General features: G+C 64.7%; 49 protein-coding genes and 1 pseudogene (2 of these 50 only partly in view). 29 read left to right on the forward strand and 21 right to left on the reverse strand.

The features are described 5' to 3' along the window. On the reverse strand, window positions 1-184 hold the 5' portion of the coding sequence (locus QQL28_RS17240) for an acetyl-CoA acetyltransferase (protein ID WP_431309612.1). 1,316 nt of this gene lie to the left of the window's left edge; the window shows 184 of its 1,500 coding nt (coding positions 1-184); the start codon lies at window positions 182-184; its stop codon lies off the left edge, out of view. Window positions 185-327: 143 nt separating this feature from the next. Beyond that, a complete protein-coding gene (locus QQL28_RS17245) occupies window positions 328-1,461 on the reverse strand; it encodes a nitronate monooxygenase (RefSeq protein WP_284267251.1) in 1,134 nt (377 codons plus the stop codon). Window positions 1,462-1,703: 242 nt separating this feature from the next. Here QQL28_RS17245 and yghU point away from each other — a divergent pair, with 242 nt between their 5' ends. After that, window positions 1,704-2,582: a glutathione-dependent disulfide-bond oxidoreductase gene (gene yghU, locus QQL28_RS17250; RefSeq protein ID WP_284267252.1), complete on the forward strand. Its 879-nt coding sequence runs from the start codon at window positions 1,704-1,706 to the stop codon at window positions 2,580-2,582. 48 nt (window positions 2,583-2,630) lie between these two features. Here the strand turns inward: yghU and QQL28_RS17255 are convergent, their stop codons facing one another. The 4 genes from QQL28_RS17255 to QQL28_RS17270 form a co-directional block, all read right to left on the reverse strand. Next, window positions 2,631-3,248 carry a flavin reductase family protein gene (locus tag QQL28_RS17255; protein WP_284267253.1) on the reverse strand — a complete coding sequence of 206 codons (618 nt, stop codon included), beginning with the start codon at window positions 3,246-3,248 and terminating at the stop codon, window positions 2,631-2,633. Window positions 3,249-3,359: 111 nt separating this feature from the next. Then, a complete protein-coding gene (locus QQL28_RS17260) occupies window positions 3,360-4,634 on the reverse strand; it encodes an acyl-CoA dehydrogenase family protein (protein ID WP_284267254.1) in 1,275 nt (424 codons plus the stop codon). Window positions 4,635-4,936: 302 nt separating this feature from the next. Next, entirely contained in the window at window positions 4,937-5,314 is a 378-nt protein-coding gene (locus QQL28_RS17265) for a VOC family protein (RefSeq protein WP_284267255.1), read from the reverse strand. Window positions 5,315-5,434: 120 nt separating this feature from the next. Further along, the gene (locus tag QQL28_RS17270) at window positions 5,435-6,214 is read right to left on the reverse strand and encodes an SDR family NAD(P)-dependent oxidoreductase (RefSeq protein ID WP_284267256.1); all 780 of its coding nucleotides are present in this window, start codon (window positions 6,212-6,214) and stop codon (window positions 5,435-5,437) included. A gap of 195 nt (window positions 6,215-6,409) precedes the next feature. Here QQL28_RS17270 and QQL28_RS17275 point away from each other — a divergent pair, with 195 nt between their 5' ends. The 3 genes from QQL28_RS17275 to QQL28_RS17285 are packed head-to-tail and all read left to right on the forward strand — an operon-like array spanning window position 6,410 to window position 8,561. Continuing rightward, window positions 6,410-7,198, forward strand: a complete 789-nt coding sequence (locus QQL28_RS17275; protein WP_284267257.1) for an enoyl-CoA hydratase/isomerase — start codon at window positions 6,410-6,412, stop codon at window positions 7,196-7,198. After that, a complete protein-coding gene (locus QQL28_RS17280) occupies window positions 7,195-8,181 on the forward strand; it encodes a phosphotransferase family protein (RefSeq protein ID WP_284267258.1) in 987 nt (328 codons plus the stop codon). The genes QQL28_RS17275 and QQL28_RS17280 overlap by 4 nt, the downstream gene beginning before the upstream one ends. 2 nt (window positions 8,182-8,183) lie before the next feature. Then, window positions 8,184-8,561 carry a DUF6285 domain-containing protein gene (locus QQL28_RS17285; RefSeq protein ID WP_284267259.1) on the forward strand — a complete coding sequence of 126 codons (378 nt, stop codon included), beginning with the start codon at window positions 8,184-8,186 and terminating at the stop codon, window positions 8,559-8,561. 208 nt (window positions 8,562-8,769) lie between these two features. Here the strand turns inward: QQL28_RS17285 and QQL28_RS17290 are convergent, their stop codons facing one another. Further along, window positions 8,770-9,549 carry an enoyl-CoA hydratase-related protein gene (locus QQL28_RS17290; RefSeq protein WP_284267260.1) on the reverse strand — a complete coding sequence of 260 codons (780 nt, stop codon included), beginning with the start codon at window positions 9,547-9,549 and terminating at the stop codon, window positions 8,770-8,772. Window positions 9,550-9,761: 212 nt separating this feature from the next. Here QQL28_RS17290 and QQL28_RS17295 point away from each other — a divergent pair, with 212 nt between their 5' ends. Beyond that, entirely contained in the window at window positions 9,762-11,036 is a 1,275-nt protein-coding gene (locus tag QQL28_RS17295; protein WP_284267261.1) for an acyl-CoA dehydrogenase family protein, read from the forward strand. A gap of 178 nt (window positions 11,037-11,214) precedes the next feature. Here the strand turns inward: QQL28_RS17295 and QQL28_RS17300 are convergent, their stop codons facing one another. Both QQL28_RS17300 and QQL28_RS17305 read right to left on the reverse strand, forming a co-directional pair. Then, entirely contained in the window at window positions 11,215-12,795 is a 1,581-nt protein-coding gene (locus tag QQL28_RS17300) for a fatty acid--CoA ligase (protein WP_284267262.1), read from the reverse strand. 177 nt (window positions 12,796-12,972) lie between these two features. Beyond that, the gene (locus QQL28_RS17305; protein ID WP_284267263.1) at window positions 12,973-13,845 is read right to left on the reverse strand and encodes an SDR family oxidoreductase; all 873 of its coding nucleotides are present in this window, start codon (window positions 13,843-13,845) and stop codon (window positions 12,973-12,975) included. A gap of 105 nt (window positions 13,846-13,950) precedes the next feature. Between QQL28_RS17305 and QQL28_RS17310 the strand changes: the two genes are divergently transcribed. From QQL28_RS17310 to ppc, 3 genes are all read left to right on the forward strand, one after another. Then, complete coding sequence (locus tag QQL28_RS17310) at window positions 13,951-14,760, forward strand: crotonase/enoyl-CoA hydratase family protein (protein WP_284267264.1); 810 nt, start codon at window positions 13,951-13,953, stop codon at window positions 14,758-14,760. A gap of 164 nt (window positions 14,761-14,924) precedes the next feature. Beyond that, a complete protein-coding gene (locus tag QQL28_RS17315) occupies window positions 14,925-16,472 on the forward strand; it encodes an acyl-CoA synthetase (protein WP_284267265.1) in 1,548 nt (515 codons plus the stop codon). A 315-nt stretch (window positions 16,473-16,787) separates the two neighbouring features. Next, a complete protein-coding gene (gene ppc, locus QQL28_RS17320) occupies window positions 16,788-19,586 on the forward strand; it encodes a phosphoenolpyruvate carboxylase (protein WP_284267266.1) in 2,799 nt (932 codons plus the stop codon). Between the two features lie 102 nt (window positions 19,587-19,688). Here the strand turns inward: ppc and QQL28_RS17325 are convergent, their stop codons facing one another. The 3 genes from QQL28_RS17325 to QQL28_RS17335 form a co-directional block, all read right to left on the reverse strand. After that, window positions 19,689-20,603, reverse strand: coding sequence for an SDR family NAD(P)-dependent oxidoreductase (locus QQL28_RS17325; protein ID WP_284267267.1), 915 nt, complete (start codon window positions 20,601-20,603; stop codon window positions 19,689-19,691). Between the two features lie 126 nt (window positions 20,604-20,729). Continuing rightward, window positions 20,730-21,869, reverse strand: a complete 1,140-nt coding sequence (locus QQL28_RS17330) for a thiolase C-terminal domain-containing protein (protein ID WP_284267268.1) — start codon at window positions 21,867-21,869, stop codon at window positions 20,730-20,732. 3 nt (window positions 21,870-21,872) lie between these two features. Next, complete coding sequence (locus tag QQL28_RS17335; RefSeq protein ID WP_284267269.1) at window positions 21,873-22,286, reverse strand: Zn-ribbon domain-containing OB-fold protein; 414 nt, start codon at window positions 22,284-22,286, stop codon at window positions 21,873-21,875. A 191-nt stretch (window positions 22,287-22,477) separates the two neighbouring features. On the opposite strand from QQL28_RS17335, the gene QQL28_RS17340 reads away from it, so the two are divergent. The 4 genes from QQL28_RS17340 (at window position 22,478) to alkB (ending at window position 26,071) form a co-directional block, all read left to right on the forward strand. Then, window positions 22,478-23,827, forward strand: a complete 1,350-nt coding sequence (locus QQL28_RS17340; RefSeq protein WP_284267270.1) for an amidase — start codon at window positions 22,478-22,480, stop codon at window positions 23,825-23,827. Beyond that, a complete protein-coding gene (locus QQL28_RS17345; protein WP_284267271.1) occupies window positions 23,820-24,506 on the forward strand; it encodes a DUF2848 domain-containing protein in 687 nt (228 codons plus the stop codon). The genes QQL28_RS17340 and QQL28_RS17345 overlap by 8 nt, the downstream gene beginning before the upstream one ends. A 155-nt stretch (window positions 24,507-24,661) precedes the next feature. After that, window positions 24,662-25,408: a 2OG-Fe(II) oxygenase gene (locus QQL28_RS17350; protein ID WP_431309616.1), complete on the forward strand. Its 747-nt coding sequence runs from the start codon at window positions 24,662-24,664 to the stop codon at window positions 25,406-25,408. Window positions 25,409-25,417: 9 nt separating this feature from the next. Then, a complete protein-coding gene (gene alkB / locus QQL28_RS17355) occupies window positions 25,418-26,071 on the forward strand; it encodes a DNA oxidative demethylase AlkB (protein ID WP_284267272.1) in 654 nt (217 codons plus the stop codon). A gap of 118 nt (window positions 26,072-26,189) precedes the next feature. Here alkB and QQL28_RS17360 read toward each other — a convergent pair whose 3' ends face one another. From QQL28_RS17360 to hpaH, 6 genes are all read right to left on the reverse strand, one after another. After that, the gene (locus QQL28_RS17360; protein ID WP_284267273.1) at window positions 26,190-27,815 is read right to left on the reverse strand and encodes a thiamine pyrophosphate-dependent enzyme; all 1,626 of its coding nucleotides are present in this window, start codon (window positions 27,813-27,815) and stop codon (window positions 26,190-26,192) included. 21 nt (window positions 27,816-27,836) lie between these two features. Next, the gene (locus QQL28_RS17365) at window positions 27,837-28,706 is read right to left on the reverse strand and encodes a fumarylacetoacetate hydrolase family protein (RefSeq protein ID WP_284267274.1); all 870 of its coding nucleotides are present in this window, start codon (window positions 28,704-28,706) and stop codon (window positions 27,837-27,839) included. A 175-nt stretch (window positions 28,707-28,881) separates the two neighbouring features. Further along, window positions 28,882-29,865 (reverse strand): 3,4-dihydroxyphenylacetate 2,3-dioxygenase, encoded by a 984-nt coding sequence (gene hpaD / locus QQL28_RS17370; RefSeq protein ID WP_284267275.1) that lies wholly within the window; start codon window positions 29,863-29,865, stop codon window positions 28,882-28,884. Between the two features lie 119 nt (window positions 29,866-29,984). After that, entirely contained in the window at window positions 29,985-31,523 is a 1,539-nt protein-coding gene (gene hpaE / locus QQL28_RS17375) for a 5-carboxymethyl-2-hydroxymuconate semialdehyde dehydrogenase (protein WP_284267276.1), read from the reverse strand. Further along, on the reverse strand, window positions 31,516-31,914 hold the full coding sequence (locus QQL28_RS17380) for a 5-carboxymethyl-2-hydroxymuconate Delta-isomerase (RefSeq protein ID WP_284267277.1): 399 nt from the start codon (window positions 31,912-31,914) through the stop codon (window positions 31,516-31,518). The genes hpaE and QQL28_RS17380 overlap by 8 nt, the downstream gene beginning before the upstream one ends. 29 nt (window positions 31,915-31,943) lie before the next feature. After that, on the reverse strand, window positions 31,944-32,750 hold the full coding sequence (gene hpaH / locus QQL28_RS17385) for a 2-oxo-hept-4-ene-1,7-dioate hydratase (RefSeq protein ID WP_284267278.1): 807 nt from the start codon (window positions 32,748-32,750) through the stop codon (window positions 31,944-31,946). Window positions 32,751-32,864: 114 nt separating this feature from the next. Between hpaH and hpaR the strand changes: the two genes are divergently transcribed. From hpaR to QQL28_RS17455, 14 genes are all read left to right on the forward strand, one after another. After that, window positions 32,865-33,386 carry a homoprotocatechuate degradation operon regulator HpaR gene (hpaR, locus tag QQL28_RS17390; protein WP_284267279.1) on the forward strand — a complete coding sequence of 174 codons (522 nt, stop codon included), beginning with the start codon at window positions 32,865-32,867 and terminating at the stop codon, window positions 33,384-33,386. A 163-nt stretch (window positions 33,387-33,549) separates the two neighbouring features. Next, window positions 33,550-34,635 carry a malate/lactate/ureidoglycolate dehydrogenase gene (locus tag QQL28_RS17395; protein ID WP_284267280.1) on the forward strand — a complete coding sequence of 362 codons (1,086 nt, stop codon included), beginning with the start codon at window positions 33,550-33,552 and terminating at the stop codon, window positions 34,633-34,635. 127 nt (window positions 34,636-34,762) lie between these two features. Next, complete coding sequence (locus QQL28_RS17400) at window positions 34,763-35,539, forward strand: HpcH/HpaI aldolase family protein (protein ID WP_284267281.1); 777 nt, start codon at window positions 34,763-34,765, stop codon at window positions 35,537-35,539. Window positions 35,540-35,692: 153 nt separating this feature from the next. Continuing rightward, on the forward strand, window positions 35,693-37,216 hold the full coding sequence (locus QQL28_RS17405) for a UxaA family hydrolase (protein ID WP_284267282.1): 1,524 nt from the start codon (window positions 35,693-35,695) through the stop codon (window positions 37,214-37,216). A gap of 102 nt (window positions 37,217-37,318) precedes the next feature. Next, window positions 37,319-40,588 carry a transglutaminase family protein gene (locus QQL28_RS17410; protein WP_284267283.1) on the forward strand — a complete coding sequence of 1,090 codons (3,270 nt, stop codon included), beginning with the start codon at window positions 37,319-37,321 and terminating at the stop codon, window positions 40,586-40,588. 27 nt (window positions 40,589-40,615) lie between these two features. After that, window positions 40,616-43,138, forward strand: a complete 2,523-nt coding sequence (locus QQL28_RS17415; RefSeq protein ID WP_284267284.1) for a circularly permuted type 2 ATP-grasp protein — start codon at window positions 40,616-40,618, stop codon at window positions 43,136-43,138. Continuing rightward, window positions 43,135-44,013: a transglutaminase family protein gene (locus tag QQL28_RS17420; RefSeq protein ID WP_284267285.1), complete on the forward strand. Its 879-nt coding sequence runs from the start codon at window positions 43,135-43,137 to the stop codon at window positions 44,011-44,013. Before QQL28_RS17415 ends, QQL28_RS17420 begins: the two co-directional genes overlap by 4 nt. A gap of 282 nt (window positions 44,014-44,295) precedes the next feature. Further along, window positions 44,296-44,976 carry a formyltransferase family protein gene (locus QQL28_RS17425; protein WP_284267286.1) on the forward strand — a complete coding sequence of 227 codons (681 nt, stop codon included), beginning with the start codon at window positions 44,296-44,298 and terminating at the stop codon, window positions 44,974-44,976. Next, entirely contained in the window at window positions 44,973-46,628 is a 1,656-nt protein-coding gene (locus QQL28_RS17430) for a tetratricopeptide repeat protein (RefSeq protein WP_284267287.1), read from the forward strand. The genes QQL28_RS17425 and QQL28_RS17430 overlap by 4 nt, the downstream gene beginning before the upstream one ends. A 282-nt stretch (window positions 46,629-46,910) precedes the next feature. Beyond that, a complete protein-coding gene (locus QQL28_RS17435; RefSeq protein ID WP_284267288.1) occupies window positions 46,911-47,738 on the forward strand; it encodes an HD domain-containing protein in 828 nt (275 codons plus the stop codon). A 39-nt stretch (window positions 47,739-47,777) separates the two neighbouring features. Further along, window positions 47,778-48,671, forward strand: a complete 894-nt coding sequence (locus QQL28_RS17440; protein ID WP_284267289.1) for an alpha/beta fold hydrolase — start codon at window positions 47,778-47,780, stop codon at window positions 48,669-48,671. 203 nt (window positions 48,672-48,874) lie between these two features. After that, entirely contained in the window at window positions 48,875-50,398 is a 1,524-nt protein-coding gene (locus tag QQL28_RS17445) for an FAD-dependent oxidoreductase (RefSeq protein ID WP_284267290.1), read from the forward strand. A gap of 130 nt (window positions 50,399-50,528) precedes the next feature. After that, entirely contained in the window at window positions 50,529-51,104 is a 576-nt protein-coding gene (locus QQL28_RS17450; protein ID WP_284267291.1) for an HdeD family acid-resistance protein, read from the forward strand. A 74-nt stretch (window positions 51,105-51,178) separates the two neighbouring features. Then, window positions 51,179-51,403, forward strand: coding sequence for a LapA family protein (locus QQL28_RS17455; protein WP_284267292.1), 225 nt, complete (start codon window positions 51,179-51,181; stop codon window positions 51,401-51,403). A gap of 124 nt (window positions 51,404-51,527) precedes the next feature. On the opposite strand, the gene QQL28_RS17460 is transcribed toward QQL28_RS17455, so the two are convergent. Continuing rightward, entirely contained in the window at window positions 51,528-52,682 is a 1,155-nt protein-coding gene (locus tag QQL28_RS17460; protein ID WP_284267293.1) for a DUF937 domain-containing protein, read from the reverse strand. A 268-nt stretch (window positions 52,683-52,950) separates the two neighbouring features. After that, window positions 52,951-53,109 (reverse strand): annotated as a pseudogene (locus QQL28_RS17465) (methyl-accepting chemotaxis protein); the annotation flags it as partial. Window positions 53,110-53,255: 146 nt separating this feature from the next. Here QQL28_RS17465 and QQL28_RS17470 point away from each other — a divergent pair. Beyond that, on the forward strand, window positions 53,256-53,717 hold the full coding sequence (locus QQL28_RS17470) for a VOC family protein (protein ID WP_284267295.1): 462 nt from the start codon (window positions 53,256-53,258) through the stop codon (window positions 53,715-53,717). A gap of 73 nt (window positions 53,718-53,790) precedes the next feature. Here the strand turns inward: QQL28_RS17470 and QQL28_RS17475 are convergent, their stop codons facing one another. Beyond that, entirely contained in the window at window positions 53,791-55,530 is a 1,740-nt protein-coding gene (locus QQL28_RS17475; protein WP_284267296.1) for a methyl-accepting chemotaxis protein, read from the reverse strand. Window positions 55,531-55,834: 304 nt separating this feature from the next. On the opposite strand from QQL28_RS17475, the gene QQL28_RS17480 reads away from it, so the two are divergent. Beyond that, on the forward strand, window positions 55,835-57,217 hold the full coding sequence (locus QQL28_RS17480; RefSeq protein WP_284267297.1) for an ethanolamine ammonia-lyase subunit EutB: 1,383 nt from the start codon (window positions 55,835-55,837) through the stop codon (window positions 57,215-57,217). 175 nt (window positions 57,218-57,392) lie between these two features. After that, window positions 57,393-57,671, forward strand: the start of a protein-coding gene (locus tag QQL28_RS17485; RefSeq protein ID WP_284267298.1) for a B12-binding domain-containing radical SAM protein. It continues 1,308 nt past the right edge of the window; the window shows 279 of its 1,587 coding nt (coding positions 1-279); its start codon is at window positions 57,393-57,395; its stop codon lies off the right edge, out of view.

Raw genomic sequence — 57,671 nt, forward strand, 5'->3', positions numbered from 1 at the left:
AGCTCAGGAAGTTGACGACGTCGAGCGATTGCACCTCGCCGAGCAGCTTTGCGCCGGCATCCTCTTCGGCACGCCGCAGCGCCTGCTCCAGCAGATCGAGCGGCTCGAGGCCCTCGGTGATCTCCTTGGGTCGGTCGATGATCTCGCCGACGCCGACGACGACGGGAATGCGGTCTGGGGGCATACTGGACTTGCCTGTCATGAATTCCATTTCACGGTAGTTCTGTCGTCATTGCGAGCGCAGCGAAGCAATCCAGGAATGCATCCGCAGTGACAGTCTGGATTGCTTCGTCGCTTCGCTCCTCGCAATGACGAGTGGGTGGGAGGCTACTCCGCCACCAGCGCGTTCATGTGCTCGACGGCTTCGGCGAACTCTTCCTTGAACTCCTGCACCACCGCGCCCGCCGACTTCACGCTGTCGATGAGACCAACGCCCTGGCCGACGAAGTAGCTAACGAGGTCGCGCGCGCGCGTATTGCCGGCGGCGGCCGCGCGGTCGATCGAATCGAAGGCGTCGCGGCTGACGATGCTTTGCAGCGGCATCGGCAGCGCGCCGGGGCTATCCGGTGCGCGGTCCCAGGCATCGGTCCAGACCGAGCGGAGCTGCCGGGCGGGCTTGCCGGTGCGGCCCATCGAGCGCACCGCGTCGCGTGAGGACGCGGCGATCATCTTCTCGCGAAAAATCTCCGTAGTCTCGGATTCAACGGTCGCAAGCCACACCGATCCGGTCCATGCCCCGGCCGCGCCCATCGCCATGCAGGCGGCCATCTGCCGCCCCGTCATGATGCCACCGGCCGCCAGCACCGGCACGTCGCGGATCGGCTTGATCGCCTTGATCACCTCCGGCACCAGCACCATGGTCGAGACCTCGCCGCAATGTCCGCCGGCCTCGGTGCCCTGTGCGACCAGGATGTCGACACCTGCCGCGACATGGCGCAGCGCATGCTCCTTGGCACCGACGAGAGCGGCGACCGGCACGCCGTGCTTTTTGCCCATCTCGATCATCGATTTCGGCGGCACGCCCAGCGCATTGGCGATCAGCCGGATCGGATGACGGAAGGAGACCTCCAGCAGCTCCAGCGCGGTCTTGGCGTCGAACGGCTGCGGCTGGTCGTCGGCGACGGAGGTGCTGGTCAGCTCGATGTCGTATTTCTTCAGCAGGTTGCGCGTGTAGTCGCGATGCGCCTGCGGCACCCGCGCCTCCAGGCTCTTCCAGGTGACGTCCTTCTCGCCCGCGGTCGAGATGTTTTCGGGGATCAGCACATCGACGCCATAGGGCTTGCCGTCGACGTGATCGTCGATCCATTTCAGCTCGCGCTCGAGGGTATCCGGCGTGTGCACCGTGGCCCCTAGGACGCCGAAGCCGCCGGCGCGACTCACGGCGGCAACGACGTCGCGGCAATGGCTGAAGGCGAACAGGGGGAACTCCATACCCAGCATATTGCAGATCGGCGATTTCATCTGTCCCTCCCGGCGGCCGGCTTCGTGTTGCTCTTGCTTTGACGAAACGCTAGCCCAGCCTCGCCGCCATGCAAAGCCGCTTCGCCGCGGGGCTTCTTGCGCGCAGGCGCCATGCGGATTGCCAGGCCGGCCATGACGAAACGGCGAGGGCGCCCATCGGGCAATGCATCCCGGCACCCTTGCCAAATCCACCCGTGTCGCTAGCTAACAGCCCACGCGCCTTCCGCGCTGGAGCTCTTCGCATGACCGACGCCCCCGCCTACGAGCCGCCCAAAGTCTGGACCTGGAATAAAGCCAATGGCGGGCAGTTTGCCAGCATCAACCGGCCGATCGCCGGCCCCACGCATGACAAGGAGCTGCCGGTCGGCCAGCATCCGCTCCAGCTTTATTCGCTGGCGACCCCGAACGGCGTGAAGGTGACCGTGATGCTGGAGGAGCTGCTGGCGCTCGGCCACAAGGGTGCCGAATACGACGCCTGGCTGATCAATATCGGCAAGGGCGACCAGTTCGGCAGCGGCTTCGTCGCCATCAATCCGAACTCGAAGATCCCCGCGCTGCTCGACCGCTCCGGCCCCGAGCCGATCCGCGTGTTCGAGTCCGGCTCCATCCTCGTCTATCTCGCCGAAAAGTTCGGCGCCTTCCTGCCCAAGGACGTCAAGACGCGCACCGAGGCGATGTCCTGGCTGTTCTGGCAGATGGGCAGCGCACCCTATCTCGGTGGCGGCTTCGGCCATTTCTATGCCTATGCGCCGACCAAGATCGAATACGCCATCGACCGCTTCGCGATGGAGACCAAGCGCCAGCTCGACGTGCTCGACCGACGGCTCGCCGAGAGCGAGTACCTCGCCGGTGGTGAGTACACGATCGCCGATATCGCGGTGTGGCCCTGGTACGGCGCGCTCGCCAAGGGGCTGGTCTATGGCGCGGGCGAATTCCTGTCCGTGCAGGACTACAAGAACGTGCAGCGCTGGACCGATCAGATCGCCAAGCGCCCGGCCGTCAAGCGCGGCCGCATGGTCAACCGCGTCTCCGGCGATCCCGCAAGCCAATTGCACGAGCGCCACGATGCGAGCGACTTCGAGACCAAGACACAGGACAAGGTCGCGGTGGCGGCGTCGTAGGCGGCACTCCTCTTACCTCGCCCCGCTTGCGGGGCGAGGGGCGGACCCTTACTTGCCCTTCGCCCCTTCCGCTGCCGGAAACACCACGCGGTCGTCGGTGCGGCAGTAACGGTCGGCGAACATGCGGCCGATCGGGTGATAGCGGTCCATGTGCACCCGCATCGCCTTGTCGTCCCACAGCTCGTCGCGGATGTGGAAGTGAATGCCTTCGCCCATGATGAGCTGGCGGTCGCCGTTGACGTCGATGGTCTTCCAGGTCCTGCACTCCATCGCCCACGGCGTGTCGGCAAGCCGCGGCACCGCGATCGCGGTTGAGGGGGCAAGCTTCAGGCCGAGATAGCCGGGCTCGCCGATCTCGGGCGGGAAGTCGCCGCTGCTCTCATGCATCGCGCGCGCCAGCGGCTCGTCGGCGATATTGACCACGAACTCACCCGTGCGCTGGATGTTGGCAAGCGTGTCCTTGTCCTGCCCGTCCGGCCGGCGGTTCACCGCGATCATGCAGAGCGGCGGATCCTCGCAGAACACGTTGAAGAAGCTGAACGGCGCGGCGTTGACCACGCCGGTCGGCCCGACCGACGTCACCCACGCGATCGGCCGCGGCAGCACGAAGGATGTCAGCACCTTGTAGCGCTCACGCTGCGTGAGATCGCTGGCGGCGTAGTCCATGGGATATCCTGTAAGTGGGGTTCTCGTAGGGTGGATTAGCCGAAGGCGTAATCCACCACCCAGAAGAGCGAGAAGAGGCGGGCTACGCTTGCGCTAACCCGCCCTACAATCCTACGGCATGCTCAATTCATGCCGTCCGACCACCATCCAGTGCACCTCGTCCGGGCCGTCGGCAAAGCGCAGGTGGCGGACGTCCTGATACATCTCGGCGAGCGGCGTCCATTGCGAGATGCCAGTGGCGCCGTGCATCTGGATGGCCTGGTCGATGATGGTGCAGGCGCGCTCCGGCACCATGGCCTTGACCATGGAGACCCAGACGCGCGCCTCCTTGTTGCCGAGCACGTCCATGGCCTTTGCCGCCTTCAGCACCATCAGCCGCATCGCCTCGATCTCGCAGCGCGCCTGCGCGATGATCTGCAAATTGCCGCCGAGATGTGCGATCTTCTTGCCGAAGGCTTCGCGGGTCAGGCCACGCTGCACCATCATGTCGAGCGCCTTCTCGGCCTTGCCGATGGTGCGCATGCAGTGATGGATGCGTCCGGGTCCGAGGCGCAGCTGCGAGATCTCGAAGCCGCGGCCTTCACCGAGCAGGATGTTCTCCTTGGGCACGCGGACATTGTTGAAGCGCATGTGCATATGGCCGCGCGGCGCGTGGTCCTGCCCGAACACGTGCATCGGTCCCAGGATCTCCACGCCGGGCGTGTCCTTCGGCACCAGGATCTGCGACTGCTGCTTGCTCGGCGGCGCATCGGGATTGGTCTTGACCATCACGATCATGATCTTGCAGCGGGGATCGCCAAGGCCCGAGATGTAATACTTCTCGCCGTTGATCACCCATTCGTCGCCGACGAGCTTTGCGGTGGTCGAGATGTTCTTGGCATCGGATGAGGCAACATTCGGTTCGGTCATCGCGTAGGCCGAACGGATCTCGCCGTTCAAAAGCGGCTTCAGCCACTTCTCCTTCTGCGCCTTGGTACCGACACGCTCGAGCACCTCCATGTTGCCGGTGTCGGGCGCCGAGCAGTTCATGGTTTCCGAAGCGAGCGGGCTCTTGCCGAGCTCGACGGCGATATAGGCGTAGTCGAGGTTCTTCAGCCCTTGGCCGGTGTCGTCATCGGGCAGGAAGAAGTTCCAGAGGCCTTCCTCCTTGGCCTTGTTCTTGGCCTTCTCCAGCACCTCGAGCTGACCCGGCGTAAAACTCCAGCGGTCGTCCTTCTTCTCGCCGTGCTTGACGAACTCCATCGTCATCGGCTCGACCGTCTCGCGAATGAATTTCTTCACGTGGTCATAGAGCGGCCTGACCTGGTCCGACATGCGCAGATCATTGAGCTCGTCGCCGGGATTGAGCGTGTAGTTGGTGGTGCGGGGCACATAGGCGTGTTTCATTCTTGTTCCTCCCGATTGAGTGAGCTGCGATTGCGGCGACCATAGACGGGGTGAGCCGAAAGCGCGAGCGTGCTTTTGGGAAGACGTGCCTTGCCACGCTGTGGAATTTTCGCGGCGCGGATCAAACGATGTTTAAAACGCTTGAAATAGAGTGACGTCGCCTCCGCCCGCGTCATTGCGAGCGTAGCGAAGCAATCCAGAATCTTTCCGCGGTGACAGTCTGGATTGCTTCGCTGCGCTCGCAATGACGGGGTTGGGGCATGCGTTCCACGCCCCAGCCGTCATCGCCAGCGAGCCGCTCCTCACACCACCCGGTGCATCGCGCAGATCTTGTTGCCGTCGGGATCGCGCAAGTAAGCGAGGTAGAGCTTGCCGGCCGAACCCTCGCGGACGCCAGGCGGATTTTCGATCGGCGTTCCGCCGGCTGCGACACCGGCCGCATGCCACTTGTCGACCTGCTCCGTCGAATTGCAGGCAAAGCCGATCGTGCCGCCGTTCGCGCAGGTGGCAGGCTCGCCGTTGATCGGCTTGGTCACCGAGAACACGCCGGTCTTGGTCATGTAGAAGATGCGATGGCCGTCGAGCCGCGCAGGGCGGACCTCGAGTGTGCCGAGCAGGGCGTCATAAAACGCCTTGGCCTTGTTCAGATCATTGGTGCCGATCATCACGTGCGAGAACATTGCTCGTTTCCCCCTATGTCGCGTTTTCGTAGCCCGGATGGAGCGCAGCGAAATCCGGGACCAGTCCTTTTTGCACGACCCGGATTGCGCTGCGCTCCATCCGGGCTACGCTGAAAAAAATCAGAAGGCGGTATACCCGCCGTCGATCACGAACGTGTCCGCGGTGTGATAGGACGACGCCTTGCTCATCAAGTATACGGCGATGCCGCCGAAATCCGATGGCTCGCCGAAGCGCCGCTGCGGAATCCGCGGCATCACGTTGGCGACGAATTTCTCGTTGGCCATGAGGCCCGAGGTCATGTCGCTCTTGATCCAGCCCGGCAGGATCGCGTTTGCGGTGACGCCATAGCGCGCCAGCTCCACGCCGAGCGCGCGCACCAGCGCGTTGATCGCAGCCTTGGTCGCGGCGTAATGCTCGTTGCGCGCGGTGCCGAAGATCGAGGCGAGGCTCGAGGTCGCGACCAGCCGGCCGAAGGGATCGCCGGCATTGGCGCGGTCGGTCATGTGCCTGGCGGCGGCCTGGAAGGCGTGGAACACGCCGTCGAGGTTGGTCGAAAACATCGTGCGCCATTCCTCCTCGGTGCGCTCGACGAAGGAACGCCGTCCGCCGCCGCCGATGCCGGCGTTGGCGAAGCAGCCGTCGACCCTGCCGAACGCGTCGAGCGTCGCCTTCATGGCCGCGTTGACCGATGCAGGGTCGGTGACGTCGCAGACGCGGACATCGACCTTGCCGGGCGAGCCTGCCATGCTGGCTGCGGCAGCCTTGTTCTTGTCGGCGTTGCGGCCCCAGATCGAGACGTTGCAGCCTTGCGCGGCGAGCGCCTGCGCGATGCCGAGCCCGATACCGCCATTGCCGCCGGTGATCACGGCGACGCGGCCGGTGAGATCGAAAATGGTCATGGGCGTTTCCCCGCTGCTTTTGGCACTGGTGTTGGCACCGGTCTTGGCATGATGTGCATCAGCCTGTGCGCACAAGATTGTCCGCTATGTCCCGATCACCATGGACAAGCCGCCGGCAAAAATCAAATATGCACTCCGACGAAAAGAAATTCCGGTCTGCGGAACATCGTAAGGCCGCAACCCGACGAGGAAACCATGCAGTTCAAGCACGCCACGCTCGATTTCGACGGTCCGGTCGCTATCCTCAGGCTCGATCACCAGGAGGTCATGAACGCGGTTTCGGTGGACATGTTGGGCGGGCTCGCCGAGGCGCTCGACGAGATCGAGGAGCGGAAGGGCGATGTCCGCTGCGTGGTGCTGACCGGAGCAGGGCGTGCGTTCTGCACCGGCGCGAACTTGCAGGGCCGCAACAATCAGTCGAAGAGGACCAAGGCCGGCCTGGCACTCGAGACCAGCTTTCACCCGTTCTTGCGGCGGATCCGCAATCTGCACTGCCCAATTGTCACCGCGGTCAACGGGCCGGCCGCGGGCGCCGGCATGAGCTTCGCGCTGCTCGGCGACATGATCCTGTGCGCGCGCTCGGCCTATTTCCTGCAAGCCTTCCGCCGCATCGGCCTCGTGCCCGATTGCGGCTCGACCTGGCTCTTGCCGCGCCTGGTCGGCAAGGCGCGCTCGATCGAGCTGTCGCTGATGGGCGAACGGCTGCCGGCCGAGAAGGCGTTGGAATGGGGCCTCGTCAACCGCGTTTACGACGACGGCGTGCTGATGGAGGAGGCGATGAAGCTCGCACATGAGCTCGCCAATGGGCCGACGGTCGCGCTCTCGCTGATCCGCAAGCTTTATTGGGACAGCCCGGAAAACTCCTTCGAGGAGCAGCTCAACCTCGAATTCCAGTGCCAGCTGCGAGCGGGCGACACCGAGGACTTCCGCGAAGGCGTCGGCGCTTTCCTCGAGAAGCGGCCGGCGAAGTTCAAGGGAAAATGATCGAGCCACAACTCGGGCGTATCGTCGCCTCCTGGTACAGGGGCGCCTTCGGAGTGGCCAATTCAAAAATGCTCTCCGGTGGCGCCAGCCAGGAAACCTGGTCGTTCGATATCATGCATCATAACGGCCTGGCCGGTGCGATCCTCCGTCGCGCTCCGACGGGCTACGGGGCGGCACCGACGCGTGCGGCCGGTCTTGCCGCTGAAGCGAGCTTGATGCAACTCGCCTTCGAAGCAGGAATTCCGTCACCGCGCGTGCTGCATGTATTGACGCCGGATGACGATCTCGGTGTCGGCTTCATCATGCAGCGGGTCGAGGGAGAAACCATCGCGCGTAAGATCCTTCGTGACGCCAAATTTGCCAAGGCGCGGCCGAAGCTCACACGTCAGCTCGGGGAAGCGCTGGCCGGTATCCACCAATTGCCGCAGGCGAAACTACCCGAGCTGCGGCGCATGACCGCGGCGAAGGAAATCGACGAGTTCGAGCGCGACTATCGCAGCCTCAACTGGCCCAAGCCCGTGTTCGATTTGGCGCTGCGCTGGCTGCGTGACCACGATCCAGGTCCGTCTGCCGAGATCACGCTGGTGCACGGCGATTTCCGCAACGGCAATCTCGTCATCGGCGCTGACGGCTTGTGCGCAGTGCTGGACTGGGAGCTCGCGCATCTCGGCGATCCCATGGAGGATCTGGGCTGGCTGTGCGTCAACTCCTGGCGGTTTGGCGAGATCGACAAGCCCGTCGGCGGCTTCGGCTCGCGCGAGGAGTTGTTCGCAGGCTACGAGGCCGCGGGTCGCAAGGTCGATGCGGCGCGCGTGAAATTCTGGGAGGTCATGGGTACGCTGCGCTGGGGCATCATGTGCTGCGGCATGATGCAGCGGTTTCGCGCCGGTCCCGATCATTCGATGGAGCGCGCCATGATCGGCCGCCGCGCCTCCGAAACCGAAATCGACCTGTTGCGCCTGCTGGCGCCGCGAGGGAGTTGACCATGCAGGACGAGCCGAGCCCGATCGAGCTGACCAAGGCGGTTGCCGATTTCCTGCGGAGCGATATCGCGCCGCTGATCACCGGCCACCAGGCGTTCAAGCTGCGCGTCGCCATCAACGCCCTCGACCTCGTTGTGCGGCAGTTGACGCTGGAGGAGGGGAGCGATGCGAAGGAGGTGGAACGGCTGCGCGCGCTGCTCGGCATGGACGGCGGGGTGATGGAGCTCAACCGCGCGCTCGCGATGCGCATCGCTAAAGGCGAGGTGGATCTCGCAACGCCGGGCCTCGCCGAGCACCTCTGGCAGACGACGATGGACAAGCTCGCGGTAGATCAGCCGAATTACGCGGCGTACAAGCGGGAGCTGTCGAGACAGGGGTAGGGTGACACTCACCAGATTGCCATAGCGTCATCGACTCTCCCTGTCATCGCCCGCGAAAGCGGGCGATCCAGTATTCCAGAGACAACGATGGGATACGGAGAAGCCGCGGCGTACTGGATGCCCGGTCAAGCCTGGGCATGACGGCGGTGATGTTGGCGCGCGCCCCCATTGCGCATTTGCGCAATGGGGAATGACGAGGGGAGAAAGCTTACCTCCCCAGCCACTTCGGCGGCCGCTTCTCGGCAAACGCCTTCGGGCCCTCGACGTAGTCCTGCGAGGCGGCCATCGCCTTCACGGCCGGATACTCCCGCTGCTCCTCGATCGCCTGCTCCAGCGATACGGCGAGCCCCTTCTGGATCGTCTGCTTCGAGGCGCGGATCGACATTGGCGAGTTCTTGGTGATCATCTCCGCCCAGCGCAGCGCGGCGCTCAGCGCCTCGCCCTGCGGCACCACCTCGTTGACGAAGCCGAGCTCGAGACCCTCCTTGGCGCTGACGTGACGCGCGGTGAGGATCATGCCCATGGCGCGCTTCAAACCGATCTGCCGCGGCAACCGGTGCAGGCCGCCGGCGAGCGCGGCAAGGCCGACGCGCGGCTCGGGCAGGGCAAAGGTTGCGTTCTCCGAGGCGATGATCAGGTCACAGGCAAGCGCGATCTCGAAGCCGCCGCCCATCGCGACGCCGTTGACGGCGGCGATGATCGGCTTGTCGCAGTCGAAGCGCGAGGTCAGCCCGGCAAAGCCGCCCTTGTCCCAGCCGCGCTTGCCGCCGGCCGCCTGCCACTTCAGATCGTTGCCGGCGCAGAACGCCTTGTCACCGGCGCCGGTGACGACCGCGATCCACTGCTCGGGATCGGCCGAGAAATCGTCAAACACCTTGTTGAGCTCGAAATGTGCGTCGGTATGCAGCGCGTTATAGACCTCGGGCCGCGACAGCGTGACGATCGTGACCGGTCCCTTGCGTTCCACTTTGGAAAATTTCAGCTCCATGGTCGCTCCCGCATTTTCTGTTGGAAGGAATTGATCCCCATACTAGCGCGCGTCCGGACTTGAGCACCACCCAATTGCGCAAGCGCGCGTTGCGTCACCGGCGCCTCTCGGCTTGCTTGACTTGCCCGCGCTCTTCTCACCTTATTCGAAGCAAGCAACAACGCGCGTAGCGCCTTAACGCAAAACAACAGATTGCTCCGGGAGAGACTGCCGTGGATTTCTCATTGCCTGCCGATCTCGTCGCTTATCTCGGAGAGCTCGACCGTTTCATCGAACGCGAGATCAAGCCTCTGGAGGAGGCCGACGACAACATCCGCTTCTTCGATCACCGCCGCGAATGGGCGCGCACCGATTTCGAGAATGGCGGCCTGCCGCGGCATGAATGGGAGGCGCTGCTGCGCAAGGCGAAGGACCTTGCGGACGCCGCGGGCCATCTGCGCTTCGCGGTGTCAAGGCGATATGGCGGCAAGGACGGTTCCAACCTCTGGATGGCCGTCATCCGCGAACATTTTGCCGCAAAGGGTCTCGGCCTGCACAACGATCTTCAGAACGAGCACTCCATCGTCGGCAACTTCCCCGTCGTCACCATGCTCGACCGCTATGGCCGCGACGACCAGAAGGCGATGATCGACGGCTCGATCAAGGGCAAGTACCGCATCACCTTTGGTCTCACCGAGCCGCACCACGGCTCCGATGCCACCCACATGGAGACGCGCGCGGTGCCCGCGACCCGCGACAACGTCAAGGGCTGGATCATCAGCGGTGAGAAGATGTGGACGACCGGCATGCACGTCGCCACGCACTGCGCGCTGTTCGCGCGCACCAGCGGCAATGACGGCGATGCGCGCGGTATCACCTGCTTCCTGGTACCGGCGAGCAGCCATGGCGTGAAGGTCGAAGAGTATATGTGGACCTTCAACATGCCGACCGACCATCCCCGCGTCAGCTTCACCGATGTGTTCGTGCCGGAGGAGGCGCTGTTCGGCGAGGTCGGCCGCGGCCTGTCGCTCGCGCAGTGCTTCGTGCACCAGAACCGCATCCGGCAGGCGGCGAGTTCACTTGGCGCCGCCGTCTACTGCATCAACGAGAGCGTGAAATACGCGCGCGAACGAAAGCCGTTCGGCAAGGCACTCGCGGAAAACCAGGCGATCCAGTTCCCGCTCGTCGAGCTCGCCACCCAAGCCGAGATGCTGCGCCTGTTGATCCGCAAGACCGCCTGGGAGATGGACAAGCTCACGGAAGAAGAGATCGAGCGCACGCTCTCCGACCGCGTCTCGATGTGCAACTACTGGGCAAACCGGCTCTGCTGCGAAGCCGCCGACCGCGCCATGCAGGTCCATGGCGGCATGGGCTATTCACGCCACAAGCCCTTCGAGCACATCTACCGCCACCACCGCCGCTACCGCATCACCGAAGGCAGCGAGGAAATCCAGATGCGGAAGGTGGCGGGATTTTTGTTCGGGTATATGGGGCCGGGGAAGCATTAGGGCGCGGGCCACGCGCCGCCGCGTCTCACTTACGACGATTTCCTCCTCGGGTCGTCCCGGCGAAGGCCGGGACCCATAACCACAGGGAGGAGTTTGACGCGAGCTGGTAACCACGAGTTTTCGCCAAACCCAATTCTGTGGCTATGGGTCCCGGCCTTCGCCGGGACGACAGCGAGCGCTAATTCACCCTCCGGTCCTTCCCCGCCCAATACGGCTCGCGCAATTGGCGCCGCAAGATCTTGCCTGACGGATTGCGCGGCAGCGCGGGGATGAACTCCACGCTCTTCGGCGTCTTGAAGCCGGCGATGCGTTCGCGGGTGAAGTTGATGATGTCGGTGGCGCTCGCATCTTTGCCAGGCTTCATCACCACGATCGCCTTCACTGCTTCGCCCCATTTGTCGTCGGGCACGCCGATCACGGCGGCTTCGGCCACATCGGGGTGATCGCACAGCGCGCTCTCGACCTCGGCGGGATAGATGTTCTCGCCGCCGGAGATGATCATGTCCTTGATGCGGTCGTGGATGTAGAGGTAGCCGTCCTCGTCCATGTAGCCGGCATCGCCGGTGCGCAGCCAGCCGTCCGTGCGCAGCGTTGCGGCAGTCGCCTCCGGCAGGTTCCAGTAACCTGCCATGTTGGAGCCCGAGCGCGTCGCGATCTCGCCGACCTGACGCGGCGGCTGCGGCTTGCCGTCGGCATCGAGGATCGCGATCTCGACGCCCGGCAGGGCCTTGCCGGCCGAGCGCATCCGCTCCAGCCCCTCGACGTGATCCTCCGGCGGCAGCGCGACGATCGTACCTGTCGTCTCGGTCATGCCGTACATCTGCACGAAGCCGCATTTGAAGACCTCGATGCATTCCTTCAGCAGCGCCGCCGGAATCGGCGAAGCGCCATACAGCATGTATTTCAGCCGCGAGAAATCCACGCGTCTAGCGCGCGGCTGCCGCACCACGAACTGCATCGCCGCCGGCACCATGAAGAGTTTCGTGATCCCGGACTGCTCGAAGAAGTCGAGCACCTTTGTCGGATCGAACTCGCGCGCGATCACACCGCGCGCACCGTGATAGAGCCCCATCACGCCCCAGCCGGAACCGCCAATGTGGAAGATCGGCATCGCGACCAGCGACACATCATCAGTTGACCACCTATTCCACTCTGGCTTGTCGTCGGCATTGCCCGTCTGCACCAGGTTGAGGAAGTTCGCATGCGACAGCATCGCGCCCTTCGGCTTGCCTGTCGTGCCGGAGGTGTAAAGCTGGATCGCGATGTCCTTGGGGCTGATCGCGACCTTCGGATCACCGCCGTCTTGCGCATCGCGCCAGGCGGGGAAATCCGGCCATTCCGGCGCGCCGCCTTCCGTGGTGATCACGCTGCGCACGTTCGGCAGCTTGTCCCTGATCTGGCGCGCGAGCGTGATGAACTCAGGCCCGACGAACAGTACGGGCGCCTTGCAGTCCTCCACGATGAATGCGACTTCCGGCCCCGCGAGCCGCCAGTTCACAGGTGCCATCACGACGCCGGCCTTGATCGCGCCCATCAGCAACTCGAAATAGACATCGCTGTTCTTGCCGAGATAGGCGATGCGGTCGCCATGCCTGACGCCCATCGCCTGAAGCGCATTGGCGACGCGGTTGGTCTTGATGTCGAATTCGGCGAAGCTGGTAAGGCGTCCCTCGAACTCATAGGCGGTGGCGCTGCCGCGGCTCTTCGCGCGCTCGCGCACCATCTCGGCGAGGTTCGCCAATAGCTGTGAAGTGGACATGTCTCTCCCGTGGTGCGTTGTCTTGTTGCGGAGAGTGTGGCGTCATTCGCGCGCAAAGACAATACGGGGAGGGGCGCACTATCGTTTCACAATGTCGTCCCGGCGCAGGCCGGGACGACAGTTGAGGGTTGGGCGACAGCGTCAATCTCCTGACGTCGCTTTCGCCAGGACGACCACTCACCCCCTCGCAGCCCGGTCCTTCTCGTTCTGCGCCATGATGGACTCGCGCGCCTGCTTCCAGTCGTCGTCGCTCCAGTCGCGGAGTTGGTAGAAATTGCCGCCCATCGCCAGTGCCTGCGCGCCGTCCATGGCGATGGTCTCGCCGTTGATCCAGTCGCAGCCGCCGGAGATCAGGAACACCGCGAGGTTTTGGAGTTCCTCCATGGTGCCGACGCGGCCCATCGGGTTCATCGCCTTGGTGCGCGCGCCGGCCTCATCGCCCGGCTTGATGCGCTTGCTCATGCCCTCGGTCGGAATTTCGCCGGGCGCGATGGTGTTGAGGCGAATGCCGTGACGGCCCCATTCGGTCGCGAGCGACATCGTCATGGCATGGATCGCCGACTTGCTCATCGCCGACGGCACCACGTAGGGCGAGCCGTTGCGCACCCATGTCACGGTGATCGAGACGACATTGCCCGGCTGCTTCGCGGCGATCCAGCGCTTGCCGACGGCATGGGTCACGTAGAACGTGCCGTGCATGACGATATTGGCGACTGCGTCGAAGCCGCGCGGCGAGAGCTCTTCGGAGCGCGAGATGAAATTGCCGGCGGCATTGTTGATGAGGTCGGTCAGCGCGCCATCGCGAAAGATGTTCTCGATCATCTCCTCGACCGCGAGCGCGTTGCGGATGTCGACGCCATGGCTGGTGACGCGGCCGCCGTAGAGATCCATCAACTCGGTTGCGGTCTCGTCGCAGACGATCTTGCGCCGGCCGCAGATATGCACCTCGGCGCCGAGCTGGAGAAAGCGCGCCGCCATCGACTTGCCGAGTCCAGTTCCGCCGCCGGTTACCAGGATGCGCCGGCCCGCCAGAAGATTTTCCTTGAACATGGCGTTTCCCCTCGAGCGATTATGAGTTAATTGCTCGATTGACTAAATCCGGCCGCCGCCGTCCTGTAAAGCGGTTGCAGTTCAAGATCAGGGGAGAATTCGTCCATGGAAGAGCGCGTCTCGATCTCGATTTCGGAAGGCGTCGCGGACGTCCGCCTGGTGCGGGCGGACAAGATGAATGCGCTCGATCAAGCGATGTTCGGGGCGTTGGTCGACGCAACCGAGCGGCTTTCCAAAGAGAAAGGCGTGCGCGTCGTCGTGCTGTCGGGCGAAGGGCGGGCGTTCTGCGCCGGCCTCGACATGGGACGTTTTGCCGCCATGAAGGAGAAAGGCGGCAACGGTATTCCGGGTGGCGAAAATCGCGATCTCACCGTGCGCACGCACGGCAAGGCGAATTTCGCGCAGCAGGCGGTGTGGGGCTGGCGCCAACTTCCCGTGCCGGTGATCGCGGCCGTGCACGGTGTTGCCTTCGGCGGCGGCTTCCAGCTCGCGCTCGGCGCGGACATGCGCTTCGTTGCGCCGGATACGCGGATGTCGATCATGGAGATCAAGTGGGGCCTCGTGCCTGACATGGCGGGCACGCCGATCCTGGCCTCGCTCGTGCGCGACGACATTTTGCGCGAGCTCACCTACACGGCGCGCATCTTTTCGGCGCAGGAGGCGATGTCCTACGGCCTCGCCACCCGCATCTGCGACGACCCGCGTACCGCGGCCCTCGACGTCGCGCGGGAGATCGCCGGCAAGAGCCCGGACGCGATCCGCGCGGCAAAGCGCATGCTGAACACGCTCTCCGTCGACCCGGGCCCGGCGCTGCTCGCCGAATCCGTCGAGCAGCAGAAGCTGATCGGCAGCGCGAACCAGACCGAAGCCGTCCGTGCCAATTTGGAAAAGCGCGCACCGAAGTTTGCGGATTAGCGATGACCTCATCCCGAGGAGCCGCGCAAGCGGCGTCTCGAGGGATGGGCCACGGGCTCTCATGGTTCGAGACGGCGCGGAGTTTATCATCGGGCCACGCGTAGCGCGGACCCGGTGGCACCTCCTCACCATGAGGGTCAACTCCAACAATAAAGAAAAAAACAATGAGCGAAACGTCCCAACTCTTCCTCGGCCTCGCCTCCGGCGAGCGCCGTCGCAGCTATGCCGAGGTCGCCGACCGTGCGGACCGCATCGCAAGCGGCCTCGCCAGGCTTGGCGTCAAGCAGGGCGATTGCGTCTGCATGCTCATGCGCAACGACATCGCCTTTCTGGAAGCGGCCTACGCCGCGATGCGGCTCGGCGCCTACGGCGTTCCGATCAACTGGCACTTCAAGCCGGACGAGATCAACTATATCCTGAAAGACTCGGGCACGCGGGTCTTGATCGCGCATGCCGACATGCTGCACGGCCTGCGCGAGGTGATCCCTGAACGTGTCACCGTGCTCAGCGTGCCGACGCCGCCGGAGATCTTGAAGAGCTACAGGATCGATCCGGATCATCTGGCAACGCTGGATTTCGCCATCGATTTCGATCCTTGGCTTGCACAATTCCGGCCCTATGACGGCCCGGTCGTGCCGCAGCCGATGAACATGATCTACACCTCGGGCACCACGGGTCATCCCAAGGGCGTGCGGCGCAGCGCGCCGACGCCGGAGCAGCTGGCTGCCGGCGACCGCATGCGTGCGATGATCTATGGCCTGAAGCCCGGCTCCCGTGCGTTATTGCCGGGGCCGCTTTATCACTCCGCGCCGAATTCGTTCGGCATCCGCGCTGGAAAGCTCGGCGGCGCGCTGGTGCTGATGCCGCGCTTCGAGCCCGAAGAGTTTCTGGCGCTGATCGAGCGTTATCGCATCGACACCATCTTCATGGTGCCGACCATGTTCATCCGCCTGATGAAGCTGGCGGAGATGCTACGCAAGAAATACGACGTCTCCTCGCTGCGCCACGTCATCCACGCCGCAGCACCCTGTCCGCCCGACGTCAAGCGCGCCATGATCGAATGGTGGGGACCGGTGATCTACGAATTTTACGGCTCGACCGAATCCGGTGCCGTCACCTTTGCTACGTCGGAGGATGCGCTGAAGAAGCCCGGCACGGTCGGCAAAATCTCGCCCGGGGCCGAGCTGCGCTTCCTCGGTGAGGACGGCCGTGCGCTGGGCACGGGCGAGATCGGCGAGATCTATTCGCGCATGCGCGAGACCGCCGATTTCACTTATCACAACAAGCCGGAGAAGCGCACCGAGATCGACCGCGACGGCTTCATCACCTCGGGCGACGTCGGCTATATCGACGAGGACGGCTACGTCTTCATCTGCGACCGCAAGCGCGACATGGTGATCTCGGGTGGCGTCAACATCTATCCGGCCGAGATCGAGTCGGTGCTGCATGCCGTTCCCGGCGTGCACGATTGCGCCGTGTTCGGCATCCCCGATGCCGAGTTCGGCGAGGCGCTGATGGCGGTGGTCGAGCCGATAGGGGGTGTCGCGCTCGATGCCGCCGACATCCGCGCGCGGCTGAAGGCCCAGCTCGCCGACTACAAGGTGCCGAAGCACATCGAGATCCGGAGCCAGCTGCCGCGCGAAGATTCCGGCAAGATCTTCAAGCGCCGCCTGCGCGATCCCTATTGGCAACAGGCGGGGCGGAAGATCTAGCGGCTTATTCAGTCTGGTAGCCCAGGTGAGCGAAGCGACACCCGGGGCGATCTGGTGCGGAATCCCGGATGTAGCTTCGCTCATCCGGGCCACAACATCTTGTGTTTCTGGTTTGAGGCGTCGGGCAAGCCCTACTTTGCATGGGGTTGATTTCGATAAAAAAGAAGTCGCTTGTCCCCGCCGGGCAAATCGCGTTGACGACTTTGCCCTTTTGCCTCTCAGTGTGCGCCGCCTCCAAGTTTATCTTGCACCGCGGCAAAAAACTTGCACACTCGCCGAGCCGGACAGCCAAGGGACTTCGAAGGGAATTCAGCCATGTCCCTCCAGACCGTACCATCTGATGCAGCGAGCGACCGTGCCAACCGTGCCGAGGAGGCACAGGCACTGGAGGCCGATGTACGGCTGCGCGACGACATCCGCCTGCTCGGACGCATCCTGGGCGACACGGTGCGGGACCAGGAGGGCGCCGACGTGTTCGACCTGGTCGAGCGCATCCGCCAGACCTCGATCCGGTTCCATCGTGACGAGGACCGGCTTGCCCGCCGCGAGCTCGAGCAGATCCTCGATGGTATGTCGATCCCCGATACTCTGCGCATCGTCCGTGCCTTCAGCTATTTCTCCCACCTCGCCAATATCGCCGAGGACCACAACAACATCCGCCAGATGCGGGCGCGCAGCGCCTCCAAGGGCGCGGGAGCCGGCGTGCTTGCGGAGACGCTGGCGCGCGCGAAGGAAGCGAGCCTGAGTGCCGAAGAGCTTCGGCGCTTCTTCAAGGGGGCCCTCGTCAGCCCGGTGCTGACGGCGCACCCGACCGAGGTCCGCCGCAAGAGCACCATGGACCGTGAGATGGAGGTTGCGGCGCTTCTGGATCGCCGCGAGCGCGTTGCCATGACGGCCGAGGAGGCCGCGGCCAGCGACGAGCAGTTGCGGCGCGAGGTGCTGACGCTGTGGCAGACCAATCTGTTGCGCCGGACCAAGCTCACCGTGCTCGACGAGGTCGCCAACGGCCTGTCGTTCTACGACTACACCTTCCTTCGCGAGGTTCCCCGCCTCGTCAACGTGCTGGAGGACCGGCTGGAGGAGGGCGGCGAGCAGGCGGCAGCCGAGCTCGCCTCGTTCCTGCGCATGGGAAGCTGGATCGGCGGCGACCGCGACGGCAATCCCTTCGTCACCGCCGACGTGATGCGCGGCACGCTGCGGCTGCAATCGAGCCGGGTGATGCAGTTCTATCTGAACGAGCTGCACGTGCTCGGCTCGGAGCTGTCGATCGCGGCGCATCTTGCCGACGTCTCGGAGGAGCTGCGCGCACTCGCGGAGCGTTCGCCCGACACCTCGCCGCACCGGAGCGGCGAGCCTTATCGCCTCGCGGTCTCCGGCATCTATGCGCGTCTGACGGCCACGGCCGAAAAGCTCCAGGTCGAGATCACGCGAAGGCCGGTCGGCAAGGGCGCGCCATACGAGAGCGTCAAGGAATTGCAGGCCGATCTCGACGTGCTGCACCGCTCGCTGATCTCGAACAACGCGCGCGTCATCGCGCGCGGCCGGCTGAGGCTGTTGCGGCGCGCGGTGGACTGTTTCGGCTTCCATCTGGCGCGGCTCGACATCCGCCAGAACTCGGCGGTGCACGAGCGCACCATCGCCGAGCTGATCGACGCGGCGAACCCCGGCATGTCCTATCTCGCGCTCGGCGAGGAGGCGCGCATTGCGCTGCTCACCAACGAATTGCGCAGCACACGCTCGCTGGTCTCGCAATTCGTGAAATACACCGACGAGACGATGGGCGAGCTCAACGTATTCCATGCCGCCGCGGAGGCGCATGCGAAGTTCGGCTCGGACGCCATTCCCCAATGCATCATCTCGATGTGCAAGGGCATGTCGGACATGCTCGAGGTGGCCGTGCTGCTCAAGGAGGTTGGCCTCGTCAACCCGTCGGGCCGCAGCGCCATCAACGTCGTGCCGCTGTTCGAGACCATCGAGGACTTGCAGGCCTCGGGCGGCATCATGGACCGCATGCTGTCCCTGCACGATTACCGGCGGCTGGTCGACAGCCGCGGCAGCGTGCAGGAGGTGATGCTCGGCTATTCCGACAGCAACAAGGATGGCGGCTTCGTCACCTCGGGCTGGGAGCTCTACAAGGCCGAGATCAACCTCGTCGAGGTGTTCGAGCGCCACGGCGTGCGCCTGCGTCTGTTCCACGGCCGCGGCGGTTCGGTCGGCCGCGGTGGCGGCCCGAGCTATGACGCCATCATCGCGCAGCCGGGCGGCGCGGTGAACGGCCAGATCCGCATCACCGAGCAGGGCGAGATCATCTCGTCTAAATATTCCAACGCCGAAGTCGGCCGCAACAATCTGGAGATCCTCGCCGCCGCGACGCTAGAGGCGAGCCTGCTGCATCCGCGCCAGAGCGCGCCTCGCCGCGAATATCTGACCGCGATGGATGAATTGTCGAGCCTCGCATTCAAGGCCTATCGCGGCCTCGTTTACGAGACCGACGGCTTCGTCGACTATTTCTGGTCATCGACCGTGATCAACGAGATCGCGACGCTCAACATCGGCAGCCGACCGGCCTCGCGCAAGAAGACCCGCGCGATCGAGGACCTGCGTGCGATCCCCTGGGTTTTCTCCTGGGCGCAGTGCCGCCTGATGCTGCCCGGCTGGTACGGCTTTGGCAGCGCGGTCGAGACCTGGATCGCGGAACATCCCGACAAGGGCATGCCGTTCCTCAAAGAGCTCTATCGGGAGTGGCCGTTCTTCCGCATGCTGCTGTCGAACATGGACATGGTGCTCGCAAAGAGCTCGATTGCGATCGCCTCGCGCTATGCGGAGCTGGTGCCGGACGAAGCCTTGCGCGAAAAGATCTTTGGCCGCATCCGCCGCGAATGGCATTCATGCATCGAGACGCTGCTCGACATCATGGGGCAGGACCGGCTGCTCCAGGGCAATCCTCTGCTCGAGCGCTCGGTGCGCCACCGCTTCCCTTATCTCGATCCGCTCAACCACGTGCAGGTCGAGCTCTTGAAGGAGCACCGCGCGCAGAACCCGGACGAGCAGGTGCTGCGCGGCATTCAGCTCACCATCAACGGCATCTCGGCGGGCTTGCGGAATACGGGTTAGGTTTACAGCCTGTCATTCCGGGGCGCCCGAAAGGGCGAACCCGGAATCTCGAGATTCCGGGTTCGGCTCTGCGAGTCGCCCCGGAATGACGGCGATGCATCATTACACCGGATCCCAGCTGAAGATGTCGGCCGAGCGATCGAGCTTGTAGAACGAACCCTTGAGCGCCGGCATCGCGTGCTCGGCGATCGACTGCGGTGTCCAGCCGTCGCTGCTCTGCACCGAGCGGATCGGACGCGACTGGCTCATCAGGAAGATCTCGTTCATGCGCACGGCAAAGATTTGTCCCGTAACATCCTTGGCGACGTCGCTGAGAAGATAGGCGACGACAGGAGCGATCAGCTCGGGGCCCATCTTCTGGATTTTCGCCACGCGCGCCTGCTCGGCCTCGGTCTCGGTCGGAACGGTGCCGATCATCCGGCTCCATGCAAACGGCGACACGCAGTTCGATCGCACGTTGAAGCGATTCATGTCGAGCGCGATCGACTTCGACAGGCCGACGATGCCGAGCTTGGCCGCGGCATAGTTGGCCTGTCCAAAATTGCCGATCAGGCCGGAAGTCGAGGTGAAATGCACGAAGGAGCCGCTTTCCTGTTCGCGGAACAGCCGCGCGGCGGCGTGGCTGACATAGAACGAGCCCATCAGGTGCACCTTGATGACGGCTTCGAACGCCTCGACGCTCATGCGGTGGAAGATCATGTCGCGCAAAATGCCGGCATTGTTGACGACGCCGTCGAGCCGGCCGAAATGATCGGTCGCGGTCTTCACGATCCTGCTGGCGGGTATGGCTTCCGCGACGCTCTCGAAATTGGCGACCGCCGTGCCGCCGCGCTTCTTGATTTCCTCGACCACCTCTTCGGCGGGCGCCGCGCTCGTGCCCGAACCATCGGTCGCGCCGCCGGGATCGTTGACCACGACCTTGGCGCCCTCGGCCGCGCAGAGCAGCGCAATCTCCCGTCCGATGCCGCGCCCCGCGCCGGTGACGACGATGACCTTGTCCTGCAGTGATTTTGTCATGTGGGTACTCCTGTTGTCTTCGTCATTCTGGGGTGGAGCGAAGCGACGAGTCCGGAATCCATAACCACGATCGGGAGTATGGATTCCGGGCCTGCGCCCTACGGCGCATCCCGGAACGACAGATGGTTAGCGTTCGTTCGTAAAAACTATCGTGCCCGACGCCGCGAACATGCCGCCGACGCCGTGGCAGACCGAAATCCTTGCGTTGGGCACCTGCGCCGGCGCGATGCCGCGCATCTGGCGCACGCTCTCCTGGAGCGCGTACATGCCGTACATGCCCGAATGCATGTAGGAGAGGCCGCCACCATTGGTGTTCAGCGGCAGCTTGCCGCCGGGCCGCGTGTTGCCGTCGGCAATGAACCTGCCAGTCTCCTCATAGGGCATGAAGCCGAGGTCGCCGAGGCCGAACAGCGGCAGATGCGCGAACGCATCGTAGATCATGAGATGGTCGACATCCCCGTGTGCGATACCGGCCTCCTTGAAGGCAAGAGGGCCCGCGACCTTGAAGGCACGCGAGGAGTTGAACGTCTCCATCTGGCTGACCATCGGCGTCTCGACACTCTCACCGGTGCCCATGATGTAGACGGGCTTGCGCGGAAAATCCCTGGCGCGGTCGGCAGAGGTCAGGATCAGCGCGCCGCCGCCATCGGTGACGAGGCAGCACTGAAGAAGACGGAATGGGTAGGCGATCATACGCGAGTTGAGGACGTCGGCGACCGTGATCGGCTCTTTCATCATCGCGCGCGGGTTCTTCGTGGCCCATTCCCGTTGCACCACCGCAACCGTCGCAAGCTGCTCATGGGTGATGCCGTAGGTCTTCATGAAGCGCAGCACGGGAATCGGGAACATGCTGGGTGGGCCGTAAACGCCGAACGGTGCCTCGAACTGGCCGTTGAGGCTGTCCGGCGCGGTGAAGCGCGGCTGCTTGCCGATCATCGACTTGCCGCTCTCCGCATGGGTGATCAGCACGGTCTTGCACAGGCCGGCCTCGATCGCTGCCGCGGCGTGACGAACGTGCAGCATGAAGGAGCAGCCGCCGACCGAGGTACCGTCGACCCAGGTCGGCTTGATGCCGAGATAATGGCAGACCTGCTGCGGCGTCTCGACCGCGGTGGCGAAGCCGTCGATGTCGGAGAGTTTCAGCCCGGCGTCCGCAATGGCATTGAGCGCCGCATCTGCATGAAGCTGGAGCTGCGACATGGTGGGGATGACGCCGAGCTCGGCGGTCTCGGCCGCGCCCACGACGGCGACCTGGTTCCTGCGCATGGCCTATCCCTTCGCCGGACGGAACACGGGGAGGGTGATGGCGTCGTCGAGCTTCTGGTAGGCGACCTCGAGCTTCATGTCGAGCTCGAGCGCTTCCGGCGTCTGCGGACAGTCGATGATGTTGCTCATCATCCGGGGGCCCTCCGCAAGCTCGACCACCGCGATCGCGTAAGGCGGTGTGAAGCCCGGCGCCGCGGGGCGATGATTGATCACGTAGCTGTAGAGAAAACCCTTGCCGCTCGCCTTGAAGATGCTGACCTTGCGCGAGGCGCAAGACGGGCAGAAAGGACGCGGCGGGAAATAGACATGCGCGCAGGCGTCGCAGCGTTGCAGGCGCAGCTCGCCCGCTTTCGTGCCGTCCCAGAAATGCTGCGTCTCCGGCGTCGGTTTCGGTCGCGCGCGCTGCGGTTCGGCCATTGCGGCGGATCCTCCCAAGTACCCAAGGCACAGGCTGCACGCCCGTTTCGATCTTGATGCGACAATTGACCATTGGCCGTCAACGGTCCAGCGATGCGCGCGCATGGTAAGTATACCGTCGCGCGCACAATGCTTGTGTCGAACTGAGCCAGCGCGATAGATTGCGCGTGCCAATATTCCGTGAGACAGACATGCCCAACTTTCCGACACTGGCGAAATTTGCCGAAGACCTCGAGAGCGGCCGCACGACCTCCCGAAAGCTGGTTGAGGAATGCCTCGCCAGGATCGCCGATCCGGCGGGCGAAGGCCAACGCGTCTTCATCCATGTCGACAAGGCTACTGCGCTCGCCGCGGCCGATGCGATGGATGGCTTGCGCAAGGTCAAGGCGGCGCCATCGCGCTATGCCGGCATTCCGATCTCGATCAAGGATCTCTTCGACATCAGGGGGCAGACGACGCGCGCCGGGTCCCGCGCGCTCGACGATTCCGATCCGGCGGAGCACGACGCGGAGGCGGTGGCGCGGCTGCGCCGTGCCGGCTTCGTCGTGATGGGGCGGACCAACATGACCGAGTTCGCCTATTCCGGCATCGGCATCAATCCGCATTTCGGCACGCCGAAGGGCGCCTGGAACCGGGCCGAAGGTCACGTGCCCGGCGGCTCGTCCTCGGGCGCGGCGGTGTCCGTGCTCGACGGCATGGCGCATGCTGCGCTCGGTACCGATACCGGTGGCTCCTGCCGGATCCCGGCGGCCTTTAACGGCATCGTCGGCTACAAGCCGACGCAGCGTCGCGTGCCGCTCGATGGCTCAGTGCCGCTGTCGTTCTCGCTCGACAGCATCGGACCGTTGGCGCGAACGGTCGGCTGCTGTGCCGTACTCGACGCCGTGCTAGCGAACGAGCCGATCGTTCCGCTCAAGCCGCGCCCCGTGAAGGGCATGCGGCTGGCGGTGCCGACCACCATTGCGCTCGACGACCTCGATGCAGCCGTGGCGCAGACCTTCGAGCGCGCGCTGGAGACGCTTGCCAGTCACGGCGCCACCATCGAGCGCATCGAGATGTCGGAATTCCACGACATCGGCCCGATGAATGCCAAGGGCGGCTTTGCGGCCGCCGAAAGCTTCGCCTGGCACCGCTATCTCATCACGGCCAAGGGCGATGTCTATGACCCCCGCGTCGCGGTGCGGATCATGCGCGGCGAGGCGCAAAGCGCGGCCGATTATATCGACCTCCTCAACGAGCGCCGCTCGCTGATCGCGCGGGTCAATGCACGGATCGCGCCCTATGACGCGCTGGTGCTGCCGACCACCGCCAACACACCGCCGAAGATCGCCGATCTTGCCGACGACAAGGCATTCACCACGGCGAATCTGCGTGCCTTACGCAACTGCACCCTGATCAACATGATCGACGGTTGCGCGATCTCGCTGCCTGCCCATCGCGAGGGCGAGGTTCCCGTCGGCCTGATGCTGGCGGGCGCGGGCGGATCGGACCGTCGCATTTTCGAGCTTGCTGCCGGCATGGAGGCCGTGATCCGTGTTTGACCTGACCTTCACTGTCGATGCCCAGGACACGACAACCCCGCTGACACTTGCGATCGACCAGGCCGTCATTGCCGGCTGGACCGGCCGCGATCCCGTCGCGCGCGACAAGCACATCGCCGAGCTCGAGGCCGTTGGCATCGCGCGGCCGGCATCGACGCCGATCTACTACCGCGTCTCGGCGCGGCGGCTGACGATGGAAGACAGCATCGAGTGCTGCGGCGGCGAGTCCAGCGGTGAGGTCGAGTTCGTGCTGATCGGCTGGCAGGGGCGTATCTTCGTCGGCTGCGGCTCCGACCACACCGACCGCAAGGTCGAGGCCTACAGCGTGACCGTCTCGAAGCAGATGTGCGACAAGGTCGTCGCGCCGGTGTTGTGGGAACTCGAGGAGGTGATCGGCCACTGGGACCGGATGATCCTGCGCTCCTACGCCTGGATCAATGGCGAGCGCGTGCTCTACCAGGAGGGCACGCTGGACGCGATGCTGCCGGTCGACGATCTGATCGCGCGCGGCTTCGACGGCAAGAGGCTGCCCGACGGCTGCGCGATGTTCGGCGGAACCTTCGCCGCCAAAGGCGGCATCCGCCCCGCCGACCGCTTCGAGTTCGAGTTGGAGGACCCCGTGCTGAAGCGCACGATCAAGCATGGGTACGACGTGATCACGTTGCCGGTGCTGGGCTGACAGGGGTTCTCCCGTCATTGCGAGGAGCGAAGCGACGAAGCAATCCAGAATCGTCCCGCGGTGGCAGCCTGGATTGCTTCGCTTCGCTCGCAATGACGGAGGGGCAATCGGAAATCGGGTGGCGGCGTCAGCCCTGGGGTGCGAAGCTGGGCGCCATGAAAATGACCGCACGAAAGCCCGAGCAGCCCTCTTCCATTGCTCCCGCCACCCGCGTCGAAGCCCACGACTGGGCGCAGATCACCGACGAGCTCAACGCCCAAGGCTGTGCCGTCCTGAAGGCCCTGCTTACCCCCGACGAATGCTGCGACATCGCCGCGCTGTATCCCGAAGACGCGCATTTCCGCAGTCGCATCGTGATGGGCCGCCATGGTTTCGGCCGCGGCGAGTACAAGTATTTCTCCTATCCGCTTCCCGACCTGATCGCGCAATTGCGGCCGGCGCTGTATGCGCATCTGCACGGCGTCGCGAATCGCTGGAACGAGGCGATGGGGATCGACATCCGTTATCCCGCGGCGCATGCGGCGTTCCTGAAGCGCTGCCACCAGGCGGGCCAGAGCCGGCCGACGCCGCTGTTGCTGCAATACGAGGCAGGCGACTACAACTGCCTGCACCAGGATCTCTATGGTGAGCACGTGTTCCCGATCCAGGTTGCGATCCTGCTTTCTGAGCCGGGGCGCGATTTCACCGGCGGCGAGTTCGTTCTGACCGAGCAGCGCCCGCGCATGCAGTCGCGTGCCGAGGTCGTGCCGCTCGCGCAGGGCGATGCGGTTGCCTTTGCCGTGCATCATCGCCCGGTGCAGGGGACGCGCGGCACCTATCGCGTTAATCTGCGCCACGGCGTCAGCCGGATCCGGTCCGGACAACGCCATACGCTGGGTGTGATCTTCCATGATGCAAAGTGAGCACGGCCGTTGACGGCGGATTTGTTCGACAGCCTCGCCGAGGCGCAGCCGTCGCGCGAAGATATCGCTGACGGCGCCGTGCTGCTGCGTGGATTTGCTGGGACGATCGAGCACGAGCTGATCGCCGCCGTCCGCGCGATCACGGCACAGTCGTCGTTTCGGCAGATGACGACGCCCGGCGGCTACCAGATGTCGGTGGCGATGACGAATTGCGGCGAGCGCGGCTGGATCACCGATCACACCGGCTATCGTTATGACCCGATCGATCCGCTGTCCGAACAGCCTTGGCCGTCGATGCCACCGCTATTCCGAGATTTGGCGAGACGGGCGGCCGAGGAAGGCGGTTTTCCCAGCTTCGCGCCTGATGCATGCCTCGTCAATCGCTACGAGCCCGGCACACGACTGTCCCTGCATCAGGACAAGGACGAGCTGGATCTCTCGGCGCCGATCGTCTCGGTCTCGCTTGGGCTCCCCGCGACCTTCCTGTTCGGCGGCATGGCGCGGAGCGACAAGCCGCGCCGCTTCCGTCTGGTGCACGGCGACGTCGTCGTCTGGGGCGGTGTGACGCGGCTCGCCTATCACGGCGTCGCGCCGCTCGCCGATGGCGAGCATGCGCTGCTCGGCCGCCAACGGATTAATCTGACCTTCCGCAAGACGCGCTGACCTATCCCCTCATCCTGAGGAGCGCGTTTGCGCGCGTCTCGAAGGATGAAGGCCAGGATGCGAGACCCGGGCCTTCATGGTTCGAGACGGCGCTAACGCGCCTCCTCACCATGAGGAACTACGGCTTCGGCGGATGGATGAACGCCCACGGGCTCACCTCGGAATCCCGAGGCACCTCGATCGACAGCAGATACGGCCCACCATGGGCGAGCGCCTTTTCCAGTGCGGCCTTGAAATGATCCGGTGAGGTCACGCGCGCGGCCGCGACGCCAAAGGACTCCGCGAGCTTGACGAAATCCGGATTGACGAGATCCGACGCCACCACGCGGCCGTCAAAGCGCTCGCGCTGGTCGCGCCGCACGTTGCCGTAGGCATTGTTGTTGAACACCAGCGTCACCACGGCGATGTTGAACTGCACGGCGGTGGCAAGCTCCTGCACGCCGAACATGAAGCCGCCGTCGCCGGTGATGGCGACCACCGGCTTGTCCGGATTGGCGACCTTTGCGCCGAGCGCGGTCGGGAAGCCCGAGCCGAGCGTGCCCTGATAGCCCGAGGTGATGAAGGTGCGTGGCTGGTAGATCGGAAAGCCGTACCAGGAGGCGAAGCCGACCTGCGACAATTCATCCGTGACGATGGCGTTCGCCGGCAGCACCTCGCGCAGGATGTTGAGATACGCCATCTGCGGCTGGATGCGCTGGATCTCCGCTTGTGCGGAAGCAGTCGCCTCGCGGATCGCGGCGCGGCGGCCACTGGTCTTGATGTAGCCAGCCTTGCGCACGGCGGCGGAAAGATCGGCGGTCGCGGCCCTGGCATCGGCAATGACAGCCGTATCGGCCGGATAGCGTCGCATCTCGACCGGATCGATATCAATCCGGATGCATTTCAGGCCATCCGGCCGATAGGGCCAGCGCGACATGGTCGGGAGCTCGAGCCGCGTGCCGATACCGATCATGAGATCAGTGTTCGGCCACAGCTTGTAGGCGGCCGCCATGGTGAGCCCAAGCTCGTGCGCATTGGAGACGATGCCGCGGCCGCTGCGGAAGGCGACGACGGGGGCATCGATCATCTCGGCGAGCTCGAGGATTTCCTCGCGCGCGTCGATCGCGCCGCTGCCCACGAAGATCATCGGTGCCTTGGCAGCCTTGATCAGCGCCGCCGCCTGCTTGATCGCGTCCGGATCGGGCTGCGGTGCGGGCAAGGGCGCGAGCACCTGCGCAGCCGCCGTGTGGGCGCGCTGCGTGAAGACGTCCCAGGGCATCTCGACCGAGGCGGGGCCGCGACGTCCCGACATCATTTCCTGGAACGCGCGCGCGACGACGGTCGGCGCGTTGGCCGGCGCTTCGATCCTGTCAGCCCATTTCACATAGGTGCGCAGGGTCGCGAGCTGATCCGGCATTTCATGCAGATGGCCGCGGCCCTTGCCGAGAAAGGCTGTCGGCACCTGGCCGGTGACGCAGAGCACCGGCTCGTTGCAGCCGAAGGCGGTGAGAAGCGCAGCGCTGGCATTGAGCACGCCGGGGCCGGGCACCACGCTGAACACGCCCGGCCTGCCGCTCGCACGCGCATAGCCGAAGGCCATGTAGGCGCATGCCTGCTCGTGCCGTGCGCCGATCACTTTGAGCTGCGCCTGGTGGAAGGCGTCGAACAGGCCGTAGACCTGCGCGCCCGGCAGGCCGAACACGGTGTCGACGCCGTGGGCGACAAGGCCGCTTACGATCGCTTCGCCGCCGGTGAGGGTGGTCATGGTTGTCTTCCCATCCAGATGTCAGGCTTCGTCGACGACGCCATTGCGCAACAGGCCGATGCCCTCGGCCTCGACGTCGACGACGTCACCGGGCTTGAGATAACGCGGCGGATCAAAGCGCGCGCCGGCGCCGGTCGGCGTGCCCGTGACGATGATGTCGCCGGGGACGAGCGTCGCAAAGGTCGAAATGTAGTTGATGAGGTAGCGGAAGGGGAACATCAGCCGGCTGGTGCGGTCGTCCTGCCGGAGCTCGCCGTTGACGCGCGTGGTCAGCCGCACATCCGCAAGCTGCGATTCCTGCGTGTAGGGCACCAGCCACGGGCCGAGGCTGCCGCTGGAGTCGAAATTCTTGCCCTGTGTGACATTGAACTTGGCGTGCCGCAGCCAGTCGCGCACCGAGCCCTCGTTGCAGAGCGTGATCGCCGCGACGTGGTCGAGTGCGGCACTTTCCGGAATGTGCCGGCCGGCCTTGCCGATCACCAGCACGATCTCGCCTTCATAGTCGAGCTGCGCGGAGGCGCGTGGGCGCACCAGCGGCGTCTCGTGGCCGACGAAGGAACGGGGCGAGCGCATGAACATGCTCGGATAATTCGGCGCATCCTGGCCGTCCCTGTACTCGGCGTTGCGGTCGGGATAGTTGACGCCGATGCAGATGACCTTTTCCGGCGCAGGCACCGGCGGCAGCCAGGTGATGTCGGCGATCGCATGATCTGGCATACGGTCGGCAGCTTCGTCTGCAAGGCTTAGCAGCTTGCCGGCTGCAATCACCTCGCGCAACGTCGGATAGTCCCTGGCGTGGCGCACGGACAGATCGACGATGCCGCCGTCGACGACGGCACCATATCTGGCTGCACCCTTGACGGAATAGGTGGCGAGGCGAGGGAGGCTCATTGGCAGCTCATGATTTGTTGTCGTCCCGGCGAAGGCCGGGACCCATACCGCGTGATCTTTCGTGTAGGCGCAATGACAATCCCGAACGACCGGTCTTCGTCAAACCTCTTGCTGTGGTTATGGGTCCCGGCTTTCGCCGGGACGACGGGGAGAGAGTCTTTGTTAGTCACCGGCATCAATCCGCCACCAGGACGTCGGCCACGAATTTCGGCTCGCGCACGGTCTGGCCCGTGAACGGCGAGCCCTGCTCGAACCAGGAGCGCGGGGCGGGCGCGCCCCACAGCGTCTGCCGGCGCGGATCGCGCAGCGACCAGCGCAGTGGCTCATGGTCGTGATCACCCGTAAAATAATCGCTGGTGTAGAGCTCGAGGCGATGACCGTCGGGATCGCGGACGTAGAGAAAGAACGCATTGGAGATGCCGTGGCGCCCGGGGCCACGCTCGATGTTCTTCACGAATCCCGCCGAAGCCATCACGTCGCAGAGATGGATGATGTTCATCGCCGTCGGCGTCCAGTAGGCGAAATGATGCAGGCGCGGTCCTTTGCCGTTGGTGATGGCGAAGTCGTGGACATTGCCCTTGCGATGCATCCAGGCGGCGGCGATACGGCCATTCGGCCCGTCCTCTTCTGCGTATTCGGTAAGGCGGAAGCCGAGCCGCGCGTAGAAATCGACCGTGTCCTGCACTTCGGCGGCGAAGACGTTGAAATGATCGAGCCGTTGCGGGTGGCATCCCCGGTAGAGATCATAGCGCCGGAGCAGATGCGGCCGCTTCTCCATCGATGCGTAGAGCTCGAGCTGGAAGCCGAAGGGATCGGTGAATTGCAGCGTGCGGCCCTGGAAGGGCTGGTCGACGAACGCGTGCTTGAGACCGTTCTCGGTGAGGAAGGCAGCCGCCTCGTCGAGATCCTTCTCGTTGCCGACCTTGAAGCCGAGGCGGTTGCAGGCCGGCACGGCGGCCTTGCGCAGCACCAGCGAATGATGCTGATGCTCCTCCGCGCCGCGCAGGTACACGACGTTGTTGTCGGCATCCTCGACATGCAGTCCGACGGTGGTCTCGTAAAACTCGCGGCTGAGCTTCAGATCGGTCACGTCAAGCACGGCGTGGCTCGAGCGGATGATGTTGAAGGGTGGCTCGAAGACGTGTTGCGGTGCGGGCATTGCGTTTCCCCTTTGTCATTCCGGGGCGGCTCGAAGAGTCGAACCCGGAATCCATCGCGCAGCAGAGTTGGTGGATAAATGGATTCCGGGCTCGTGCTTCGCACGCCCCGGAATGACGATTAGATTCCCAGTTTCTGAATCTTGTGCGTGCCCCGCGCGAGCGAGACGTGCTTGGTTTCCATGTAGAAGTCGAACGAATAGTCGCCGCCGTCGCGGCCGATGCCTGAGGCCTTCATGCCGCCGAACGGCGTCGGCAGATGGCGGACGTTTTCCGAGTTCAGCCAGATCATGCCGGCTTCGAGCGCGTCTGCGACGCGCATGCCGCGGCCCATGTCGTTGGTCCAGACATAGCCGGTGAGGCCATAGCGGATGTCGTTGGCGATCTCGACGGCTTCGGTCTCGTCGCGGAAGGGCAGCACGGTGAGGAACGGGCCAAACACCTCCTCCTGCGCGACGCGCATCTTGCTGTGCGCACCGGTCACCAGCGTCGGCTGCACGTAGTGCCCGCCGCCGGGGCCGTCATGGGCTTTGCCGCCGGCAGCGATGACTGCGCCGTCCTGCCGTGCAACGTCGAAATAGGAGCAGACCTTGGCGAGATGCCGCTCATGGATGAGCGGTCCGATCTCGGTCGCGGGATCCAGGGGATGGCCGACCTTCAGCGCCTTCACGCGCGCGGTGAGCTTCTCGACGAATTTCTCCGCGATGCTCGCCTGGACCAAAAGGCGGCTGGACGAGGTGCAGCGCTCGCCGTTGAGCGAGTAGATCATGAACACGACCGCATCGAGCGCACGGTCGAGGTCGGCGTCGTCGAACACGATCACCGGATTTTTGCCGCCGAGCTCGAAATGCACGCGCTTCAGGGTCGGCGCGCCCTGCTTCATGATCGCCGAGCCCGTCGCGCTCTCGCCGACGAAGCCGATCGCCTTGATCGCGGGATGCTCGGTCAGCGCCTTGCCGGCTTCTTCGCCAAAACCGTGCACGGTGTTGAGCACGCCGTCGGGAATGCCGGCCTGCTTGGCGAGCTTGGCCAGGAGATCGGCCGTGACCGGCGACCACTCGGCGGGCTTGTGCACGACCGTGCAGCCGGCGGCGAGCGCTGGCGCGATCTTCCAGGTCGAGAGCATGAACGGCGTATTCCACGGCGTGATCACGCCGACGGGGCCGATCGGCACGCGCGTGGAGACGTTCCAATGCTCATCGCTCGGCGTGTTCAGGCCGTCGCGCGCCTCCGCGCATTTATCGGCGAAGAAGCGGAAATTCTCGGCGGCGCGGATCGCGGCCTTCGCCATGAAGCGATAGGCCTGACCCGTATCGATGCATTCGAGCACGGCGATGTCTTCGGCATTGTCCTCGATGGCGTCGGCGACCCGATGCAGCAGCTTGCGCCGCATCGCGGGCCCCATGTCGCGCCAGGGCTTGAAGGCGAGGGCGGCCGCGGTCGCGGCGCGGTCGATATCCTCGGCGTTGCCGCGGGCGACGCTCGCGAGCGTTGCGTTATCGACCGGCGATCTCGTCTCGAAGGTCTCGCCCGAGATCGAAGCCACGATCTTGCCGTCAATCATGTGACCGATGCCGTCGGCGCGCAGCTTTTTCAGCAGTGGTGCGGCGCGCTCGCGGTTGGCCTGGAAGACATCGCCTTTCGGTGTGGGCTTATCCATGGGCGGCCTCCGCTTTCAGCGCATCGTGGATGTTGTTGCGCTTCCAGCTCGTCTCCTTGTCGTTGATCTGCATGTCGAACGACAGGGCGAACTTGCTGGCGGCGAAGATGGGATCGAGATGTCTGGAGAGCGTCTGGAAGACGTGCTCGCCGGCTTTCTTGCGGGTAGCGAGATCGCGGCCTTCGCCGATGCGCAGCACCATGTCGAGAAAGGCAAGGTCCCTGGCTCCATCGGCGATCGCATAGTGCTCGCATTTGATTGCGCGGACGCGGATGCCGCCGAGCGGGAAGATGCCGGTCTCCACCGCCGCCTTGCGCACGACCTCGCACAGCGCGGCCATATCGACGCGGCCGTCGAGATTGGCCGAATATTCGATGGTGAAATGCGGCATGGCGGTTTACTCCCTGTGCTTCTTGTTTGTCAGGCGAAGTAGCAGCTCACCGAGCCGTAGGCGCCATAGTCGGCTTGAATTGTGTCGCCCGTGCGGGTCTCGATCGGACGGATGAAGGAGCCGGCGAGCACGACCTGCCCGGGCTCGAGCGCAAGGGCGAGCGGCGCGATCTTGTTGGCGAGCCAGGCGACTGCGGTCGCGGGATGATTGAGCACGCCGGCGGCAAGGCCGGTCTCTTCGAGCTGGCCGTTCTTGAAACAGAGCGCTCCGATCCAGCGCAGGTCGGCTTCCAGCGGGCGGATCGGTCGGCCGCCGAGCACGATGCCGGCATTGGCCGCATTGTCGGCGATGGTGTCGAATATTTTTCGCGTTGCCTTGGTCTTGGGATCGACGCGCTCGATCCGCGTGTCCAGAATTTCCAGCGCGGGCACCACGAAGTCGGTGGCGTTGAGTACGTCGAACATCGTGCAGTCGGGGCCCGAAAGCCGCTTGCTCATGATGAAGGCAAGCTCGGCTTCCACGCGGGTGCCGATGAAGCGGTCCGTCGGCACCAGCCCGCCATCGGCGAAAAACATGTCGTCGAGCAGGACGCCGGAATCCGGCTCGTCGATGTTGAGCGCGCTCTGCATCGCCTTCGAGGTCAGGCCGATCTTGTGACCTTTGACGATACGGCCCTCGGCGAGCTTGATCTCGATCCAGGCCTTCTGAATAGCGTATGCATCGGCAATAGTGATCGCGGGATAGTCCTGCGAGAGCTGCCTGATTTGCGTACGCGTCTTCTCCGCCTGGTGCAGACGTTTCGCGCAGCTCAAGATATCGTCGTTGGAAAGCGCCATCCGCAATCTTACAAATCGTGGTGCCGAGAGATATTTAACATGTTAAGTGAATTCGTCAAACCCAATTCGGGCGTGTTGCAGTGCAAACATTTTAAGATTTGAGGGCTGGGCGTCATGGCGAAGAAGAAACCGGCCGATCCTGCGAACGGAAGCGCGCCTGCCGCCCGGCAGGTGCCGATGCGCGAGTTTTCGCGGTCGCTACCGATGTCGCTGCTGCGGGCGCGCGAGGCAGTGATGCGACAATTCCGGCCCTCGCTGCGCCAGAATGGTCTCACGGAGCAGCAATGGCGCATCCTGCGCGCGCTCGCGGCCATCGACGCGGTCGAGGTCACGGAACTCGCGCGCACGGCGTTTCTTCTCGGGCCGAGCCTGTCGCGCATCCTGCGCGATCTCGAAGCCCGCCACCTGATCGAGCGGAAAACGGCGAAAGAGGATCAGCGCCGCAGCATGGTGTCGATCTCGGAGAAAGGTGTGAAGCTGATGGCGGTCGTGGCGCCGACGTCGGAAGCGATCTACGCCGAGATCACGCGACGCTTTGGCGCACGAAAGCTCACCGAGCTTCAGGAGATGCTGGGCGAGCTCGAGCAGTGTCTTTCAGGACTTGGAAGTGTGGATGAGGCAATAGCCGAGGAGTGAAACCAGATATGCGCGCGGAAGCGGCAAGAACCATGGACATGGCCGCTTTTTTTCGCTCAAAGTGCCGCCCAAGCCGATCTGCCCAAAATCGGCGCCGCCACTGATGCCGCATCTTCCGCGGCTTCATCCGGCAGGGAACAAGGAAGAGGCAAACAGACCCGTTATGGTCACCATTCACGTTCAGAAGCTGATCGACTTCGTCACGGACGTATTTTCGCATGCGGAGTCGTCTCCGGAGGAAGCCAGACGTATCGCGACCTATCTGACGACAGCCAATCTTACCGGCCATGACAGCCACGGCGTGATCCGCGTGCCCGTCTATATCCGCTGGAAGAAGATCGGCTCGGTGGTGCCGAACCAGAACGCCGAGGTTGTGCTCGATACGCCCTCGCTCGCGGTGGTCGACGGCAAGTTCGGCTATGGCCAGACGGTTGCACCGCAGGCGGTGAAGATCGGCATCGAGAAGTGCAAGAAGGCCGGCCTCGCGGCAGTCGCCCTGCGCAACGCTGGCCATATCGGACGCGTCGGCGACTGGGCCGAGATGGCCGCGGCTGAGGGGCTGGTCTCGGTCTATTTCGTCAACGCTGCCGGCTCGCTGCTGGTTGCGCCGTTCGGTGGCGTCGAGAAGCGGCTGTCGACCGCGCCCTATTGCGTCGGCATCCCGCGCGAGGGCCAGGATCCGATCGTGCTGGATTTCGCGACCTCGATCGTTGCCGAAGGCAAGGTGCTGGTCGCAAGCCGCGGCGGCAAGAAGCTGCCCAAGGGCGCGCTGGTGGATTCCGACGGCACGCTGAGCGAGGAGCCGGTCGTTCTCTATGGGCCCTATACGCCCGGCGGACCGCGCGACCACACTCAGGGAACGGGCGCGATTCGCGCCTTTGGCGAGCACAAGGGCTCAGGCCTTGCGTTCGTTTGCGAGTTGCTCGGCGGCGCGCTGACCGGAACCGGCGCCACCTCCGGCGGCCGCCGCTTCGCCAATGGCATGCTGGCGTTCTTTGTCGATCCCAAGGTGATCGATACCTCAGATGTTTTCGACGCCGAAGTCTCACGCTATGTCGACTTCATCCGCGCCACCAAGCCGATGGCCGGCGTCGAGCAGGTCCTGATCCCCGGCGACCCCGAACGGAAGACCCGGGCCGAGCGCACCAGGAACGGCGTGCCCTTGCCGGATGACACCTGGGCGGCGATAGTGAATACCGCCCGCGACGTCGGCGTCAGCGAGACCAGTATTCAGAGGGCGACGAGCTAGGCTTGGCCGCGCTTCGTCATTGCGAGGCGCGCAAACGACGAAGCAATCCAGAGCATCACCGCGGAGAGATTCTGGATTGCTTCGCTCGCAATGACAGTGAGTGAGAACAACAGGGAAGGAAGGCAACGTGGCGAATAAAGTCAAAGAGATCTGGAAGTCGGGCAAGGCCGTCGTCAATGCGTGGCTCGCGATTCCCTCCGGCTTCTCGGCCGAGGTGATCGCGCAATGCGGCTTCGACAGCGTCACCGTCGACATGCAGCACGGCGTGCAGGACTATCTGTCGATGGTTCAGTGCTTCCAGGCGATGGACAAGCATCCGGTGACGCCGATGGTGCGTGTGCCCTGGAACGAGCCCGGCATCATCGGCAAGGTGCTCGATGGCGGCGCCTATGGCGTGATCTGCCCGATGGTCAACACGCCGGAGGAAGCGAAGAACCTCGTCTCCTATTCGAAATATCCGCCGAAGGGCGTGCGTTCCAACGGGCCGATCCGCGCCGGCATGTACGGCACCGCGGGCACTTACCAGAAGACAGCGAACGACGAGACCGTGCTGCTGCCGATGATGGAGACCAGGACCGCGGTCGAGAACATGGAAGCGATCCTTGACGTCGAGGGCATCGACGGCGTCTATATTGGCCCGTCCGACCTCGGCTTCTCCTATGGGCTCGAGCCGAAGCTCGACCGCACCGAGCCGGAGATCCTCGCGATCTACGAGAAGATCATCAAGGAGTGCGGCAAGCGCGGCCTCAACGCGGGCATCCATTGCAGCGGCGCGGAAGGTGCCGCGCGCGCCATCAACATGGGCTTCAAGCTGGTGACGCTGTCGAACGAGGTTGGTCTCATGTCGACCTATGCCAAGTTGCAGGTGAACCAGACCCGGAAGGATTCCGGCGGTAAGGCGTAGTCACTCGTGTCCCGGACGCGGTGCAGCGCGAAGCGATGCACCGCAGAGCCGGGACCCAGTTGCCGACGTCACGTGTAGGCCCCGGATCAGCAGCGCACCGCTTCGCGCTGCGCAGCATCCGGGGAGCGAGAGTTTCGATATAGGAGAACGATGATGACCCCAGCCCCCGTCATCCGCCTGCATCCCGATGATGGCGTGGTGATCGCGCGTGCCAGCCTGCCGCCCGGAACAACGGTGGCTGACGGCGTAACGACGGTCGACCGCATCCCGTCGGGGCACAAGGTCGCGATCAAGCCGATCGCGGTGGGCGAGCCGGTCAAGCGCTACGGCCAGATCATCGGTTTTGCCACCGCGCCGATCGCGCCCGGCCAGCACGTGCACACGCAGAATTGCGGCATGGGCGATTTCGCCAAGGACTATGCCTATTGCGCCGACGTCAAGCCGACGCCGAATTTCGATCTGCCGGCGACCTTCGAGGGCATCCGCCGCCCCGATGGCCGCGTCGCTACGCGCAACTATATCGGCATCCTCACCTCGGTGAATTGCAGCGCGCATGTCGCTGGCCTCGTCGCCGACGTGTTCAAGAAAAATCCCTTCACCGGTGAAAATCCGCTGGCCGAATTCCCCAACGTCGACGGCGTCGTCGCGCTGACGCACAAGACCGGCTGCGGCATGACGCAGAACGAGCCGCTGGCGTTGCTCCGCCGCACGCTCGGCGGCTATGCGCGGCACGTCAATTTTTCCCACGTGATCGTGCTGGGCCTCGGCTGCGAGGTGAACCAGATCGGTGGCCTGATGGAGGAGCAGAAGCTCGCCGGGCGCCTGCGCGCGATGGACATCCAGGAGGTCGGCGGCACCCGCAAGACGGTCGAGGCCGGCGTTGCCTTCGTGCGCGAGGCGCTCGCTGACGCCAACAACGTGAAGCGCGAAGCGGTCCCGGCGAGCGAGCTGACCGTGGCGCTGCAATGTGGCGGCTCGGACGGCTATTCCGGCGTGTCCGCCAATCCCGCGCTCGGCGCGGCCAGCGATCTCATCGTGCGTCACGGTGGCACGGTGATCCTCTCCGAAACGCCGGAGACCTATGGTGCAGAACATCTGCTCACGCGCCGCGCGGTCAGCCGTGAAGTCGGCGAAAAGCTCGTCGATCTCATGCGCTGGTGGGAAGAGTATACCGAGCGCGAAGGCGCCGAGATGAACGCCAATCCGAGCCCCGGCAACAAGGCGGGCGGCCTCACCACGATCCTCGAGAAATCACTCGGTGCGATGGCCAAGGCGGGCACCACCAATCTCGTCGACGTGCTGCGCTATGCTGAGCCGGTGACGAAGAAGGGCTTTGTGTTCATGGACACGCCCGGCTACGACCCGGTCGCTGCGACCGGCCAGGTCGCAGGCGGCGCCAATCTGGTCTGCTTCACGACGGGGCGCGGCAGTGTGTTCGGCTGCAAGCCCGCGCCGTCGATCAAGCTTGCGACCAACACGCCCATGTACAAGCGCATGGAAGAGGACATGGACGTCAATTGCGGCACCGTCCTCGAAGGCTCCGAGACCGTCGAGCAATGTGGGCAGCGCATCTTCGACCTGATCCTGAAGACGGCCTCGGGCCAGCCCACCAAGAGCGAGAGCTTCGACTTCGGCGGCGCCGAGTTCGCGCCCTGGGTGATCGGCGCCACGATGTAGCTGCGTGCAGCCCGTGCCGTAGGCACGCGCTGCCCGTTGTTAGTGCTTGATCGCGATGACATCAGGTGTTCTGCTCAAAAAAGCTGCTGGAGCACCGCATCCGTGTCGATCTACGTCGCATTACACCACGTCACGCACTACAAATACGACCGTCCGATCGATCTGGGACCGCAGACCATCCGGCTGCGACCGGCGCCGCATACGCGCACGCCGATCCTGAGCTACTCGCTCAAGGTCACCCCGGCCAATCATTTCGTGAACTGGCAGCAGGATCCGCAAGGCAATTGGCTCGCCCGCTACGTCTTTCCGGAGAAGACCACCGAGCTGAAGTTCGAGGTCGATTTCACGGCGCAGATGACCGTGGTCAATCCGTTCGACTTCTTCGTCGAGCCCTATGCGGACAGCTTCCCGTTCGACTATCCAAAGGACTTGAAGACGGAGCTTGCGCCCTATCTCGAGACCATCAAGCCCGATCGCTTGTTCGCGAAATATCTCGACACGATCCCGCACGAAGCTCCGAACACCGTTAACTTCCTGGTCGATCTCAACAGGGAGCTGCAGAAGAAGATTCGCTACATCATCCGGATGGAGCCGGGCGTGCAGACACCGGAGGAGACGCTGTCGTCCAGCGCCGGATCGTGTCGCGACTCCGCCTGGCTTTTGATCCAGACCTTCCGTCATCTCGGCCTCGCGGCGCGCTTCGTTTCCGGCTATCTGATCCAGATCCGTCCCGACATCGATCCGATCGAGGGACCGCCCGAAGTCGAGAACGACTTCACCGATCTGCACGCCTGGGCCGAGGTCTATCTGCCGGGCGCGGGCTGGATCGGTTTCGATGCGACATCCGGGATGCTCGCGGGCGAGGGGCACATCCCGGTAGCCGCGACGCCGCACTACCGCTCTGCCGCGCCAATCTCCGGCGGCGCCGGCTTTGCGGAAGTCGAGTTCGCCTTCGACATGAGCGTCCGGCGCATCCGCGAGGCGCCGCGCATCACAAAGCCGTTTTCCGACGAATCCTGGACGCGGCTCAACGATCTCGGCGAGCAGGTCGACGGCGATCTCGCGGCTCAGGACGTGCGGCTCACCATGGGCGGCGAGCCGACCTTCGTGTCGGTCGACGATCTCGAAGCGCCGGAGTGGAACACCGAGGCCGTCGGTCCCACAAAGCGCGCGCTTGCCGACGATCTGATCCGCCGCCTGCGCACGCGCTTCGGGACGGGCGGCCTGCTGCATTATGGCCAGGGCAAATGGTATCCCGGCGAGAGCCTGCCGCGCTGGGCGTTTGGCCTGTACTGGCGCAAGGACGGCGTGCCGATCTGGAAGAATGCCGACCTGATTGCGAAGATCGAAAATCCACGGCGCGCCGAGGTCAGGGATGCCCAAGCGTTCATCGAGGGCGCGGCGGTGCGGCTTGGGCTCGATTCCGGTTACATCATGCCGGCCTATGAGGACCCTGCTTACTGGTTGCAGAAGGAAGCGGACCTTCCCGTCAATGTCGATCCATCCGACTCCAAGCTCTCCGACCCGGAAGAGCGTGCGCGCATGGCGCGGGTGTTCGATGAGGGGCTGAATACGCCGAAGGGCTTCGTGCTGCCGGTGCAGCGCTGGAATGCGCCGCCGCGCTGGCGGAGCGAGCGCTGGACTCTCCGGCGCAGCCATCTGTTCCTGACGCCGGGCGATTCCCCTCTGGGCCTGCGCTTGCCGATCGGCTCGCTCGGCTACGTTCCACCCAACCAATATCCCTACATCGTCGAGCAGGACCCGATTGAGGCGCGGGGCAAGCTGCCGGTGTTCAGCCTCGCGGCGCGTCCGCAATCGCCGCCGCGGGTCGCGCCCGAGCATCTTAACACGTCCGTCCCGGTCCGCACCGCGATGTCCGTCGAAGTCCGCGACGGCGTGCTCTGCGCGTTCATGCCGCCGGTCGAGCGCATCGAGGATTATCTCGAGCTGATAGCGGCACTTGAAGCCACCGCCGAGGAGATGCAGCTCCAGGTCCATGTCGAGGGCTATCCGCCGCCGTTCGATCCGCGCATCGACGTCATCAAGGTGACGCCGGATCCCGGCGTGATCGAGATCAACATCCAGCCGGCGAAGAACTGGCGCGAGGCGGTCGACATCACCTTCGGTCTGTACGAGGACGCCGCCAAGGTTCGCCTCGGCGCCAACCGCTTCCTGGTCGATGGTCGCCACACCGGCACCGGCGGCGGCAACCACGTCGTGGTCGGCGGTTCCAGCCCGCAGGACTCACCGTTCCTGCGCCGACCCGACCTCCTGAAGAGTCTCGTGCTGTACTGGCAGCGCCACCCGTCGCTGTCCTACTTCTTTTCCGGCCTGTTCATCGGCCCAACCAGCCAGGCGCCGCGAATCGACGAGGCGCGGCATGACAGCATCTACGAGCTCGAGATCGCGCTCTCGCACGTGCCGCCGCCGGGCTATCAGACGCCGCTGTGGCTGGTCGACCGGCTGTTCCGGCATCTGCTCGTCGACATCACCGGTAACACCCATCGCGCCGAGATCTGCATCGACAAGCTCTATTCGCCGGAAGGCCCGACCGGGCGGCTTGGCCTGGTCGAATTCCGCGCGCTCGAAATGCCGCCCGATCCGCGCATGTCGCTGGCGCAGCAGCTTCTGGTCCGCGCGCTGATCGCAAAGCTCTGGCGCGAGCCGCAAGCCGGCAAGTTCGTGCGCTGGGGCACGGCGCTGCATGATCGCTTCATGCTGCCTCACTTCATCTGGGAAGACTTCGTTGACGTGCTTTCTGAGTTGAAGCAATCCGGCTATCCCTTTGAGCCGGAATGGTATCTGGCCCAGCTCGAATTCCGTTTTCCCGCCTTCGGCCGCGTCCACCATGGCGGCGTGACGCTGGAATTGCGCCAGGCGCTGGAGCCCTGGCATGTGCTCGGCGAGGAGGGCTCGGCCGGCGGTACTGTTCGTTATGTTGATAGCTCGGTCGAGCGACTTCAGGTGAAAGCTGAGGGCTTCATCGAGGGCCGGCACGTCGTGACCTGCAACGGCCGTCGCCTGCCGATGACCCCGACCGGCCGGTCAGCGGAGGCGGTCGCTGGCGTCCGCTTCAAGGCCTGGCAGCCGGCCTCCGGCCTGCACCCGACCATCCCGGTCCACGCGCCCCTGACCTTCGACCTGATAGACACCTGGAACGGCCGCTCGCTCGGCGGCTGCGTCTATCACGTCGCCCATCCCGGGGGACGCAGCTACGACACCAAGCCGGTCAACACCTACGAGGCCGAGGCGCGGCGGCTGGCGCGCTTCCAGGACCACGGCCATACGCCGGGCCCCAGCCAGCCGCCGCCGGAGGAACGCACAATTGAGTTTCCGCTAACCCTCGACTTGCGCACGCCGCTCCTGCATTGAGTATGGGGGTGTGGCAAGGAGAGGCGCATGGGCGAGGGCGCAACCGAGGGGACTGGTCAGTCGGGCAGCGGACGCCCCGGCCAGCGCCGTCTCGCGCAATGGGTCCGCGACTATAGCCGGCTGCCCGGCATCCCCGACGAATTCCTCAACCCCGGCGGTGCCCCGCGCGCCGTCTGGAGCCGTTTCTTCGACGCCTTCGGTGCGCTGGCGCCTGACGAGATCGAGCGGCGCTTTGCCATGGCCGACCGCCATTTGCGCGAGGCCGGTGTCACCTACCGGGCGCCCGGCGACAGCGCCGACCGGCCGTGGTCGCTCAGCCACCTGCCGCTCCTGATCGACGAGGCCGATTGGCAGCAGCTTTCAGCCGGCATCAAGCAGCGCGCCCAGCTTCTCGAACTCGTGCTGCGCGACATCTATGGCGAGGGACGGCTGGTCGCCGAGGGCGCGCTCCCTGCCGCCGCGATCGCCGGCAGCCCCGAATATCTGCGGCCCGTCTGCGGCGTGGTGCCGCCCGGCGGGCGGTATCTGTCGATCTATGCCGCGGATGTCGGCCGAGGGCCCGACGGGCGCTGGTGGGTGCTCGGAGACCGCACGCAGGCGCCGTCGGGGGCGGGCTACGCGCTGGAAAACCGCCTCGTGCTGTCGCGCGCCTTCGCCGACCTCTACAAGTCGATGAACGTGCCGCGCGTCGCGCCGTTCTTCGAGGCGTTTCGGGACTCCCTTCGCGCCAGCGCCGACCGCGACGAGCCGCGCATCGGCGTGCTGACGCCCGGCAGCTTCAGCGAGACCTATTTCGAGCACGCGACGCTTGCGCGCTACCTCGGCTTTCTGCTGGTCGAGGGCGACGATCTCGCGGTCAGCGACAACCGCATCCACATCCGCACCGTCGCAGGCCTGAAGCGGCTCGACGTGCTCCTGCGCCGGGTCGATTCCAACTCGCTCGATCCGCTCGAGCTCGAGGCGTCCTCGCGGTTGGGTGTGCCCGGGCTGATCGACGTGTTGCGCAAGGATGGCGTCGTCGTCGCCAACATGCCGGGCTCCGGCGTGCTGGAGGCGAGGGCGCTGCTCGGCTTCCTGCCGGCGCTGAGCCGTCGCCTGCTCGGCGAGGAATTGAAGATGCCGCACATCGCCACCTGGTGGTGCGGCCAGCGCTCGGCGCGTGAGGAGGTCTTGTCGCGGCTCGACGAGGTCGCGATCGAGGGCGCCTATCGCCGCGGCGTTCCCGGCTTCCACGGCACGGGCCCGGTGCTTGCGAGCGAGCTCGACGCATCCGAGCGCCAGCGCCTGATCGACGCGATCGGCGGGCGCGGCATGGACTATGTCGGCCAGGAGGTGGTGCGGCTCTCGACCATGCCGGTGTGGGAACAGGGGCAGCTCACCCCTCGCCCCTTCGTGCTGCGTGTGTTTGCCGCGGCCACACCGGACGGCTGGACCATCATGCCCGGCGGCTTCTGCCGGATCGCCGAGCAGGCGGATGCGCGTGCCGTGTCGATGGGCGATGGCGCGCGTGCCGCCGACGTCTGGGTCGTCTCGGAGAAGCAGGTCTCCACCGCGACGCTGCTGCCCGCGACCGACAAGGTGCGGATCCGCCGCATCGCCGGCGTTCTGCCGAGCCGTGCCGCCGACAATCTGTTCTGGCTCGGCCGCTATCTCGAACGCGCCGAGGCCACGCTGCGGCTGGTGCGCGCGCTCGGCTCGCCGATGCGCGGACCCAACAACAAGGGCGCATCGGCCGCGATGCAGTCAGCCGAGCGCATCCAGCGCATCCTCGTCGCCTGGGGCGCGATCTCGCAAGCCTCGCGCACGGCCCCCGGACGGATCGCGGCCGAAGCACTGCAAAGCCCCGACCGTTTCGGCTCGGCACTGTCGCTGGTGCGCGCGGCGCAACGCACGGCAACCGGTCTGCGTGAGCGGTTGTCGCCCGACGCCTGGCAGGTCATCACCGAGATGGCCGAGCGGCTCGCCTATGAGGTCGAGGACGACGACAGCGTGCTCAGCGCGGCCGAGCTCACCTTGCAGGAGCTCGCGAGCTTCGCCGGCCTTGCGCAGGAGAACATGAACCGCGCCGCCGGCTGGCGCTTCCTCGACATGGGCCGCCGCGCCGAGCGCGCCATCAACACCACGCGCTTTGCGCGGCAGTTCGCCTATGACGAAGCGGGCGACGAGGACCTCGACGTGCTGCTGACGCTGGTCGATTGCCAGATCACCTATCGCTCGCGCTATCTGCTGGCGCCGGTGCTCGCGCCGGTACGCGATCTCGCGGTGCTGGACAGCTTCAATCCCCGCTCGGTCGCTTTCCAGGTCGCAAGCCTGAACGAGCACATTGCAGCTCTGCCGAGCCTGAAGGAGTACGGCCTGATCGAGAAGCCGCAAAGGCTCGCGGTCGCCGTGCAGGCGATGCTCGCCACGGCCGAGGCCGAGAAGCTCGAGGTCAAGACGCTGTTCTCGCTGGAGCAGGACCTGCTCAACCTCGCGGAGGCGATCGGGCTGCATTACTTCCCGCATGGCCCCAACGCCAGCCGGCCGGAAAAGCTGACGGGGCTGGCGTGATCTACGACATCCGTCACGTCACGACCTATTCCTACGAGAGTCCGGTCAGCTTCGCCCGCTGCACGCTGCGCCTGGAGCCGAGGAGCGGCGACGGGCAGGAGCTCATCTCGCACAATGTCGAGATTCGGCCGCGGCCCGCGAGCCGCAACGTGCGGCGCGATTTCTTCGGCACTCTGACCGAGAGTATCTTGATCGAGGCGCCGCACCGCAACTTGCGTATCGATTCCCGCTCCCGCGTGTCGGTGTCGCGAACACCGCCTGCGCGCGATGCCTTCAGCCCGCCCTGGGAAAGCATCCGCGACATCGCGTTCGAGGCGACGAGCCTCGGGCCGTCGTCGCCGGTCGGCTACGTCTTCGCGAGCCCGCTGGTGCCGGTGCTGCGTCCCGTCAGCGCCTACGCTGCGATGAGCTTTGCGCCCGGCGCCGGCATCCTCGCCGGCGCCGTCGATCTGATGCATCGCATCCGCAGCGAATTTCGCTACGACCCGAAGGCGACGGTGATCTCGACGCCGCTCAACGAGGTGTTCGACAAGCGCCACGGCGTCTGCCAGGACTTTGCCCATGTGATGATCGCGGGGCTGCGCGGCCTCGGGCTGCCGGCGGCCTATGTCAGCGGTTACTTGCGCACCATCCCGCCGCCCGGCCAGCCGCGCCTGCAAGGCGCCGATGCCACGCACGCCTGGGTCTCGCTGTGGTGCGGGCCTGAGCTCGGCTGGGTCGGGCTCGATCCGACCAACGATCTTCTGGTCGCCAACGATCACATCGTGCTCGCAATGGGACGCGACTTCTCCGACGTCTCGCCGGTCGATGGCATCATCGTCGGCTCGCCAAAGCAGAAGCTCGGCGTCGCCGTGGACGTGATGCTGGTGGAGTAGGGCGGTGCTCTCACCAGGTTTTCAGCTGTCATTCCTCGCGAAAGCGGGGAATCCACTACGCCGCGGCTTCTCCGTATTCGTGGCGCCTCTGGGATACTGGATCGCGCGCTTTCGCGGGCGATGATGACTGAGTGTGTGATGAGCAGCTCGTACACAATCACCTTTCCAACAATTTTGTTTCCCGATGTTTCTCTTCCGTGTCCAGACGCTCATCATTAATGCGCTGTTAACAGGCCGCTGCGACATTTTGGCTCACCATCATCGTTAACGAAGCGGTAACCGATGTTCGAGGCCGTTGTGTTGCTGACGGAAGCTGCCGAGCAGGCTGCATTGTCGCAGATATTGAGGAGCCGCCGGCAGGACCTGACGATCAGGCCGGTGACCGGGATCACCGAGCTCAGGAGCCTCGATCCATCGCTTCTTCGGCATGCCCGGCTGATCGCCTTTGCCTCCAGCATCATTGTGCCGGGCGAGCTTCTCGCGAGCCTCGGCTATGGCGCCTACAATTTCCATCCGGGGCCGCCGACCTATCCCGGCTGGGCACCCACGCACTTCGCGCTCTATGACCGCGCGAGCGAGTTCGGCGTGACCCTTCACGCCATGGCCGAGCGCGTCGATACCGGCATGATCCTCGACGTCACCTCGTTTCCCATTCCGGAAAACGCCGGCGTCCTCGGTCTCTGCGAACTGACTTATGCGCAGCTCTTGAGCCTGTTCGTGGAATGGGCCGATCGATTGGCCCATCAGCCGTTGCTTCCGGCGCCGCGTCCGGAGATCCAATGGAGCGGTCGGAGAAACTCGCGGCGTAATTACAAGGCCATCTGCGACATTCCGCTGGATATCAGCAAGGACGAGCTGTGGCGCCGGATGCGCATCTTCGGTGCCAATCACTACGGCATCACGCCGACCCTCAATCTGCACGGCGTGACCTTCGCGGCGAGGTTTCCGGCGGAGCACGCATGAGCCTGACGTCGACCGCTTTCTCGCCGCAGGTTCCGACCGGACCGAGCGCCGCCGACCTGCTGCGCAGGGGACGCGAGCATTACAGGCGCGGTGAGCTGAAGGACGCGATCGCGCTCTTTCAGGCCGGTCTCGCGCTGGTGACCATGATGTCGATCGCTACCGCCACTGACATGGCGGCCGATCTTCACGCCGCGCTCGCCAACGCCTTCATGCTCTGCGACGATCTCGATTCCGCGGCCGAGAACTACAAGGCCGCCCTGCGGCTTGCGCCGCATCTCGTCGCCTGCTGGTGCAACCTCGGCAACGTGCATCTGAAGACCGGCATGGCGCAGCAGGCCATCGCGCTCTATCTCGAAGCGCTGCGGCTGAACCCGGCGCATCGTCCGTCGCGGACCAATCTGGTGCAGGCGCTCGTCGCGACCAGGCAATATGTGCTTGCTCAGGTCCTGCTCGGCGAACTCATCGAGGAGGTGCCCGACGACGCGAGCCTTCATGCGGAGCTTGGCAAGGTCTGCTTCGAGCTGAAGCAGATCGAGGATGCGATCGCGCATTTCGAGCGGGCCGCCGTGCTCGCACCCGAGCGGGCCGACAATCTCTACTGGATCGGCGCGATCCGGCAGGCGATCGGCGAGACCGAGGCCGCGGAGACCGCCTATGAGCGAGCCGTCCGGCTTCACCCGGTGCTGCGCCGACCCGCGACGCGGTCGCCGGCCAGCTTCCGCGTGCTCGCTCTGTTCGCGCCCTTCGTCGGCAACACGCCGATCGCGTATCTGTTTCGCGATTGCGCCTACCAGACCGACATCCTCTCGCTGTCGCCCTCGATCCGGCCGGATCTCGCGTCGCTCGCACGTGAGGCCGACGTCGTCGTCAACCTCGTGTGCGATGCTGATCAGGGCGCGGCCATTCTACCGCTCGCCGACGAGATTGCCAGGCGCCTCGGCAAGCCGGTCGTTAACGAACCCGAAAAGATCTTGCGGACGACACGCGATGCGACCGCGGTTGCGCTTGCCGGCATTCCGGGCTGTCGCGTGCCGCGCACATGGCGCATCGCCGCCGGCCAGGTGCTTCCGCTCCCAGGAAGCGAGCTGACGTTTCCGTTGCTGGCGAGGCCGGCGGGGACCCATGGCGGGGACTTCTTCGCCAGGTTCGAGGATCGCGACGCTCTGACGGCATTCCTTGCCGAACGCGCGAGTGAGGATCGCTATCTGATCGAGCCGATCGACTATCGGTCGGCCGACGGCCGTTTCCGCAAGTACCGGTTCATTTTCGTGGGCGAGCAGATGCTGCCCTATCATCTGGCGATCGGAGACGGCTGGAAGCTGCACCGCGATAGCACGGACATGGCAAGCCAGGACTGGATGCAGCGCGAGGAGGAACAATTCCTGCGCGACCCCAAATCGGTTTTTACCGCCCGTCATCATGACGTGTTGCGAACGATCGGGAGCCGCATCGGTCTCGACTATTTCGGCATCGACTGCGCGCTCGACGACCAGGAGAACCTCGTCGTCTTCGAGGTCAACGCCTCCATGCTGGTGCACGACGAGAACCCGGATTTTCCCTACAAGGACCCGTTCGTTCGCAGGATCAAGACCGCGTTCGACGCCATGCTGGCGCGGCGCGCGGGCGCTATGCCCGAGCTTGGGCTGAACTAGCCCCTTGGGCCACCGCGTCTCACGCGATCAGGGACGTCCATGGAGACCTCTGATCAGGTCAGCGATGGCGACCGGCTTCTGCGGCACTGCTTCGCCGACCGGCTACGCGGTGGTCCTCTCGTGAAGGCGATTGGCCGCCGTCATTGCAACATAAATCTTTGTCCCGCGACCTCATCGGAGATTTGGTCCGCGGGGCGGAGATGGGCTATGCTGCCCCAGGGCAACGAGAAACGAGGCGTCAGGAGTTGGCGTGGGAACACCACCGACTGCGGGGCTGCATCCATGATGACGTTATCGAGACTGGCGGCAGATTCCTTGGAGAAGATACTGGGCTCGTTCATGCGTCGCCGGTTCGACGAGTCCTCTGCAAGAATCATCGAGGGCGCGACCCGCACGGCGATGGAATGCATCGGCAACAGCGATGCACTCTATCACAATATCGAGCACACGATGCTGGTGACACTGGCGGGTCATGCCATCCTCAGTGGCCGATATCTCCATACCCATTCGTTGGCGGAGGATTTCATCCACGTCCTGATCGCCTGCCTCGCCCATGACATCGGCTATGTGCGCGGCCTGTTCGAGGAAGATGACGAAGACGGTTTCCTGATCGACGAGGTCGGCACCAAGATCGCGCTGCCGCGCGGTGCATCCGATGCCAGCCTGATGATGTATCACGTCGATCGATCGAAGCTCTACGTGATGCGGCGGCTACAACATATTCCGGGGCTCGATCCCGAACGTATTGCCAGTGCCATCGAAGGCACGCGGTTTCCGGCTCGGGACGGCCAGGACTACGACGCCGACGCCTCGATCCTGCGCGCTGCCGATTTCATCGGCCAGCTCGGCGATCCCAATTACCTGCGCAAGGCCAACGCGCTCTACTATGAATTCGAGGAGGTCGGCATCAATCGGCAGCTCGGTTATGACTCGCCCGCCGACGTCGTCCACCGCTATCCGCAGTTCTATTGGGACAGCGTCGCCCCGCATATCCAGACCGAGATCGGCTATCTCAACAAGACCGACCTCGGACGGCAATGGATCGCCAATCTCTACAGCAATGTTTTCCGCGCCGAGCGCGACATCTCGCTGTCGGGGCCGCAGAGGTAAGGATACGCATCGTTCGTTCGCAAGAGGGTTGTCGCAAGAATGCAACCGAAAACAGTGACCGCCGGCGTCCTCGACGTCGCCTATCTCGAATTCGGCGCGCCGGACGGCTGGCCCTGCATCATGGGCCATGGTTTTCCCTACGACGTCCACGCCTATGCGGAAACTGCGCCGCTCATCGCGCAATCCGGCGCGCGGGTGCTGGTGCCGTGGCTGCGCGGCTATGGTGGGACGCGTTTTTTGTCCGACAAGACGTTGCGCTCGGGCGAGCAGGCGGCGCTCGGCGCTGACCTCCTGGCCTTCATGGATGCTCTGAAGATCGAACGTGCGGTGGTCGGCGGTTATGACTGGGGCGGGCGCGCGGCCTGCGTGGTCTCGGCGCTGTACCCGGAGCGGGTCGTCGGGCTCGTCTCCGGAAATTCCTACAACATCCAGAACATCGCGCGGTCGATGGAGCCGGCCTCGCCGCCGCAAGAAGCCGCGCTCTGGTATCAGTATCTCTTTCATAACGAGCGCGGCCGCCGCGCGCTCGAGCGCAACCGGCGCGGCTTTGCCCGCCAGCTCTGGTCGATGTGGTCGCCGAAATGGACGTTCGACGACGCGACGTTCGACACAAGCGCGGCGGCATTCGACAATGCGGACTTCGTCGACGTCGTGATCCATTCCTACCGGCATCGCTACGCGCTGGTCGCAGGCGATCCCGCCTATGAGGCAATGGAGGCACGGCTGGCGGCGCAGCCGCCAATTCGCGTGCCGACGATTGCCATCGACGGCGACTCCGACGGCGTCCTTCCGGGTACTGCATCCCACAGGCCGAAGTTCGGGGGCGCTTTTGAACTGCGCGTCTTCCGCGACGCCGGCCACAACTTGCCGCAGGAGCGGCCCGCCGAATGGGCGCAGGCCGTGCTCGACCTCCGCAAGGCGGCGGAGCGCTAGGGCATGATCCGGAAAAGTGTAAAGCGGTCTTACGAAAAGATCATGCTCAAACAAGAACCTAAAGCGCGATGACGATTCATCCCAATCTCATCGCGCTTTGGGGGCGTTTCCTGGATCCGTGATTTTTCCCGAGTTTCGGGAACCTTTCGTAGTTGGGGCCGTCCACCCATGCAGCGCGAGACCCGCGCCGGGAGGACTGTGCCATGACCGACGAGAAACAGCCGAGCGGACCCGATCTGACAAGGGGCGTGAACCTCGCCGATTTCAACGACGGTAAGCTGCTCGGCCATGTCGGTGACGAAGACGTTCTCCTGGTGCAGCTCGGCACCGAGGTTGTGGCGATCGAACCCGCTTGCACGCATTATCACGGTCCGCTCGCCGAAGGGCTCGTGGTCGACGACACCATTCGCTGCCCCTGGCACCACGCCTGCTTCTCACTGCGCACCGGCGAGGCGGTCGCGGCGCCGGCGCTGAATGCGCTGGCGGTCTGGGAGGTCGAACGCGAAAAGGACAGGATCGTCGTGCGCCGCAAGCGGGAGGCGCCACCACAGGCCGCGCCGCACCGTTCTGCGCCGACGCCGGACCGGTTCGTCATCATCGGTGGTGGCGCGGCGGGATTTGCCGCAGCCGAAATGCTCCGCCGCGAAGGATTTGCCGGCAGCATCACCATGCTCAGCAACGACAGTGCCTTGCCGGTCGACCGGCCGAACCTGTCCAAGGACTATCTGGCCGGCAATGCGCCGGAGGATTGGCTGCCGCTCCGGCCGGAGGACTATTACGCTGGTGCAGGCATCGATCTCAGGCTCGACACCTCCGTCGCCGCGCTCGATCCGAAGCAACGCCATGTGACGTTGGGCAACGGCGACAAGGTGCCGTTCGACCGGCTCCTGCTGGCGACCGGCGCGGAGCCCGTGAAGCTGAAAATTCCAGGTAGCGACCAGCCGCATGTCCACACCCTGCGATCGGTTGCCGACAGCCGCGCCATCATCGCGGCGGCCGGTAGCGCCAGGCGCGCGCTCGTGATCGGGGCGAGCTTCATCGGCCTGGAGGTCGCCGCGTCGTTGCGGGCGCGCAAGCTCGAGGTGCACGTCGTCGCCCCGGAAGAGCGGCCGATGGAGCGCATCCTGGGAGCCGAGATGGGCGACTTCGTCCGTGCGCTTCATGAAGAGAACGGCGTCCATTTCCACCTCAAGGACACCGTGGAGAAGCTCGACGGCCGCCGCGCTCACCTGAAAGGTGGCGGCGTGATCGAGTCGGACCTCGTGGTGGTCGGCATCGGCGTCAAGCCGCGCCTCGAGCTGGCCGAGCGGGCTGGGCTTGCGATCGATCGCGGCGTGAGCGTGGACGCCTATCTCGAAACCAGCGCGCCCGGCATCTTTGCGGCCGGCGACATCGCGCGCTGGCCGGATCCGCATTCGCAGGCCAGCGTCCGCGTCGAACATTGGGTGGTTGCCGAGCGGCAGGGGCAGACCGCAGCGCGCAATATGCTCGGCCGGCGCGAACGCTACGACGCCGTGCCGTTCTTCTGGAGCCAGCATTATGACGTGCCGATCAACTATGTCGGCCACGCCGAAGGCTGGGACGACATCAAGATCGACGGCAGCATCACGGGCAGGGACTGCCTGCTCCGGTACCGGAAGGGCGGCCGCGTGCGGGCCGTCGCTTCAATTTATCGCGATCTCGAAAGTCTGAAGGCCGAGCTGGATATGGAGCGGTCGCGCGCGTGAGGCGCGCTTTGGCGGTCTTGACCTGAATCAACGGCGGCACCGGTGACGGCTGCTCTTCTGGCTGTCGTCCCCACTGGGCCCATGCTATCCTGACGTGTGCCGTGGGGGTTCGCATGTAGGAGTAGCCGTCATGACAACTGCTTCGGATATGTCACACAGTCTAGGCTTGGGCACAGGCATCGCGGCGCTGCGGCCGAAATGGGGCTGGATCGTCGCGCTCGGCGTCGTCTACGTCATCGCCGGCTTCATTGCGCTCGGCAGCGTGGTGATGGCGACGGTAGCGAGCGTGCTGGTGGTCGGCGTGATGATGATCGTCGCCGGCGTAACCGAGGTCATCGGCGCATTCCAGATGAAGAGCTGGGGCAAGTTCCTGATCTGGGCGCTGCTCGGCGTGCTCTACGTCATCGCGGGCTTTTTGACCTTCGAGAACCCGCTGTTCGCCGCGGTGCTGCTGACCCTGTTCCTGGGTGCCTCGCTGATCGCTTCCGGCGTCGTCAGGCTGTTTCTCGCCTTCAGCATGAAGCGCGAGAGCCCCTGGATCTGGGTCGCGCTCTCGGCCGTCATTACCCTGTTGCTCGGCCTGTTGATCCTGGCGCGCTGGCCGGTCAACAGCGTCTACATCCTCGGCCTGTTCCTCGGCATCGATCTGATCTTTGCCGGTGCGGGCTGGCTGAGCCTTGGTTTCAGCCTGCGGCGCAGCACATAAGGCGCGCGAGGAAGGGTTGATTTTAAGTCGCGGTTGACCGCGCGATCCTCCGCGCGGCCGAAGGGGGGTGCTTCATGCGTTGGGTCTATCTCACCATCATTATCCTGTTCGCGGTCGCAATCGTGGTGTTCGCCGCGCAGAATTTCGAGACCGTCACGGTCTCGTTCCTCAAGGTGAACCTCAGCCTGCCGCTCGCGCTGCTCTCCGTCGTCGTCTATCTGCTTGGCGCTGCGACCGGCGGCAGCCTGTTCGCGCTTCTGCGACGCTCCTATAAAGGCTCCTGGCGCGGCGCCGAATGACGCGTGCGACCGATCATCCCGCACGGCATCGCCGGTCGGACTGTCACCTGAGCTGCGTTCACCAGCGCGCCCGTTGTTCGACGCGGTTCGCCTCGGGCAGACCGCGCCGACGGGCATCTAACGATCAAGCGCGCGAGAGCGCATCGAGCTTTCCGCGAAGCTCATCGATCGTTGGCTTCGCGATGTCCCCAACTCCGGGGGTCGCCAGCACCTTGTCGCACATCTGGTTGATGGTCGGCGTTGCTGCCGCGATCAACTTGGCAAGTGCGCTCTTGCCTTCGGGGGTAAGCTTCGTCGCGAGGTTGCTGACGTCGTTCAATTGGGTCGTCGCTTCCCGAAGCTTGGGAAGCGCCGCCTGCGCGGAGGTGGCGTCCGTAATGGTCGGCAGCACGGATCGCAACGTGCCGACGGACGCGTTGACCTGGTTCGCCAGGTTCACTCCTCCAATTGTCAGATCTGGCGGTGCCAGACCCACGGTTCCGGTCGGGGGCTGCGTTGCGGCGGGACGCGGCAATTCGGCAACCGGTTCGCTCGCCTGACGCCCGGTGGCATACCAGACAAGTCCCCCCAATACGACCAGCGCGACTAACCAATAGGGCCACTGCGACGATGCTGCGCTTGTTGCGGCGTAAGCCGCCCGACTAGCCCCGGCAACTGTACGCTCCGAGGCGTCGGTAATTCGGCTCCCGGCGGCCGAAGCGGCTGCGGCACCGCCGCGCATGGTTCCCGCTGCCCTGTCGATGAGGCCGGCAGCGCTCAACTGATCGGCCAGGCCGGACGGAATCGCCGCGGCGATCTGATCCTTTTGTGAGCCGAGAAGCGACGCCAGCCCGCTTGCATCCAGGCCTGCACTGCGCTGGTGTTGACCCAACACCCCGAGGACCAAGGGGGCGAGCACACCGAGTAGCGACTTGCTGGACCCTTCGTCGAGTCCTGCGAACTTCCCGATCGACTGTGCGATCGTATCCGTCGCTCCGCCACCGAACAGACCAGACAGCAGGCCCGATCCGGTTTCCGTGAGCGCGTTCTGACCCGAACCGCCGATGAGGCTCTTGAAATTCTCCAGCGACCCAGGCAGTTGCTGCGCCAACGTGCCGGAAAGTTGGCGCGCCCCGTTCGGAGTGGAGGCCACATCCGCGAGGCCCGCAAGCAGCGTGGGGACGGCGCCTCCAATGGCCTTTTGCGCGACGCTGCGATCAACGCCCAAGGCAGAAGCGATCTTTGCGATCATGTCTGGGGTGAGGAACTGCATCACAACAGAGATGAGACTGGATGCCATCGCGATCTCTCCATTTTGGTTGTGAGGTGAGTTGTCTCCTTGGCTCCGATGCTGCGGCTTGGTTCACGCTAGCCGCGTCGTCCAGCGATTGCTGCAACAGAAATTTGGTTCAGGATTGTGCAAGTGATGCGATCTGGCAGGCCTAATGTCTCGCCAACAGATTTGCGCTACTCACCGATCGATCCATTACATTGGGATCAAACGGAATGTAGCACGCCCAAATTTCCGGCCTGTCCAGTCACAACACGGAGAGCGGGCGCCACGCCAAGACGTCGCGCACGGTCTCGACTGCGTTGCGGGTCCTGGAATGGATCATGCCGACGTTCTCGCCGATCTCGGCGGTGGCCTTTGCGATCTGACCGGCGGGCGCCCCAACCTCATGGGCGACGACGGCAAAGCCGCGGCCGGCATCGCCGGCGCGCGCCGCCGCCGAAGGTGATATCATGGCCTTGTCGCCAGCTGCCCAGCGTGCCACAGCGCCTCCGTATCGAGCGACCATATGGTGCGCCGATCTGAGCTGACGGGGAGAATTGTCTGTAACGTCGCAAGCAACAACGTCGGGGAGCGTTCAACATGGAAATCAATGGTGTTGCCCATACGTTTATCACGGCTGGAAATTTTGCGGCCGCACGAGCGTTCTACGGACAATTGTTGCCGTTCCTGGGCCTCACGATAGTGGCCGATACCGTGAACACTTTCTATTGTGTCGGTGGTCGTACGGGCTTCGGCATTCATGCCCCGGCTGCGGAGTACGACGGACAACGATTTCGCCAAGGTTCGGTCGGATTGCACCACCACTGCTTCCGTGCTCGCGAGCGAGCCGACGTCGACGAGGCGTACCACTTTCTAGTCAAGATCGGCGCACACATCGTGCACGAACCGCGGGAGGACGGTTTTGCTCCCGGTTACTACTCTGTATTGTTCGAGGATCCGGACGGTACGAGGCTGGAACTCAATCACGTGCCCGGCAAGGGGCTGCTCGCACCGGGAACGCAGATTGGTGGAGGCTATGCCGATGGTACGCAGAACGGCTAGTCTTCGCTCCACCTGAAACGTTCGGCGCGTGAATTCTTGGCCCGCGCCACCAATGTCGTCACGCTACGGGCTGTCAGCCCGCCTTGGAGATCCCGCGCTCAGCGGGTCCCGAGCGCAAATTCTGGAAGAATTTCTCCACCTCGCGCGACAGCGTCTCGGCCGTTGCGGTCAGGCTGCTTGCCGCGGTCAGCACGGACGTTGCTGCGGTGTCCGTCTCGCCGATGGCGTCGCGAAGCGAGGTGATGTTGGCGACCAGCGTTTCGTTGCCTTGCGCGGCGGACTGCGCGTTGGCGGAGATTTCGCGAGTCGCGGAGTCCTGCTGGCCGATGGCACCTGCGATGGCCGAGGTGACGTCGTTGATCTCGCGCACGGCGCCGCCGATCTCGCGCACGGCCTCGACCGCGTTGCGGGTCGAGGACTGGATCGTGCCGACGTTCTCGCTGATCTCGGCGGTCGCCTTCGCGGTCTGCCCCGCGAGCGCCTTGACCTCATGGGCGACGACGGCAAAGCCGCGGCCGGCATCGCCGGCGCGCGCCGCCTCGATGGTGGCGTTGAGCGCAAGCAGATTGGTCTGCTCGGCGATCGCCTGGATCAGATTGAGCACGCCGTCGATGCGCTGCGTGGCGGCGGCCAGGCTCTCGATCTCGGAGATCGATTTCTCGGTGCGCTGGCCGGTCTGCTCGACGGCGCTCGCCGACTGCCGCACCTGACGGCCGATCTCCTCGACGGATGCCGACAGCTCTTCAGCCGCCCCCGCCACCGCCGTGACATTGTGCGAGGCCTGCTCGGTGGCGCTCGCCGCCGCGCCGGCGCGCGTGCTGGCATCTGCCGTGACGCGGGTGATCGTCTGCGCGGTCTCGCGCATCGCCGACGCGTTGTCGGCAAGGCCCCGCATGACGGCGCCGATCGCCTCGCGGAAGGCCTCGACCGAGATCTCGATATGGCGCGCGCGCTCGTTGCGCGCCGCAGAGTCCTGCGAGACCTGCGAGGCCAGATTGCGGTTGCGGTCCATCGCCTCCTGGAAGATCCGGATCGCGCGCGCCAGTGCGCCGATCTCGTCGGCACGCTCGGCATGCGGCACTACGACATTCTCTTCGCCGTCGGCGACCTGCTTGATGGTCGCGGTAATCGTCGAGAGCGGACGGGCGATCGAGCGCGCGATGATGACAATGCCGATCACGACGAGCGCCAGCGCGACGCCGCCAAGGCACGTCAGCACGAAGGAGAGCGTGCGATTGGTCTCGGTCTCCTGCGCAATCTGCCTGGCGCGCTCGGCATAGACCTTCGACAGCGCCTCGAGATCCTTGTTCAGCGCCGAACGGACGCTGCGGTTGGCGTCGTTGTCGCCCCAGTCGCGCCCCGCGGCCGGGCTGACCTCGTTGGCGCGACGCACCAGTTCTTTCCGGAAATCGACGAACTGCTCGATGCGCTTCCTGAAGGTCGCGAACTGCTCGGCATCGTCGGCCTTGACGATGGTCTCCCAGCGCTTGACCACGTCCAGCATCTGCCCGTTGAACTTCAGAAGGCCTTCGCCGTATTTCTTCACCACGGCCGGGTCGGTCGACATGTAGACGCCGCGGGATTCCATCACCACGGCGTAAACCAGCGAGTTGACGCGCTCGACGTTCAGCGCCGCCGCATTCGCGGTTTCGATCGCGGCCGTGAGCTCGGCGCCGCGGCGGCTGTTGTAGTCCGACAGCACCGCGATCCCTGCGGTGAGGAGCGCGAACAGCGCGAAGATCGAATATAGCCTGGTGGCGAGCGTGAAACGGCCCGCCAGGCGCGAGGCATTCCCGGTTTGGTCGGTTGTCATGGTTTTCAGGGCCCGAATGGCCTTTACGTGCGGCCGGTAACGCGGACGGTAAAATTGATACAAAACTATGCAGAATGAAGGTGGATGCAGCGTTAACGCGCCAGGGTTGCATCTCAGACCTTGGTCGTAGAAAATACAAGGAATATCAGTCTCTTGGAGACGCTATCGATTTTCGGCCATGCGCCTCCCGGGATTGGCATGCCATGCTGCGAAGATCAGCATGCGCCGGCGCCGCGAGACACGTACACCTCGGAGCCGGATTGGTTCTGCCTCGGCCATCGGCCGACTGACGCCGGAGGGACCTTTGGTCTATCGCCACACCATCGATGCGACGAGCTATGTTTTCGCCGATCTGCGCGACCTCCTGGCCAAGGCGACCCCGCCGCGCTCCGGTGACCGACTGGCCGGGATTGCCGCTGCCAGCGCCGAGGAGATGATTGCGGCGCGGATGGCGCTCGCCGACGTTCCGCTTGGCCAATTCCTCCAGGAGGCCGTGGTCCCCTATGAGGCCGACGAGGTCACGCGCCTCGTCATCGACACCCACGATGCAAAGGCCTTCGCGCCGGTGGCCGCGCTCACCGTCGGCGGCTTCCGCGACTGGCTGCTCTCGGACACCGCGACGACGGAAGGTTTGCGACGGCTGTCCCGCGGCATCACGCCGGAGATGGCGGCCGCGGTGTCGAAGCTCATGCGCAACCAGGACCTGATCCTCGCGGCGCGCAAATGCGAGGTGATCACGTCGTTCCGCAACACCATCGGCCTGAAGGGGGGGATGAGCACGCGGCTCCAGCCCAACCACCCCTTCGACGATGCCAAGGGCATTACCGCCTCGATCCTCGACGGCATCCTGCTTGGCGCGGGCGATGCCTGCATCGGCATCAACCCGGCGAGCGATGACCCCGCGATCATCGGTCGGTTGCTGCGGCTCTTGGACGAGATCATTGCGCGGCTGAACATCCCGACCCAGGGCTGCGTGCTCACCCATGTGACGACGACGTTGTCGCTGATCGGGCAGGGGGTGCCGGTCGACCTGGTGTTCCAGTCGGTCGCCGGGACTGAGGCTGCCAACCGCAGCTTCGGCATCGATCTCGCTTTGCTCAAGGAAGCGAACGAGGCCGGGCTGTCGCTGAGGCGCGGCACGGTCGGGCAGAACGTGATGTATTTCGAGACCGGCCAGGGCTCGGCGCTGTCGGCCAACGCCCATCACGGCGTCGACCAGCAGACTTGCGAGGCGCGCGCCTATGCGGTCGCCCGCGCGTATCAACCCCTGCTGGTCAACAGCGTGGTCGGCTTCATTGGCCCGGAATATCTCTATGACGGCAAGGAGATCATCCGTGCTGGGCTCGAGGATCATTTCTGCGGCAAGCTGCTCGGCCTGCCGCTCGGAGTCGACATCTGCTACACCAACCATGCCGAGGCGGACCAGGACGACATGGACAATCTCCTGACGCTGCTCGCCGCCGCCGGCGTCACCTTCATCATGGGGGTGCCCGGCGCAGACGACGTCATGCTGAATTATCAGTCGACCTCCTTCCATGACGCGCTCTATGTCCGCGACGTCTTCGGCCTGCACCGCGCGCCGGAGTTCGACGACTGGCTGGAGGACAGCGGGATTGCGGGTGCCGATTTCCGGCTTGCTCGCGATGCGGGGCTGCTACCCGATTTTGCCGCACGCCTGATCGCCTGAAAGCCGGCCCGAATTTCGCATGGTCACGGACGATCTGCGTGAACCTCGGAAACCATTGGTGCGTCTTACGAATTAGGCCCATGCCACAATATTGAGGAATTTGGGGCCCAGCGTTACGTTATGTGTCTTGATGTCTATTCTGCACGGTTTGTAGGAAGTCGTTGGGGGAAGCTCGATGCGCGCTGAAAGCAACGGAACGGTCCGGCATATTCTCTGCGTCTTTCCGCGTTACACGTCGTCTTTCGGCACCTTCGAGCACGCCTATCCCCTGACCGACGGCGTCAAGGCCTTCATGCCACCGCAGGGGCTGCTCCTGATCTCCGCCTATTTGCCGAAGGAATGGCAGGTCAAATTCGTCGACGAGAACCTCCGCCCGACGACGAAGGAAGAGTTCGAATGGGCGGAAGCGGTCTTCGTCAGCGGCATGCACATCCAGCGCCAGCAGATGAACGAC

Origin of the sequence: Bradyrhizobium iriomotense (assembly GCF_030160715.1) — a bacterium.
Lineage (GTDB): Bacteria > Pseudomonadota > Alphaproteobacteria > Rhizobiales > Xanthobacteraceae > Bradyrhizobium > Bradyrhizobium iriomotense.

Excerpts from the sequence above, each read along its gene's own strand:
- QQL28_RS17245 (WP_284267251.1), bottom strand. The coding sequence starts at position 1,461 with ATGAAATCGCCGATCTGCAATATGCTGGGTATGGAGTTCCCCCTGTTC.
- yghU (WP_284267252.1), top strand. The coding sequence starts at position 1,704 with ATGACCGACGCCCCCGCCTACGAGCCGCCCAAAGTCTGGACCTGGAAT.
- QQL28_RS17255 (WP_284267253.1), bottom strand. The coding sequence starts at position 3,248 with ATGGACTACGCCGCCAGCGATCTCACGCAGCGTGAGCGCTACAAGGTG.
- QQL28_RS17260 (WP_284267254.1), bottom strand. The coding sequence starts at position 4,634 with ATGAAACACGCCTATGTGCCCCGCACCACCAACTACACGCTCAATCCC.
- QQL28_RS17265 (WP_284267255.1), bottom strand. The coding sequence starts at position 5,314 with ATGTTCTCGCACGTGATGATCGGCACCAATGATCTGAACAAGGCCAAG.
- QQL28_RS17270 (WP_284267256.1), bottom strand. The coding sequence starts at position 6,214 with ATGACCATTTTCGATCTCACCGGCCGCGTCGCCGTGATCACCGGCGGC.
- QQL28_RS17275 (WP_284267257.1), top strand. The coding sequence starts at position 6,410 with ATGCAGTTCAAGCACGCCACGCTCGATTTCGACGGTCCGGTCGCTATC.
- QQL28_RS17280 (WP_284267258.1), top strand. The coding sequence starts at position 7,195 with ATGATCGAGCCACAACTCGGGCGTATCGTCGCCTCCTGGTACAGGGGC.
- QQL28_RS17285 (WP_284267259.1), top strand. The coding sequence starts at position 8,184 with ATGCAGGACGAGCCGAGCCCGATCGAGCTGACCAAGGCGGTTGCCGAT.
- QQL28_RS17290 (WP_284267260.1), bottom strand. The coding sequence starts at position 9,549 with ATGGAGCTGAAATTTTCCAAAGTGGAACGCAAGGGACCGGTCACGATC.
- QQL28_RS17300 (WP_284267262.1), bottom strand. The coding sequence starts at position 12,795 with ATGTCCACTTCACAGCTATTGGCGAACCTCGCCGAGATGGTGCGCGAG.
- QQL28_RS17305 (WP_284267263.1), bottom strand. The coding sequence starts at position 13,845 with ATGTTCAAGGAAAATCTTCTGGCGGGCCGGCGCATCCTGGTAACCGGC.
- QQL28_RS17310 (WP_284267264.1), top strand. The coding sequence starts at position 13,951 with ATGGAAGAGCGCGTCTCGATCTCGATTTCGGAAGGCGTCGCGGACGTC.
- QQL28_RS17315 (WP_284267265.1), top strand. The coding sequence starts at position 14,925 with ATGAGCGAAACGTCCCAACTCTTCCTCGGCCTCGCCTCCGGCGAGCGC.
- ppc (WP_284267266.1), top strand. The coding sequence starts at position 16,788 with ATGTCCCTCCAGACCGTACCATCTGATGCAGCGAGCGACCGTGCCAAC.
- QQL28_RS17325 (WP_284267267.1), bottom strand. The coding sequence starts at position 20,603 with ATGACAAAATCACTGCAGGACAAGGTCATCGTCGTCACCGGCGCGGGG.
- QQL28_RS17330 (WP_284267268.1), bottom strand. The coding sequence starts at position 21,869 with ATGCGCAGGAACCAGGTCGCCGTCGTGGGCGCGGCCGAGACCGCCGAG.
- QQL28_RS17335 (WP_284267269.1), bottom strand. The coding sequence starts at position 22,286 with ATGGCCGAACCGCAGCGCGCGCGACCGAAACCGACGCCGGAGACGCAG.
- QQL28_RS17340 (WP_284267270.1), top strand. The coding sequence starts at position 22,478 with ATGCCCAACTTTCCGACACTGGCGAAATTTGCCGAAGACCTCGAGAGC.
- QQL28_RS17350 (WP_431309616.1), top strand. The coding sequence starts at position 24,662 with ATGAAAATGACCGCACGAAAGCCCGAGCAGCCCTCTTCCATTGCTCCC.
- QQL28_RS17360 (WP_284267273.1), bottom strand. The coding sequence starts at position 27,815 with ATGACCACCCTCACCGGCGGCGAAGCGATCGTAAGCGGCCTTGTCGCC.
- QQL28_RS17365 (WP_284267274.1), bottom strand. The coding sequence starts at position 28,706 with ATGAGCCTCCCTCGCCTCGCCACCTATTCCGTCAAGGGTGCAGCCAGA.
- hpaD (WP_284267275.1), bottom strand. The coding sequence starts at position 29,865 with ATGCCCGCACCGCAACACGTCTTCGAGCCACCCTTCAACATCATCCGC.
- hpaE (WP_284267276.1), bottom strand. The coding sequence starts at position 31,523 with ATGGATAAGCCCACACCGAAAGGCGATGTCTTCCAGGCCAACCGCGAG.
- QQL28_RS17380 (WP_284267277.1), bottom strand. The coding sequence starts at position 31,914 with ATGCCGCATTTCACCATCGAATATTCGGCCAATCTCGACGGCCGCGTC.
- hpaH (WP_284267278.1), bottom strand. The coding sequence starts at position 32,750 with ATGGCGCTTTCCAACGACGATATCTTGAGCTGCGCGAAACGTCTGCAC.
- hpaR (WP_284267279.1), top strand. The coding sequence starts at position 32,865 with ATGGCGAAGAAGAAACCGGCCGATCCTGCGAACGGAAGCGCGCCTGCC.
- QQL28_RS17395 (WP_284267280.1), top strand. The coding sequence starts at position 33,550 with ATGGTCACCATTCACGTTCAGAAGCTGATCGACTTCGTCACGGACGTA.
- QQL28_RS17405 (WP_284267282.1), top strand. The coding sequence starts at position 35,693 with ATGACCCCAGCCCCCGTCATCCGCCTGCATCCCGATGATGGCGTGGTG.
- QQL28_RS17415 (WP_284267284.1), top strand. The coding sequence starts at position 40,616 with ATGGGCGAGGGCGCAACCGAGGGGACTGGTCAGTCGGGCAGCGGACGC.
- QQL28_RS17425 (WP_284267286.1), top strand. The coding sequence starts at position 44,296 with ATGTTCGAGGCCGTTGTGTTGCTGACGGAAGCTGCCGAGCAGGCTGCA.
- QQL28_RS17430 (WP_284267287.1), top strand. The coding sequence starts at position 44,973 with ATGAGCCTGACGTCGACCGCTTTCTCGCCGCAGGTTCCGACCGGACCG.
- QQL28_RS17435 (WP_284267288.1), top strand. The coding sequence starts at position 46,911 with ATGATGACGTTATCGAGACTGGCGGCAGATTCCTTGGAGAAGATACTG.
- QQL28_RS17440 (WP_284267289.1), top strand. The coding sequence starts at position 47,778 with ATGCAACCGAAAACAGTGACCGCCGGCGTCCTCGACGTCGCCTATCTC.
- QQL28_RS17445 (WP_284267290.1), top strand. The coding sequence starts at position 48,875 with ATGACCGACGAGAAACAGCCGAGCGGACCCGATCTGACAAGGGGCGTG.
- QQL28_RS17450 (WP_284267291.1), top strand. The coding sequence starts at position 50,529 with ATGACAACTGCTTCGGATATGTCACACAGTCTAGGCTTGGGCACAGGC.
- QQL28_RS17455 (WP_284267292.1), top strand. The coding sequence starts at position 51,179 with ATGCGTTGGGTCTATCTCACCATCATTATCCTGTTCGCGGTCGCAATC.
- QQL28_RS17460 (WP_284267293.1), bottom strand. The coding sequence starts at position 52,682 with ATGGCATCCAGTCTCATCTCTGTTGTGATGCAGTTCCTCACCCCAGAC.
- QQL28_RS17470 (WP_284267295.1), top strand. The coding sequence starts at position 53,256 with ATGGAAATCAATGGTGTTGCCCATACGTTTATCACGGCTGGAAATTTT.
- QQL28_RS17475 (WP_284267296.1), bottom strand. The coding sequence starts at position 55,530 with ATGACAACCGACCAAACCGGGAATGCCTCGCGCCTGGCGGGCCGTTTC.